Raw genomic sequence first — 52,665 nt, forward strand, 5'->3', positions numbered from 1 at the left:
GGCGGTGCGGGTGGGTGATGCTCATGCGCCGCTGTCTGCGGATCAGGCATGGGCCGACTCCTCTCCGTAGCGAAACCACTACCAAGGCGATTCAGGCTGACCTATAGTCGAAACGTCATCAACTTGCGTTTTTTGACCGGGGAGTTGGTCGTCCAGATGGTGAACCGCAAAGAGCTGGACCCCGAGGAGTCACCCAGCGCGCGCTTCGGGCAGTGGCTACGTGCGATGCGTGACGAGCGCGGCTGGACACAGGACGATCTGGCGGAGCGCATCGGGTGCTCAGGAACGCACATTTCCGCCGTGGAAACTGGTCGCCGCCCTCCAACTCGCCGTTTCGCGGCAGATGTTGACAGGGCTTTCGGCACCGGAGACAGGTTCGAACGGCAGAGCCAAGCCGTACGCCACACCTCGCTCATCGAGGGATTCCCGCAGTACGTCGATCAGGAGGCGCGGGCCGCAGAGATCAGGCTGTTCGAGGTGGGCGTCGTCCCTGGTCTGCTCCAGACGCCGGAGTACACGGCAGCCATCGAAGAGGGCAACGTGAAGCGGGGCACACTCACTCAGGAGCAGGCCGACGAGCGAGTCGAGACGATGGTGAAGAGGCAAGCCACCCTTGCTCGACCGTCGTCGCCCCTGATCTTCGCGGTACTTGACGAAGGGTGCATCCGTCGGTCAGTGGGAACTTCCGCTGTCATGAGTGCCCAGTTCGAGCACTTGCTTGAGTTTGCCGAGCGGTCGAACACCGTGTTGCAGGTCGCACCGTTCTCCATGGGAGCGCGCCGTCCGTTCAACGTGCCCGTCACCATCCTGACGACGCCACACCGCTCGCTCATGTCCTACGCGGAATCCGCCCATCGGGGCCAGTTCGAACGGGAAAGTACGTTTGTACTGCCGTTGTTGGCGGCCTACCATCAGCTACAGGCCGAAGCACTCTCCCAGACGGAGTCCGTGGCCATGATCGAGCAGGTACGAAAGGGCACCCCGTGACGACCGAATCCCCTCGCTGGTTTACGTCCTCCTACAGCGGCAACGGCGGCCAGTGCGTCGAGGTCGCCACCAACCTCGTCGCCTCGCGCGGCGTGGTCCCCGTGCGTGACTCCAAGAACCCCGGTGGCCCGGCCCTGGGCGTCCATGTTGACGCGTTCTCGTCCTTCGTCGCGGGCGTCAAGGACGGCGAGCTGGGTACCGTCTGACCGACCGAGCAATCCAACGACCCTGCCGCGCCCCTGAGTTGGGGGCGTGGCGGGGTCGACGGCTTTGGAAGGGCACCCGATGACGTTGAACCTCGCAAGGACAGCCGCAGACCCGGGCGACCAGGACGGCAACACCGACTTCGAGGACGGCGACGGCGAGGGCGGCAACCCCAGCCCCGGCCACTGGGCGCCGCTGATGCCGTCGGCTCCCGTCGTAAGGTGACGGGGGTCGGCGGTTCTACGTGAGGAGCGACATGGCGCAGGAGCTGAGCCGGGCGGGGCGGGTCACGGTTTGGCCGCTGTTGCACGATTGGTCCTCGGGTGCACGGTGCGTCATGGCGTACGCCACGGCGGGGCACTTCGGGGATATGGCTGTTCTCGGGGTCGTCCCGGTGGAGGGGAACGTGTTCGAGCCCGGTGACCTGTTCGCCATGGCTGGCCGGCACGAGCCGGGGAGGCTTTACACGGGCATGAACTCGGACGAACAGCGGGCGTGCTGGCTCGCCTGCGTCGGCTTCTCGGCTCGTCTCATGGGGGCGCCGGGAGGCTTCGACATGGAAGCAGAGTGGGCCGTCGACATGGCCCGGACAGTGACGCTGTCGAAGGGCGCCATGTACGGCCACGCGAAGGTCATGGCGGGCCGCATTCGACTGATTGACGGCGACCTGGAGGCTCGGGCCCGCGCACTTATCCCGGCCCCGCAGGTGGCCGCCTAGGCCGTGTCCGAAAGTCCCAACCCCCAGCCTCCGGCCGGGGGTTGGGACTTTCGGACACGGTCCAAGCGCATCACCGGCTTCGTACGCAAGCACAAGCACTAGGAGCGACCATGCCGGAGCGCACGACGGCCAGCCGAGGCGGGGCCGAAGTTCCCGACACCATCCCCGCCGTACGCGAGGCGCTGCCCGAAGACCGCCGCGACCAGTTCGACTACGAGATCAACACCGCGACGGTCCTCAACATCCACGCCACGCTTCGGAAATGGATGCTTGAGGCCACACCCGAGGCCGACGCCGACCACATCACCGCCGAGCTCACGGCTGCGGAACAACGTGCCATCGACCAGCTTCCGAAGTGGGAGTTCACTCTCATCCTCGACCGCACGCTCACAGAAGAAGACGTCGAGCCCTTCGCGCAGCTCGGTGAAGACCTGGGCGACTACGCCAACGGCTCCCTGGGCATCACCTTCGGTGGCATCACCCCATCCGAATCGCACTGCTTCACCCCTGGCGTCTCCCTCTTCGACGCGGCATCACGGGCCTCTGCCGCCATCCACCGGCACACCGGGGCACGCACCGTCCGTATCGAGGTGGACGAGGAACACCGCGGCGACCTCGACGGAATCGCCCGCGTCGCGTGACCATGGCCCGCCCCCACGTCCCCGTCACCCGCCACCCGTCCAGGGTTTCAGGCTCGCGGGACACTCGGGAGACGGCCGAATTCCTCGGGCTCGCAGGTGAGTTGTCGACGCGCCCGTCTCCATCCTGACGATCCAGATCGCTTGCTGATGTTCGCGTCGATCAAGGCTCACGCTTGACCTTCGAGGACAGGAAGAACAGGGCTGCCCCCGCCATGATGAGGCCCCCGGCCAGTTCCTTGTAGCCCTGGAGGTAGGCGATCGGGATGGCGATGGCGCAGGTCGCGCCCAGGAGGTCGAGGATGCCGCCGACGATTCGGCCGAGTCTGCCCGTCGGCCCGGGGGCGTGGCCGCTCGGCGGGTTGACCCAGTGGGGGAAGGGGCCCGGTCTGGGGTGCCAGCCCTCGTCCTGGAGTCGTAGGAAATCGGGGTGGTGGCGGGCGTAGCCCAGGCGGTGCGGGGCCAGGCGGTGCCAGGGTGGCGCGGCGTATCGGAGGGCGAGCCAGGCGAGTGCCGGCAGGCAGGCGACGGCTGCCCAGATCGCGGCGGCGGTCCGGCCCGCGGCTGAGGTCGGGAGGATGCCGAGGAGGTGGTCGAGGCCGCCGCCGGCGGCGTAGGCGATCGGTGCGGCCGCGGCGAGTACCGCCGCGGCCCGCTCGATTCGGTGCCCGGTGTGGCAGCGGGCGCAGCGCGGCACCCGTACGACTCTCCGCTGCCAGGTGGTGCGCAGGACAACGACCCATGGAGTCAGGGAAGTTGAGGCGTTTTGGTGCAGCCCCAGGACTCGGTCGTGCCACACCGCCGGTGCGGCATTCCCGCAGAACCAGCACTCCCGCGCCGCGAGTTCCCCCACCACCGGTCCTTCCCTCGGCCGCGCCCACCGTGCCCCCGGCCCCCGGGTGCCGTCAACCCGCCCCGGGGGTGGGGCAGTTGGTCAGAGGCCCGCCTTGCCCGGGTTCATGATGCCGGACGGGTCGAGGGACTTCTGGAGGGTGCGGAGGAGGTCGAGGCCGGAGCCGAGGGCTTCGCGCATCCAGGGGGCGCGCTCCAGGCCCACGCCGTGGTGGTGGCCGATGATGGCGCCGGCGCGCAGGCTCTCCTCGATGACGGCCTTCCACACCGCGTCGTACGCCTTCAGGGCCTCCTCGTCGGAGTCGAAGTCGCCGCGGACGATGGCGTAGAGGGCGGCGCCCTGGTCGTAGACATGGCTGACGTGGGCCATGAACTCCCGCATATGGGGGGCCGCGGCCTTCTTGAGGCGCTCGTAGAGGGCGGGCAGTTCCGACCAGTCGGCGGTGACCTCGATGGCCTCGGCGACGCCGCCCTTGCGGCTGACGGCGTCGGTCGACCAGGAGTAGTCGAAGCGCCGCTGCTCCCAGTTCACGCCCGGCTCCGGGCCGAGCACCTCGCCGCCCTGCTCCGCCACATGCCCGAGGACGATCTTCTCCTGGGCGGCGACCAGTGCGGGCGCGCCGTCGAAGGCGAGGATGAGCAGCCAGCCCGGGGTGCCGGCGAACTTGGTGTGCTTGGCGGACGCCTCGACGGGGTCGTAGATCCGTACGACGGCCGGGCGGACGCCGTCGATCAGGGAGTGGCGCACGGTCTCCAGGGCCTGCTCGAAGGTGTCGTAGCGCACCGAGTTGAAGAGGCGGGCCTGCGGCTGGGGGACCAGTTTGAGGGTGACATGGGTGATCACGCCGAACATGCCCTCGGAGCCGATGAACAACTGCTTGAGGTCGGGCCCGAGCGAGGCGCGCGGCAGTGAACGGGTCTGCACCACATCGCCGTTGGGCAGCACCACCTCGATGTCACCGGTGCGGTCCTCGACGTTCCCGTACAGCGAGGAGAAGGTGCCCGAGCCGCGCATCGTGATGCAGCCGCCGACGGAGGCGAGGTAGTACGACTGCGGGTAGTGCCCGATGGTGAGGCCCGAGCTCCTGATGGCCTCGTCGAGTTCCGACAGGCGGATACCGGCGCCGACCGTGACCGTCCGGTTGACGACGTCGACCTCGCCGATGCTGTTGAAGCGCGTCATGTCGAGCACCACACCGCCGCGTACCGGGATGCCGGCGCCCACCGTGCCCGAGCCGAGGCCGCGCGGCGTCACCGGGACACCGTGCCTGGTCGCCCAGCGCATCACCCGGGACACCTGCTCGGTGTCGGCGGGGCGGACGACGAGTGCGGCGGACGCGAGCGGGGCGTCGTTCGCCTCGGCCTTCTTGCTGCGGACCGAGGCGTCCGCGGACATGGCGCGGAGCTCCGCGGGGGCCGAGATGAGGATGGACCCGCCGACAGCGGCGCGCAGTTCATCCAGCGCCTCCTGCGGGATGGTCGCGATGGCACCGGTCGTCATTGCTGCTCCTTGCATCCGTCGTGGCTTGCTCTTGCATCCGTCGTGGCTCGCTCGGGGCGGGCGACTGACGCGCCGGCCGCTGGAACCAGGTCGCCACCAGCCCGCACCGCCCGTCAAAAGCATTGACACCCGACGTCAATCCGGATGCCGGAACGAATCGCCGTTGACACGGCACGGCAATGTCCTTGCATCCCGGCCGCACGCTCCGATCATGGCGAGAACCGGCAGTGCGACTGTGCGGCTCGATCCCGCGACGCGGTGGAGGCGAAAGGTGGAGGACAACATGGGCACACCACACGTCCTGGTGCTCGACGAGGGCACCACGAGCACCAAGGCCGCACTCTTCGACGACCGGTCCCGGGTCGTCGCCAGCAGTGCGCTCCCCCTCACCATCACCACCCACCCCGACGGCCGCGTGGAGCAGGACGCCACGGAGCTGTGGGAGGCGTCCCGTTCCGTGATCGGCGATGTGGTCGCCGCCGCCGAGGAGGGCGGGCTGGAGATCGCCGCCCTGGCGATCGCGGTCCAGCGCACCACCACCGTGCTGTGGGACGCGGAGACGGGGCGGCCCGTCGCCCCCGTCGTCAACTGGCAGGACACCCGCGCCGCCGCCCGCGTCACCGAACTCTCCGCCGAGTGGGCCGCGCCGGCCAAGACCGCCACCGGCCTGGTCCTCGGCCCCGCACACGTCGGCCTCCACCTCGACGCGCTGCTCGCCGGGGACACCGCCCTGCGGGAACTCGCCGACCAGGGACGCCTGCGGGCCGGCACCCCGGAGACCTGGATCATCTGGAACCTGACCGGCGGCACCGACGGCGGCGTCTACGCGACCTCCACCTCCTGCGCCGGCTCCACCGGCCTCCTGGACATCCGCACCGACACCTGGTGGCCGGAACTCCTGGACGAGCTCGGCGTCCCCGGCACCGCACTCCCGCAGGTCCTCCCCGAGGACGCCGACTACGGCACCACCCGCGAAGCCCTGGTCGGCGCCGGCATCCCGATCACCGGCGTCCTCGGCGACCAGCAGGCCGCGCTGTACGGGCACGGCGCGTTCGAGGCCGGCGCGGTGAAGTGCACCCACGGCACCGGCAGCTTCATCAACTTCCATGTCGGGCCCGACGCCGTCGACGCCGGGGACGGCCTGGACTGCCGCGTCGCCTGGACCACCGCGGGCTCCCGCGCGTACATGCTCGAAGGCGGCTCCTTCGTGACCGGCAGCGGCGTCGACTGGATGGTGGAACAGCTCGGCGTCCTGCCCACCGCCGACCGGATCGACGCGGTCTACGCCGAGGGCAGGGCGGACTCCGGCCTCATCAGCGTCCCGGCCCTCGCGGGTTTCGCGGCGCCCTACTGGGACTCCACCGCCCGCGGCATGATGATCGGCTTCAACCGGGGCACGACCGCCGCCGACGTGGTGCGCGCCACCGTCGACGGCACCGCGCACACCGTGGTCGACATCATTGAGACGATGGCCCGCAACGCCGGCACCACCCCGACCGTCGTCCTCGTCGACGGCGGCCTCAGCCGCTCCGACGCGCTCCTCCAGTCGCAGGCCGACCTGCTCCAGATCCCCGTCGTACGGGCCGCGCACCCCGAGTACATCACCGCCCGCGGGGCCGCCTGGTGCGCGGGGATCGCCCGCGGGGTGTGGGCCGACGAGGCGGCGGCGACCGCCACCAGGTCCGAGGGGCGGGAGTTCACCCCCCGGATGAGCCCGGAGGAACGCACCGTCCGCCGCCGGGCCTGGCAGGACGCGGTCTCCCGGGCCCTCGGCTGGCAGCGCGCGGAACTGCCGTCGATACCGGCACAGGGCACGAGGAGCTGACGGGAGGCGGGGGGCCTGGCCCTCACCGGCTCAGGCCCCCGTCCCCGGCCACGGCCGCGCGCTCAGGCCCTCGGTTCGCCGCCGATCGCCGCGGAGAACTCCTTGGCCGCCGGCTTCAGCGCCTGGAGCAGTTCCGCCCGCCGCGCCTCGCCCATCACGGCGTTCTTGGTGGACACCGTCAGCGCCCCGACGGCACGCCCGCCGACGCCCACCACCGGCACCGCGACACAGGTGATCCCCAGGGCGTACTCCTGCCGGTCCTCCGCGAAGCCCTGCTCGCGCACCCGCAGGCACTCCCGCTCCAGCTCGCCCACATCCGTGATGGTGTGCTCCGTGAACCGCTCCAGGGGCCGCACCCGGTACGCCTCCAGCGCCGACCGGTTGTACGCGATGAACACCTTGCCGCTGGCGCTCGCATGGAGCGGACGCCGTGAACCGGGCACGATCGGCGGGGACTTCTGCGAGACCGGGGAACTCCGGCTCGCCGTCGCCACCGTGACCGCGGTGCCCTGATCGCACACCGTCACATGGACCGGCTCATGGGAACTCTCCGCCAGTTCCTCGCAGAACATCCGCGCACGGCGCAGGAACTCCCGCTGGTCTGAGGTGTTCTGCGCCATTCCCGCGATCACCGGGCCCAGCCGGTAGCGGCTGCGCTCACCCGCCTCGGTCACCATCCCCAGCGCCTTGAGCGAGGCCAGATGCCGGTAGGTGGTGCGCTGGTTGAGGCCGGTGCGCACCTGCACCTCCGCGACGTTCGCCCCGGCGGGACCCGCCTCGCCCACGGCTTGCAGCACACAGAAGGCACCCTGTAGCACCGCGGGGACCTTCATCTGGTCGGTCACGATCACTCCCTGATCGAGCTGGAATCGAATCCACGGTTCGGACGGTCGGATCGGCTTTCATCACACCACGGCGGGGGAGCGGGCGGGACATCCGTTGACATCCGGTGTCAACCCGTTGGACGTCCAGGAGGCGCCGCCGCAGGATGCCGGGTAAGCCAGAAAACCCCGCCGGCCGCGCCCCGGCCGGCACCCCGCACCACACGAGGTGGCCGCCAGGATGTCCCGTGCTCTGCGCAGAACCGTCGCGAACCAGACCGCGCCCGTCGCCTTCGACCGCGAGACGGCACTCGCCTCGATGCGCCGGACGCCCCTGGACGTCCTGGTGGTCGGCGGCGGCATCACCGGGGTGAGCGTCGCACTCGACGCCGTCACCCGCGGGCTGAGCGCCGGTCTGGTGGAGCGCACCGACTTCGCCGCGGGCACCTCCTCCGCCTCCTCCAAGATGATCCACGGCGGGCTGCGCTACATCGAGCAGAAGGAGATCCGCCTCGTCTACCACTCGCTGCTGGAACGCCAGCGCATGTACGAGCGCGCCCCGCACCTGGTCAGCCGCCTCCCGTTCCTCTTCCCGATCTACCGCACCGACGGCGTCTTCAGCCCCGCCCTCGCCCGCACCCTCCGCGCCGGGCTCGTCGCCTACGACGCGCTGGGCGGCTGGCGGATCGGCCGCCGCCACCGCCGTATCTCCCGCGAGCAGGTCCTCGGCCAGTGCCCCACCCTCAAGCCGGACGGCCTCCTCGGCGGCCTGCTGTACTTCGACTGCCGGACCGACGACGCCCGGCTCACCCTCGCCGTCGCCCGCACCGCCGCCCTGCTCGGCGCCCGGATCGCCAACCGCGCCGAAGTCGTCGCCCTCAGCACCTCCGGCGGCCTGCACACCGCCACCGTCCGCACCACGGCCGCCGACGGCACGACCGAGGACATCCCGGTCCGCGCCAGGGCCGTGGTGAACGCCGGAGGGGTGTGGAGCGACGCGGTCAGCGCGCTCGCCGACACCGGGCACCGCCACCAGATCCGCCCCGCCAAGGGCGTGCACGTCGTCGTCCCCTGGGAGAAGGTGCGCAGCCAGTCCACCCTCACCTTCCCCATGCTCGGCGGCGCCCGCGGCAAGGGCGGCAAGGGCTTCGTGGTGCGCTGGGGCGACCACTGCTACATCGGCACCACCGACTCCCCGTACACCGAGGACCTGGACGATCCGCGCTGCACCCGGGCCGAGGCGGAAACCCTCCTGGAGTCCCTGAACGCCGCACTCAGTACGGACATCTCGGTCGAGGACATCACCGGCACCTGGGCCGGTCTGCGGCCGCTCATCGACACCGGCGGCGGTGACACCTCCGAGCTGAGCCGTGAGCACGAGGTCACCGAGAAGGACGGTGTGGTCACTGTCGCGGGCGGCAAACTCACCGTGGCCCGCACCATGGCCGAAATCGCCACCGACCGGGTCTGCCGGCTCCTCGGCATCCGCCGCACCTGCCGTACGACGGACCTGCCGCTGGTCGGCGGCGCCGACTTCGACGCCGAGGCGGTGGAGGCGACCGGCGGCCGCTTCGGCCACCTCGGCGGCCGGTACGGCACGGAGGCCCGCTTCGTGGAGGACCTCATCGCGGCCGACCCCGCCCTCGCCGAACCGATCACCCCCAGCCTCCCGTACCACTGGGCCGAAGCCGTCTACGCGATCCGCCACGAGATGGCGCGGACCGTCACCGACGTACTGGAACGCCGGATCCCCGCCCGCCTCCTCGACTCGCGGGCCGCCGCGCTGGCCGCACCCCGGGTGGGCCGGCTCCTCGCCGCCGAACTCGGCGTCCCGGCGGCGGAGATCGAGCGCCAGGTCGAGGAGTTCACCGACGACGTGCGGCGCGAACGCGAAACGCTGGGCCTTGCGAAGATCGGTGTATGAGCTTCCGTGTGCACGCGCGGCACGTCCGTGACCCCGCCCTGCCCTTCGGCCGCCGCTACCGGGCCCTGACCCACGCCGCGAACTGCTACTGCCCGCTCGGCTTCCGGGCGACCTGGGCGTATCTGGGCACCGCCGGCGACCTGCGGAAGGACGAGAGCGCGCTGCTGCGTGCCCTGGGCCTGCTGGAGGTCAGCCGGGCGGTGTGGCTGGCGGAGGCGGAGTCGTTCGCCGCACACCGCCGCACCGAGAAGGCCCGGCACCGGCGCACCCCGCGGCAGTCCGAGACGCGCTATCTGCTGGGGTGGCGGTGGCCCGGCCCCGACGGGAAGCAGGCCACGCTCGGCGAGGTCGGACGGCTGTGGGCCGTACACCGGCGGACGCCCTTCCCCGAAGTCCCGCCCGCCGAGGCGCGGGCCCTGGCGGAGCTGGACACCTGCCTCACCGGCTGCGCCTCGGCCTACGCCATGGACGGCGGGCACCTCGCCCCCGTCCGGCAGTCCGTCCTCGCGGAGTGCCTGCCCCAACTGCGCCGCCGTACAGCCGCGTTGGGCTACCCGTCCGGGGCCGGCCCTCTTGCGTTCGGGTACTTCCGCCGGCTGCTGAAGATGACCGAGCTGATCCACCACGACACAACTCCGGTGCCCTGGCAGTGAGTTCGGAACGCGCATCCGCCGGGGACGATCGGACCATGACTGAGATCGTGCTGATGTCCGACCCGAGGGTGGCGGCCGTGCCCGTCGCGGAGTGCGGCGAACGGCTGGTGGACGTCCGCCGGGACGGCCTGCTGCTGGTCGACCAGCGCAAGCGGCAGGACTCCGCGGGCGCCTTCGTCCACCTCCGCGAAGGCGTCCTCACCCGGCTCCACCAAGCCCAGGCCCGACTCCCCGGCGGCTTACGGCTGTTGTTCGTCGAGGGCTACCGTACGCCGTCCCTCCAGCGGCACTACTTCGACCGGTACGCGGCCCGGCTGCGCGACGAGCACCCCGCATGGTCCGAGGGGCGGATCCGCACCGCGACCAGCCGTTTCGTGTCACCGCCCGAGATCGCCCCGCACACCGCGGGCGCCGCCGTCGACCTGACCCTCGCGGACGCCGAGGGCCGCGAACTCGACCTGGGCACCCCGTTGAACGCGACCCCCGAGGAGAGCGCCGGCGCCTGCTACACCCGGGCCGGGAACATCAGCCCCCGCGCCCGCGCCCACCGCCACCTCCTGCACACCGCCCTCACCGCCACCGGCCTGACCAACTACCCCACGGAGTGGTGGCATTGGTCCCACGGCGACCGCTACTGGGCCCTGCTGACCGGCACCGAAACCGCCCACTACGGCCCAGCCGAACTCGACTGACCGCCCGGCACATTGGTGCGCGCCACCCGTCAAGAGCCGCCTGCCGTAAGGCCGTTGGGGACGCCCGCGTTGGTGAGGACGGTGCGGGCCGGGGGCGGACCTGCATGTTTCGGGTGGGGCCGAAACCGGTGTCCGGAGCGGAGGCGGCGAGGTGATTCTGGTAGGGCAATTCGGTTCCACACCACGGGGATGGGAAGTCAGATGAACCGCTACGCCTTCAAGACCGGTACGGCCGTCCTGCTCGCCGCGGGACTCTTCGCCGCCACACCGTCCATCGCCGCAGCCGGGGACAACGCCGGCGCCCCGGGCAGCGGCGGCATCGCCGCGCAGGCCGCACCCGCGGCCGCACCGGACGGGGACTACGGCACCCGGGGCAAGTGCCGGGACAGCTACGACATCGATGTCCCCGGCGGCCGGGCCGGGGGCTCCCTCTGGTGCAGCGCGGGGAAGATCCACTTCGACGGCTGGGTGCGGGACGTCAGGAAGGACGGCAAGTGCGCCCAGCTCTACGGCAACGTCGGCAACAAGTCGTTCTCCGTGTCCGTCTGCGGAAAGGGCGACGAGAAGGAGGTCCACGCCGCCGGAAAGGGCTCGACCGCCCACATCTACCTGCGCACCTTCAAGGCGGGTAGCTGAGGGACGACTGCGCGGCGTCCGTGGCTGACGGCACGTCAATGTCCTTCGGATACCGCTGAGTTGAGGAGGGCGAGCCGGTGGGTGTCCCAGTATTCGCGGATGGTTCTGATCCGCGTTCCGTCGTGGTCGACGACGGCGATGAGGGGGATGTCCACCGGTGTGCCGTCCGCGGTCCGGTAGGTGCCGGTGTACTCGGCCAGGTAGCGGGTGCCGGTGAGCTGCTCGACCGCCGGGTCGCGCACGGTCAGCCCACCGGCCTGGACCGCGGCGAGGTGTGCGCGTACGGCGTGCTTTCCGGTGATCTCCGCGGGCAGGCCCAGGGTGGGGCCGTAGGGGAACTCGGCCACCACATCCTCGGCCAGGTGGTGGAAGAAGGCGTCGCCGTCGTTGAAGTCGGCCAGCGCCTGGCGGAGTGCCGTCGTGCCCATGTGAATGCTCCTCTCGATCCGCGTACCCGCACAGCCTGGAACTTCGGGTCGACCCGAAGTCAAGCGGCGAAGGGGGAGGGAAGGAGCTGCGGCCTCCGGCAGGCGGGCCGGCGCCCCGGGGGGTGGGGTGCCGGCCCGCGCTGCTGGCGAGGGTCAGGGTCAGAACACCCTGTGGTACGTGGGGCTGCCCCAGACGCTCCTGAAAACGACCTTGCCGCGGCTGCTGGAGGCTTCCCACCCCTTGCCGTTGCCGGCGTAGACGCCGACGTGGCCCGGCCAGTGCATCAGGTCGCCGACCTTGCGGTTGGAGGCGGAGACCTTCTTGACCGCGGCGGCCTGTGCGGAGGAGGTGCGCGGCAGGGTGATCCCGATCTGCTGGTAGGCGCGCAGGGTGAGGCCCGAGCAGTCGTAGGAGTTGGGGCCCTCGGCGCCCCAGACGTACTTCTTCCCCTCCTGGGCCGCGGCGAAGGCGAGTACCTTCTTCGCCTTGGCGTCCCGGGAGCCGCCCGACGCGGGGGCCAGCTTGTTCCAGGTCTTGGGGCCGACGACGCCGTCCGCGGTCAGGCCGGCGCTCTTCTGGAAGGCCTTCACCGCCGTCTCGGTGGCCGAGCCGAACTGCCCGTCGACGGCGAGCTTGGCGCCCTTGGCGTTGAGGCGGCACTGGGCCTCGCGTACGGAGCTGCCGGACGAGCCCTTGCGGATGGTGGCGTGGGTGGACGTCGGGCAGGACGCGGCGGTCACCTGCGGTGAGACGGTGGCGGACGCCGTCTGCGCCACTGCCGTCAGACCCCCGAACGACAGGGTGGCGCAGGCAAGCAGTGAAACGGATCTCTGAGTGAACTTCACGCGTGGTCCTTCCTCAGGGTGGGGGGTGTCGCTTCCCCGGATCGGCCCCGCCGGTGGTCAAGTGGCGAGGGCATGTCAAGCGTGGACGGAGGCAGGATGCGGGTCCCGGGGGAAGGGCGTCAACCCCCGGTCCACCCCCTACTTGTTGCGCGCCACCTACACCAACTCCCCGCCGTAGCAGGTGGGTTGATGCTGGGTCCACAGGCCCTGGCGGTGGGTCCCCGGACCTGCTCACACAGCGGCCCCCTGACGACCGGTGCGGGCCGTCAGGGGGGCGTGGGGGTCAGAGCATGACGCCCGCGCGGCCGTACTCGTGGTCCCAGAAGGCGGCGAGGACCTGGGCCGAGGTCCGGTACACGATCGTCTCGGAGGCCGGGTCGAGCACCAGGTATTCGCCGTTCTCGTACCCGGCGACGGTCAGGAAGTGCGGGACGAAGTGCCCCGACCACGGCAGGTCCACCATGTTCCCCGCCATCACCACCGGCCGGCCCTCGCGGACGTGTGACAGCACCTGGTCGAGGTCGCCGGACACCTCCCCCGTGACACCGTTCGCGGCGAGCGCCTGGCGGACGTCGCCCTCACCGGTGCCGTACTGCTCCGGGTCCTGCACACCCGGGTCGTAACCCATGTCGGCGCGGGCCTGGTTGATGGCCAGTACCGGGTTCGACGGGTCCCAGGACCTGGGGGTCACACCGGCCGCGAGCAGTGCGGTCACCACGCTCGTCGGGCCGCAGTCCTCACCCTCGTTCGGCTGCCCCTGGAACTGCGACACCGGCACATACCGGCCGGAGGACGACTGGTCGCACTCCGGCACACCGGGGATGCGGTCGTCGTGGCCGGTGGCCATGTAGGCGTCGGCGAGATAGCCGTCGAGTTCCGGAACGTAGTCCCACAGGTCGCTGGTGAATCCGCGGAGGTTGGTCACCGACTCGCCGCGGACCTGGCAGGAGACGTCGACCGACTGCCCGTCGTGTGCCAGGCCCTGGCTCGCGCCCGAAGTGCCGGGCGCCGAACGGACGGTGAGCCCGACGCCGTCGGTGTTGCCGACGGTGGCCGTCGCCGCCGCGGCCGCACCCGCGGTACCGGCCACCACGCCCGCCACCATTCCGGAGACCGCCAGTAACTTCGCCGCCGCCGACCCGATTCTCGAACTCATTGCGAGAGCCTTTCCGTCGTGGACATGACATTTCGCTGGACATCTTAGTGCCGCACGCGCGGAGTTCACCGGCCGCGACGGGGGTTCTCGCCGCCCGCCCCTTCCCGCTGGGTGGAGTTCTGACGATCGCCCAGCTCAACGCCCGTGAATCTGCGTAGTCTTGACTACGGCGACGTAGGTACGCGGCGTCGCCGTACACCGGCGGGACCCCGGGAGGCATGGGTGGCAGGGGCGGCATCAGAGGCACCGATCGCATGGCGCTACTGCGGAAGCCAGATCAAACTCTGGCGAGAACAGGCCGGCGTCACCCGCAACGCCCTCGCGGCGGAGGCGCATTACGACTACGAGTACGTCAAGTCCATGGAGAACGGCCGCCGTCGCCCGACGCGCCAACTCCTGCACGCGGCGGACCAGTTGTGCGGAGCGGGCGGGAAACTCGTCGCGGCGCAGGAGTATTTGAAGCCGGAGCCGTTCCCGGCGCGGACGCAGGAGTACATGCAGCTCGAAGCACACGCTGCCGCGCTGCACTGGTACGAAACTCTGCTGGTTCCTGGCCTGTTGCAGACCGAGGACTACGCGAGGGCGCTGCTCCGTGACAGTTGCCCTCCTCTGGATGACGAGACGGTGGAGGAACGAGTTCGAGCGCGTCTGGATCGGCAAGAGGCGCTCCCCAAGCGCCCGACCGCTGTGTACGGCTTCGTCCTGTACGAGGCCGCACTCCGTACCCTCGTGGGTGGTACGGAAATCATGCGGTCACAGATGGACATGCTGCTGCGAGTGGGGCAGCTCCGCAATGTCTCGATCCAGGTGCTGCCGTTTGGCCGTTGCGGAGGGTTGGCTCTGAACGGCTCGTTCGTCCTCTTGGAGACGGGAGAACATGATCACTTCGCCTATGTGGAGGGGCCGGAGACGAGTGCTCTCCATGCTCAAGGTGACAAGGTGAGCGCCATCCACCAGGTGCATGGCATGATCCGGATGCAGGCGCTCGGCGTTGAGGAGTCTGCCGAACTCATCAGGAAGGTGGCGAAGGAGCTATGAGCCCTCAACTCGCTTGGTTCAAGTCGAGTTACAGTGACTCCCAGGGCGGGGCGTGCCTTGAAGTTGCCCTGGGACGCACCAACACCGGATCCCGCCCCGTTCACGTGCGGGATTCCAAGCTGGGGGAAAGCAGCCCGATATTTGTCGTGGACGCGCAGGCGTGGACGGCCTTCCTCGGGTTGGCGCCGCGTACCTGACCGGCCGTTCACCCTGGCCGACTTCGTGTTCTTGACGGCAACTCCCCACCAGGCGGGACACTTTGGGCGTACGCAACGGATGCGCCGACCCGCCGGTGGAGGAGTGGCCGTGAGCGATCGTCTGACGTGGTTCAAGTCGAGCTACAGCAGTAGCGGCGGCGGCGAGTGCCTCGAAGTCGCCCCGGAACGAGCCGGGGACGGCATCCGCTCCCTCCACATCCGGGATTCCAAGCTCGGGGACGGTAGCCCGACCTTCACCGTGGGCGTGCGCGCCTGGTCCGCGTTCCTCGGGGCGACGCCGGGTAGCTGACGGCGAGGACTTCCGCCGCCCACCGTCCACCGCACACACATCCCCCGTCTCCACCATCTGGGAGGCGGGGGATACGTGTGTCTGTGGACAGGTCATTGACCACCTCACTGCTGCTCCGCCGCTGAGCTGGCGGCCGGTGAGCTCAGCGGCGGAGGTCTCAGCCCGCGGTGTCCTGCGGGTTGCCGGTGCCGGTCTCCGGTTGCCAGGGGCCGGTGAGCGGGGCGGGGGGTGGCTCGGGGGAGGGCTCCAACGGGCCGCGCGGGGTGCGGTCGTGGTGGAGGCGGAAGACGTCGAAGCGGTTGTAGTGGCCGATGATGTCGTGCATCTGCTTGGGCTGGATGCAGCGCCCCAGGTCGATCTCCGCGTACACGATGCCCTCCTCGTCGACGAGGGGTTCGGTGACGGGGCGGCCGTCGGGGCCGAAGATGCCGGAGAGGGCGCTGCGGGGGCGGCGCATCGCCTCGGCGGTCTCCGGGTCGTCCGCGGCCAGGGTCTCGATCATCTCCTCGGAGATGGTGGAGCAGGACACCACGGAGAACAGCTTGCCCTCGAAGGAGTGCGCCGCGGTGCGGATGGCGATCGCCTCGGACATGTCGTAGTCGGCGGGTGCGACCGGCAGCGAGATGTAGGTGGAGACATGCACCAGTTCGCCCTGGGCGAGGAGGGAGAAGCGGGCGAGGGTGTTGGTGTTCTCGCCGCAGGCCAGGGTGCCGAGCGGCCCGACCGGTGTCTGGTGCACCCGTACCGAACTGCCGTCGCCGCCGGTCCAGGTGAGCTTCTCCGCCCAGGTGGGGACGAGTTTGCGGTGGACGCCGAGGAGGGTGCCGTCGGGGCCGATGACCAGCACGCTGTTGTAGAGCACGCCCAGGCTGTGCGAGCCGCGCTCGTTCACCCCGATCACCACGGTGGTCCCGGTGGCGGCCGCGGCGGCGCGCAGGGTGTCCACATGCGGGCCCGGTACGTCGATGGCGCTGCGGTACAGCCGCTCGTACCAGGCGGAGCCCTGGACCGGGGTCATGGTCCAGTTCCAGTAGGGGTAGCCGGGGACGAACACCTCGGGGAAGGCGATGAGTTGGGCGCCCCGGCCGGCCGCCTCGCGGATGAGGGAAACGGCCTTCTCTACGGTGGCGGCGGCGTCGAGGTAGACGGGCGCGGCCTGGACGGCGGCCGCGGTGAAGCGGGGGAGGTCTCCCGTGAGCTGCATGGTCAGACGGTCCTTCCTGACGGGGCTGCCGGGGCTGCCTGGGCTTCTCGTCCGGCCTGGGCGGGGCGCCAGCGCTGGTGGATGTCGGGTGCGGGAGCCGGGCGCAGGACGAGTGCGGGGCGCTCCCGGCCGCCGGTCCGGGGCCGCTCCCGGCCCGCGCTGAGGACCCGCGGCCAGTCGGCGCCCGGCCCCCGGTGGTCGAGCGCGGCGGCCGCGTGCAAGGTCCAGGCGGGGTCGTGGAGTTGGGCGCGGCCCAGGCCCACCAGGTCCGAACGGCCCGCCAGAATCGTGGTGTTGGCGTCGTCGTACCCGCTGTAGCCGCCGACGGCGATCACCGGGACACCCGCCTCGGCGCGGATCCGGGCGGCGAACGGCGTCTGGTACGTGCGCCCGTAGGCGGGCCGCTCCCAGGGCACGACCTCGCCGCTGGACACGTCGATGGCGTCCGCGCCGTGTGTGTGCAGGGCGGCCGAGACGGCGACGGCGTCCTCGACGGTGGTGCCGCCCTCCGCCCAGTCGCCGGCCGAGATCCGCACGATCAGCGGTTTGTGCGCGGGCCAGACGGCGCGCACCCGGTCCAGGACGTGGAGGGGGAAGCGGAGGCGGCCGGTGAGGTCGCCGCCGTAGGGGTCGGTGCGGTGGTTGGTGAGGGGGGACAGGAAGGAGGAGAGGAGGTAGCCGTGGCCCGCCTGGAGTTCCAGGACGTCAAAGCCCGCGGTGTCGGCGCGCCGGGCGGCGTCCGCGAACTCCCCCGCGATGGCGCCGAGTTGGTCCTCGGTGAGGGCGTGCGGCGCGGGGTGGTCGGCCCAGGCGATCGCGGACGGGGCGACCGTCTGCCAGCCGTCCGCGGTCAGTGGTGTGCCGGGTGCGCCGGGTGCGGGTACCTCGGTGGAGCCTCTGCGGCCGCTGTGGTTGAGCTGGATTCCGGCGGCGGCGCCGGTGTGTGCGTGGACGAGGTCGGTGATCCTGCGCCAGCCCGGTATCTGCCGGTCGTCCCAGAGCCCCGGGCAGGCGGGGGTGATGCGTCCGGTGGGACTGACGGCGGTGGCCCCGGCGAGCACCAGCCCCGCCCCGCCGAAGGCGGCCCCGCCGAGGTGGACCAACTCGGTGTCGCCCACGGTGCCGTCGGACCCGGCGGAGTAGGTGGCGACGGGGGCGGCCACCACGCGGTTGCGCAGTTCCAGCCCGCCGAGCCGGTACGGCTGGAACAGCGGGGGCGCGGTGTCCCGTCCGCCGAACCAGCGCTCGATCCCGCCCACGTAGGCGCGGTCGCGTACCCGCAGGTTGTCGTGGGTGACGCGGCGGCTGCGGGTGAGGAGGTTGAACGCGAACTGCTCCGGTTCCTGGCCGACGGCGTGCTCAATGGTCTCGAACCATTCGAGGCTGGCCTGCGCGGCCCGCTGGGTGGACTCCACCACGGGCCGGCGTTCGCTCTCGTAGCGTTCCAGGGCGGCGGGCAGGTCGTGCGGTTCGGCCTCCAGGCCCGCGGCGAGGGCCAGCGCGTCCTCCATGGCGAGTTTGGTGCCGGAGCCGATGGAGAAGTGCGCGGTGTGCGCCGCGTCGCCGAGCAGCACGATGTTGCCGTGCCGCCAGGTGCGGTTGCGGACGGTGGTGAAGCGGACCCACTTGGAGTTGTTGGCGAGCAGCCGGTGCCCTTGGAGGTGTGCGCCGAGGAGTTCGGCGCAGCGGTCGACGCTGCGGGTGTCGCTCTGGCCGGGCGGGTACTCCGTCGCCGCGAACTCCTCGAACCCGGCGGCCCGCCAGGTGCGTTCGGTCATCTCCACGATGAAGGTGGAGCGTTCGGAGCTGAACGGGTAGGCGTGCACCTGCACCGGGCCGTACTCGGTCTCGGCGACGATGAAGGTGAAGGCCTCCAGGACGCGGTCGGTGGCGAGCCACATGAAGCGGCACTCGCGCTGGTCGAGGGAGGGGCCGAAGACGTCGGCGTGCTTGGCGCGGGTCGCGGAGTTGACCCCGTCGGCGGCGATCACCAGGTCGTGGTCGCGGGCCAGTTGGTCGGCGGGCGGGGCCTGGGTGCTGAAGCGCAGGTCGACATCGAGTGCGGCGCACCGCTGCTGGAGGATCTGGAGCAGCCGCTTGCGGGAGATGGCGGCGAAGCCGTGGCCGCCGGAGGTCTGCACCCGGCCGCGGTAGTCGATGTCGATGTCGCTCCAGCGGGCGAACTCGCTCTCCATCGCGGCGAAGACGGCCGGGTCGGCGCCGGTGACGCCGTCGAGTGTCTCGTCGGAGAAGACCACCCCGAAGCCGAAGGTGTCGTCGGGGGCGTTGCGTTCCCACACGGTGATCTCCCGTGCCGGGTCGAGCTGTTTGGCGAGGGCGGCGAAGTACAGTCCGGCCGGTCCGCCGCCGATGACCGCGATACGCATCAGCCGGTCACCTCCGCGGTCTCGCGGGGCGCGAGCAGTTCGCGGACCTCGCGCGGCCAGGGGGTGGCCGAGGGGGAGTCGGGCGCGGCGTGGGCGATGGTCAGGGTGCCGCGGGCGGCGAGGCCCTCGCGGCCGTGCACGTCGAAGGCGTAGGTGAGCGAGGTGCGGCCGATCCGGGCCACCCGCAGCCGGGTCCGCACGGTCTCGCCGAACCACAGGCGGGAGCGGTAGTCGACCTCGTGGCGTACCCGCGGGGTGCGGCCGAAGAGGCCGTCGAGGCCGCGGCGGCGCAGCAGTTCGGCCTCCGCGGCCTCCACCCAGCGCAGGACCGCGGAGTGGTGCTGATGGCCCGAGGCGTCGGTGTCGTACCACTCGACCGTGCGTTCCAGGACCACCTCGGCGGCGGTGTCCGGGCCGTCCGGGTGGGGGGTGGTTCCGGGTTCCGAAGCGTTCATCTCTTCCTCCAGCCTCTTGACGATCCAGAAGGTATAGCGCAAACATGACGGTCGTCAATGAAACGAAATACGCGAGAGGGGTGGAGCGACCATGACGTACAGCGACGATGTGCTGGGCCGGGCGCGGGTCGGTGAGACCGCGGAGTTGAAGGAGTACTACGAGCGGCTGGCCGGCCAGGAGGCCGGAGCGCTGTGGACGGTCGCGAACGAGATCGAGCCCTGGTACCCGCAGCCCAGGTCGGTCCCGGTGCACTGGTCCTACGAGGCGCTGCGGCCGCTGGTCCTGGAGTCGCTCGACCTGGTCCGGGCCGACGACGCCGGCCGCCGGGTGGTGATGCTGGTCAACCCCGGCCGCAGGGACATCTCCGCCGCCGTCGGAATGCTCTACACCGGACTCCAGGTGATGGGCCCCGGCGAGTCCATGACCGCACACCGCCACCAGGCCGCCGCACTGCGGTTCGTCGTCGAGGGCCACGGCGCCTGGACGGTCGTCGACGGCCAGAAACTCAAGGTCGGCCCGCGGGACTTCGCCATCACCCCGAACTGGACCTGGCACGAGCACGGCAACGAGGGCACCGACGCCCCCGTCATCTGGCAGGACGGCCTGGACATCCCCCTGGTCAACGCGCACGACGCGGGCTTCTACGAGGTCCACCCCGACCTCTACCAGGAGCAGGGCAAGGTGGTGAACTCCTCGCTGCTCACCCACGGCGCCGGCGAACTGCGCCCGTACGGCTTCGAGGACGGCTGGACCAAGCCCTACTCCCCGCTGTTCGCCTACCCCTGGGAGCAGGCCTACCCGGCACTCCTCAACGCGGCGAAGGCCACCGACGGCTCCCCCTACGACGGTGTCATCCTGGAGTACAGCAACCCGCTCACCGGCGGATCCGTGATGCCCACCATGGGGGCGCACCTCCAGTTGCTGCGGGCGGGAGAGGCCACCCAGGCGCACCGGCACACCGGTTCGGTGGTCTACAACGTCGCCAAGGGAAGCGGCCACTCGGTGATCGCCGGGCAGCGCTTCGACTGGCGGGAGGGCGACATCTTCTGCGTCCCCTCCTGGGCCTGGCACGAGCACGCCAACGCCAGCAGCAGCGAGGACGCCGTGCTGTTCTCCTTCAACGACTTCCCCGTGATGCGCTCCCTCGCCTTCTGGCGCGAGGAGGCCTACCCGGACAACGGCGGCCACCAGCCCACCGCCTGAGCACCCAACTAGCGCGATCCACCTAGGAGTTCACATGCTGCTGGTCAGCTACACCCACCACGGCGACACCACGCGCCGGCTGGGCGTCAGGCACCAGGACACCGTCGTCGACGTCGCCGCACTCGGCGCCGGCATCCCCGGACTCGGCGCCGCGCCCGCGTCCGTACTCGACCTCGTGCACGCCGGTCCGGACGCCCTCGCCGCGCTGACGGAACGGCTGGCGCGGCCCGTACCCGAGGCCGCACGGCACCCGCTGGAGAAGGTGGCGCTGAAGGCACCGCTGCGCCCCGGGAAGATCGTGGGCGTCGGGCTCAACTACACCGAGCATGTCGCCGAATCGGCCCGCACCCTCGACACCGACAAGGAACTCCCGCAGCGGCCCGTGCTGTTCAGCAAGCCCGCCACCGCGGTCACCGGACCCGACGAGCCCGTCCTGCACAACGGCGACCTCACCGCGCAACTCGACTGGGAGGTCGAACTCGCCGTCGTCATCGGCCGGACCGCCCGCCGGGTGCGCCCCGAGGACGCCCTGGGCCACGTCTTCGGCTACAGCATCGTCAACGACATCAGCGCCCGCGACCAGCGCCGCTCCGGCCAGTGGTTCTACTCCAAGGGCCAGGACTCCTACGCCCCCTTCGGCCCCGCCGTCCGCACCGCCGACGACGTACCGGACCCGCAGGCACTCGACCTGTCGCTGCGGGTCAACGGCGAGGTCAAGCAGAAGGGCAACACCCGCCATATGCTCTTCCGCATCCCCGAACTCATCGCCGACATCACCGCCGGAATGACCCTCGAACCGGGCGACGTCATCGCCACCGGCTCCCCGGCCGGCGTCGGCGCCAGCTTCGTCCCGCAGCAGTTCCTCACCCCGGGCGACGTGGTCGAGGCGACCATCGAGTCCATCGGCACCCTGCGCAACCCGGTGGTGGACGCCCGATGACAGCGCCCCGCCCCAGGACCTACCGCATCGGGCAGATCGTGCCCAGCTCCAACGTCACCATGGAGACCGAGATACCGGCGCTGTTCCGGGCCCGGGAGACCGTCGCCCCCGAGCGCTTCACCTTCCACTCCAGCCGGATGCGGATGAAGCAGGTCGTCCGGGAGGAACTCGCGGCCATGGACGCCGACTCCACCCGCTGCGCCGCCGAACTCTCCGACGCCCGGGTCGACGTCCTCGGCTACGCCTGCCTCGTCGCCATCATGAGCATGGGCCACGGCTACCACCGCGACTCGGAGCGCAAGCTGACCGCGGTCACCGAGGAGAACGGCGCCCCGGCACCCGTCGTCACCAGTGCCGGCGCGCTGGTCGGGGCGCTGCACACGATGGGCGCGCGCTCCGTCACCGTCGTCGCCCCCTATCTCAAGCCCCTCACCCGCACCGTCGTCGAGTACATCCGCAACGAGGGCATCGCCGTCGGCGACTGGACGGCCCTGGAGATACCCGACAACCTCCAGGTCGCCGCGCACGATCCGCGCGAGCTGGTGCCCATCGTGCGCAAGCTCGACCACCGCGACGCGGACGCCATCGTGCTGTCCGCGTGTGTGCAGATGCCGTCCCTGGAATCCGTCGAGGTGGTCGAACAGGAGCTGGGCAAGCCCGTGTTGTCCGCCTCCATCGCCACCGCCCACCAGATGATGCGGGCCCTGGACCTCCCCGCCGTCGCCCCGGGCGCGGGCCGCCTGCTCTCCGGCGAGTACGCCGAGTCGCCACTCCCCACCCGCTGACCACCGCGCACCGCGTACCGGACACCGCCCTGGAGAAGGGAGCGCTGCCCATGCAGCTCTCACCGTCCGCGCACCAAGACACCTACTGCCGCGACCACCTGCCGCCCATGGACCAGTGGCCGCAACTCCACTTCGACCTGCCCGAACTCCACTACCCCGAGCGCCTCAACTGCGCCGAGGTACTCCTGGACGAGACCATCCGCCGCCACGGCCCCGACCGCCCCTGCCTGCGCACCCCCACCGAGACCTGGACCTACGGCGAACTGCGGCGGCACACCGACTCCGTCGCCCAGGTCCTCACCGAGGACCTCGGCCTGGTCCCGGGCAACCGCGTCCTGCTCCGCGGCCCCAACTCGCCCTGGCTGGTGGCCTGTTGGCTGGCCGTGGTCAAGGCGGGCGGGGTGGTCGTCACCACCGTGCCGCTGCTGCGCGCCGGGGAGATCACCCCCCTCATCGACCTCACCCGTCCCTCCCTCGCCCTCTGCGACCACCGCTTCACCGACGACCTGCACACCGCGGCCGGGGACCAACTGCCCGTCCTGCACTACGGATCCGACACCCCGGACGACCTCACCGCCCGCGCCGCGGCCAAGAGCGGCCACTTCACCGCCGTGGACACCGCCGCGGACGACGTGGTGCTCCTCGGCCCCACCTCCGGCACTACCGGCCGCCCCAAGGCCACCATGCACTTCCACCGCGACGTCCTCGCCAACGCCGACACCTTCGCCCGGCACATCCTGAGACCCACCCCGGACGACGTGTTCACCGGCACCCCGCCACTCGGCTTCACCTTCGGCCTCGGCGGACTGGTCGTCTTCCCACTGCGGGCCGGCGCTTCCACCCTGCTGCTGGAACGCGCCACCCCCGCCGAACTCGCCGACGCCGTCGCCGCACACGGCGCCACCGTCCTGTTCACCGCCCCCACCGCGTACAAGGCGATACTCGCCGCGGGCCGGGCGGCCTCCCTCAAGGGCGTACGCCGCTGCGTGTCCGCCGGGGAGCACCTTCCGGCCACCGTCTGGGAGGAGTTCGAGCGGGCCACCGGCAACCGCATCGTCAACGGCATCGGCAGCACCGAGATGCTGCATGTCTTCATCTCCGCCGCGGACGACGACATCCGCCCCGGCGCCACCGGCCGCGCCGTCCCCGGCTTCCGGGCCGCCATCCTCGACGCGGACGGCAACCCCGTACCCGACGGCACCGAGGGCCGCCTCGCCGTGCAAGGTCCCACGGGCTGCCGCTACCTCTCCGACGACCGGCAGCGCCTCGCCGTCCAGCACGGCTGGAACATCACCGGAGACACCTATGTCCGCGACAGCGACGGCTACTTCTGGTTCCGCGCCCGCAGCGACGACATGATCATCTCCTCCGGGTACAACATCGCGGCACCCGAGGTCGAGGAGGCCCTGCTCGCCCACCCGGACGTGGCGGAGACCGCGGTCGTCGGCGTTCCGCACCCCGAACGGGGCTCCGTGGTCAAGGCGTTCGTGGTGCTCCGGGACGGCGTCGCGGACGGCGAGGCCAAAGCGGCCGAACTCCAGGACTTCGTGAAACGCACCATCGCCCCGTTCAAGTACCCGCGCACCGTCGTCTTCGTCCCGGAACTGCCCAGGACCACCACCGGCAAGATCCAGCGCTACCGCCTGCGCACCTCCGCCGACTGACGGCCAACTACCCCGCGCCCGCTGGTACCTTGACCCGATGACCAGCGCCCCGGCCGACCTCCTCGCGGAACCGGAGCCCGACCGGCACCGGCCCGCCTCCGCACCACCGCGCACCCTGATCGTCACCGTGTACGGCCTCTACGCCCGGGAACAGGGCGGCTGGCTGTCCGTCGCCTCCGTCGTCGCCCTGCTGGCCGACCTCGGAGTCGAGGCGCAGGCGGTGCGCTCGGCCATCCACCGGCTCAAACGCCGCGGCATCCTGCTCCCCCGCCGCGACGACGGCACCGCCGGGTACGAACTCTCCCCGGAGGCCCGCGACATCCTGCGCGACGGCGACGAGCGCATCTTCCGCCGGGAGCGCGCGTCACTCGCCGACGGCTGGCTGCTCGCCGTGTTCTCCGTACCCGAGTCCGAACGCAACAAGCGCCACCAACTGCGCTCCCACCTCACCCGGCTCGGCTTCGGCACCGTCTCCCCGGGTGTCTGGATCGCGCCCGCCCGCCTCCACGAGGCCACCGCCGCGGTACTGCACCGCCTGGAACTCACCGCCTACGCGGACCTGCTGCGCGCCGACCACCTCGCCTTCGGGGAACTGACGCAGAAGGTCCGCGGGTGGTGGGACTTCGACCAACTGGAGCCGCTCTACCAGGAGTTCATCGACGCCCACGGCCCCGACAGCGAAGCCCCGGATCGTCATGGCACGGACGACTCCGGGGCTTTCGCCGCCTATGTGAGCGCACTGACCGACTGGCGCCGGCTGCCCTACCTGGACCCGGGCCTTCCCACCGAACTCCTGCCCGCGGACTGGGTCGGCGTACGCGCCGCCGACCTGTTCTTCGCCCTGCGGGAACGACTCGACGGCCCCGCCCGCACCCATGTCGCGGGGGTACTGGCGGGGGCCGGCGCCGGACCGGGAGCCGTCACACCTCCCGGACCTCGTGGCGGGTGACCGGCGGCGAGCCGAACGAGGTGTCGCTGATGGACTCGGTCCGGCGGCGCCCCGGCGGGGGTGGTCACGTCGGCTCGTCGTCCTCGGGCTCCCCGTCGTCGGCGGCGCCGGGTTCGGGGGTGGTGCTGATCCGCAGGCATCCGTCCGTGCCGAACATCTCGATCAACTGCGACAGATGGGCTCGGGCCATGCTGCGGCCGGGATTCTCTGGGGCGGTCATCCGCTTCCCTCCAGGTCCGCCCATACGATCTTGCCCCAACTCCGTTGGTCGGTGCCCCAGTTGGCCGCCAGCTCGCTCACCAGGGGGAGGCCGCGCCCGCCTTCGCCCTCGGGGTCTGGAGCTTTGCGCACCGGGAGCACCGTCGAGAAGTCCGCGACGCCGACACGGACCCGCGTCCGGCCGGGTCGGTCGATGACGACCCGGATGGTTTCCCGGCGGGCGTGCTGGACGGCGTTGGCCACCAACTCCGAGACGATCAGCGCCCCGTCCTCCGCCAGGTCGTCCAGCCCCCAGACCGCGCAGGCGGTGCGCAGCAGGCGGCGGGCGGTCGCGGCGCTCCCGGGTTCTCTCGGCAGGGTCTCGCTGTAGCCGGGGTGCCTGGTCGGGCGGGATGTGGTGGTCACGGTCATCGCGGCCTCACGCTCGGGATGGGTGGGGGAGGCCGCGTCCTGACGCACACGGAGCGTGGGCACAGGGCGCGGCTGAACAGGCAGGCGACTACGACCGGTTGATGACCGGCTGACGTGGAGTCACCGCCAATGGCAGAATGCACCCGTGGGAGCCTGCCTCGCAAGCTTGGAATTCAAATCCGCAGAACTCGAACATAGACTCTGTGGACCAGAAGACCCGAGGTCAGGCACACTGCACCCGTGAGAACCCCAGGCGCCCCCGAAAAGGGGGTCAGTTACCCCCAGCCGCACCCGAGTTGACCCGAGAAGGGGCCGAAGACCATGGCAACCGTTCGCCTCGTCCCGACCGTTCGCCGCCGACGCCTCGGCGGCGCCCTGCGCCGTATGCGCAACGCGGCGGGCATGAGCATCGACGCGACCGCGGAGGCCATGAGATGGGACCCGTCCAAGGTGTCCCGCATCGAGAACGCCAAGGCCCACATGCCCATCAAGGACGTGGCCCCGCTCCTGACCCAGTACGGCGTCACCGACCCCGATGTGGTCGCCGCACTCGAAGGACTGGCCAAGGACGCCAACAAGACCGGCTGGTGGACCACTTACGGTGACGTCGTCGCCAACGGCTACCGCGACTACATCGGACTGGAAGAGGACGCGGAGAGCGCCCACATCTACGCTCAGGGCCTCATCCCCGGGCTTCTCCAGATCGGTGGCTACGCGCGCGAGGTCATCACCGGAATCGCCCCGCACCTCGTCCCGGACGACGTGGCCGCGCTTGCCGAGGTGCGCAAGAAGCGTCAGGCGATCCTGACCGACGGCAGCAGGCCGAGTGGCCCGCTCAAGCTCTGGGCCGTCATCCATGAGTCCGTACTGCACTACCGGTCAGCCGCACACCCCCGGCTGATGCGCGAACAGCTCCGGCATCTGCTCGACATGGCGGAGCTGCCCAATGTGACCATCCAGGTCATGTCACCACCCGCACCCGCACACCCCGGCATGGTCGGCCCCTTCCACGTCGTCCGGTTCCCCGCTCCGTGGCCGACCGTGATCAATCTGGAGAATCTGCGGGGCGGCTACTTCGTCGAGGGAACCGACGACGTGCGGGAGTTCGAGTCGGCATTCGAGCTGATCGTCGCCGCTGCACTTCCCGTTGATCAGTCACGGGAGACCATTAAGAAGATCATGGAGGAGATCCCCTAATGACCGAGCACAGCCGTACGGCACACCTTTCCGCAGGAGACCTGACCGGCGCCACGTGGTTCAAGTCCTCGCACAGTGACGGCGCGGCGCAGTGCATCGAGGTCGCTGACCTCCGCGCCACTTCGTACCGCGCCGTAGCGGTGAGGGACTCCAAGGACCCCAACGGACCGGCCTTCCTCGTTGAACCCGCCGTGTTCGCCGGTTTCACCGCGTTCGCCGCCGACTTCGAGGTCTGACCGACTACCCGCCCCCGGCTTGGAGGAGAATTACTCGTGACCAGCTCAACTCCACTCCACACCATGCCCGTTCACGCCGACAAGCTGACCGGCGCCGCATGGTTCAAGTCCTCGCACAGCGATGGCGCACAGGGTTGCATCGAGGTTGCCGACCTCCGCCCATCGCCCCTGGCAGCCGTCGCTCTCCGGGACTCCAAGGTTCCGGACGGTCCCGCTCTGGTCTTCCCGGCCGGTGGCTGGTCGTCGTTCGTGGCGCGGGTCAAGGGCGGCGGCCTGGGCGCCGGCTGACCGTCCGAGCAAACCAACGGCCTTGCCGCGCCCCAACACCGGGGTGCGGCAAGGCCGTTGGTGCGATCAGACCGAACAGGTCACCGGGTGGGCCGTCACACCTCCCGGACCTCGTGGCGGGTGAACTTCGGCGGGGCGGTCGCGGCGGCGCTGATGAACTCGGTCCACTCCTTGGTGTGTTGCTGACCGCGGTGCGCCTCGTGGGCCTCCACGCTGCTCCACAGCTCCAGCAGCCGCAGGTTCTCCGGCTCGCCCACCTTCCATGACAACTGGTACTCCAGGCAGCCGTCCTCGGCCGCGGAGGCCTGCTGGAAGACGGTTCCGGCCGCCACCACGTCCTCGACCCGGGACGGGTCCACACTGATACCGCCGTACACGATGACCATGATTTCTCCAGAGAGGGTTGGGGACTTGGGGGTGGGTCAGCCGGTGATCGGTTCGCCGCCGGTGACCCAGATGGTCTGGCCGGTGATCGCGTCGGCGCCGAGGAGCATGGCGACGGCGTCGGCGACCTGGGCCGGGGTGGGAAAGTCGGGCAGCGCCATCCGCCGCGCCAGGGCACGGGACAGCTCCGCCTGCTCCGGGGTGAGGGGCTGCTCCTCGGCCGGATCCACGACCCGGCCGGGGGCGACCACATTGGCCGTGATCCCGGCCCGCCCCTCCTCCCACGCCAGACAGCGGGTGAGCGCGGTGGCCGCGGCCTTGGCCGCCCCGTACGCGCCGAAGCCCGCGGCGGGCCGTGCCATCAGGGCACCGGAGACATACACCACCCGGCCCCAATTGCCAGCCCGCATCCCGGGGACGACGCGGGCGCACAGTGCGGCGTGCGCGCCGACCGCCGAGAGGTGCGCGGCGAGCACCTCCGGGGAGGTGTCCGCGACGGGCGCGTTCCCGCCGGGCCTGGGGTGGGCGGCGTTGACCAGGACGTCCACCGGACCGAGGCGGCGTTCCACCTCCGAGACGGCCGCGTCCACCGCCTCGGGACGGGTCAACTCCGCGGCCACCGCGAGGTGTTGGCCGCCCGGCAGACCGCTCACGATGTCCTGCGCGGTGGCCCGGCGCGGCTCGCGGTGGTGCAGTGCCACCGCCAGACCGCTCCCGGCGAGCCGCGCGGCGACCGCCCGGCCGATCGGGCCGGTGCCACCGGCGACCAGCGCCACCCGCCGGTTCCCGCCGCTCATCGCGGCACCACCGGCCGACCGCCGCCGGTGACCTCGCGGACATACGCCGCGGCCTGCGGCAGTACCGACTTCTGTAGATCGAGGAAGAGCGGGATGCTCTCGTTGCCGGGCCAGTCCGCGGGCAGCAGTGAGGGCGGCAGCCCGGGGTCGAGATAGGGGATGATCCGCCAGGTGTCGAGGCTGGCGATCCAGGTGGCGAACGCCTGCCGCGGCTCGGGCCGGTCGCCCAGGGCGCGGATGCGGTCGCCGTGCGCCGACAGGAACGCCTCGTGCAGGTCGCCGATCGCGTCCAGGTCCCACCAGGTGGCGACGCGCTCGGCGGGGGTGCCGGGGCCGCGTACCTCGTCGGCGAGGAAGAGGAGCGAATTGCCGGCCAGCCCGAGGTCGTCGAGGATCTCCCGCACCTCCTCGGCCAGATACTCCGGGCACACCCGCAGACCGGTGGCGACCGAACCGCAGCCGATCCAGTGCAGCCGCCGCCGCAACTGGTGCCGCAGCCCGCGGTTCTCCTCCGGCACCGAGTACGAGACCAGGCACCAACGGTCGCTCTCGGCCATCCGGCGCGGGGTGTAGATACGCCGGTCACCGCGCTCCAGCATGGGCACGGCCTGCGGGACGAGGCGGTACCCGGAGGTGCCGTCGCGGGTCTCCGGCTCCAGCAGCCCCTTGGGGCGGACGCGGTTGAGGGCGGTACGGGTGCGGGGCGCGGACACCCCGACCGTGCCCATCAGCGCCAGCAGATGCGGCGCCGCGATCCAGCCGCCCACCTCGCGCAGACAGGTGCCCACGATGGTCCGCAGGAGCGAAGTGGCGCTCCCGGGGCGTGAGTCCATGTCGTCCAGGATCATGCGCCGGCGCCCTCCGTCCGCCGCAGCAGCGTCGCACGCACCTGCGTCAGCCCGTGTGCGACCTCGGTGAAGCCGGTGCTCAGCGGGGAGAGGCCGATGCGCATCCCGGACGGCGGCCTGAAGTCGGGGATCACACCCCGGGTCCACAGGTCCGCGGTGACGGCCTTGAACTCCGGGTGGTCCAGGGTGACATGGCCGCCGCGGCGCTCGGCGGCGCGCGGGGTGGCGATCCGCACCCCGAGCGGCACCAGCAGCTCCTCGGCCAGCTCGATGAGGTACTCGGTCAGGGCCACCGACTTGCCGCGTACCGCGTCCAGCCCCGCCTCGTCGATCAATTCCAGCATGTCCCGCATCGGGACCATGCCGAGGATCGGGGGAGTGCCGCTGATGAAGCGGCGGATGCCCTCGGCGGGCCGGTAGGCGCCGGCCATGGCGAAGGGGGCGCCGTCGCCCATCCATCCCTGGATCGGCTGGCGCAGCGAGTCCTGGAGGGCGCTCGCCACATAGGCGAACGCCGGTGAACCGGGCCCGCCGTTGAGGTACTTGTAGGTGCAGCCCACCGCGAGGTCCACGCCCCGGGCGTCCAGCTCCACCGGCACCACTCCCGCCGAGTGGCACAGGTCCCACAGCACCAGGGCCCCGGCCTCGTGCGCCAGCGTGGTGATCGCCCGCATATCGGCCAAGTGGCCCGAGCGGAAGGCGACATGGCTGAGCACCACCAGGGCGGTGTCCGGCCCCACGCACTCGGCGACCTGCTCCGCGGTGACCCCCGCCTCGGCGTCGGGCCGGATCCACCGCAGCCGCAGCCCGCACTCCTCGGCGACCCCTTCGAGGACGAACCGGTCGGTGGGGAAGTTCTCACTGTCGAGGACGATCTCGTTTCGCCCGGGGCGGCCCCCGACCGCGGCCCGCGCCAGCTTGTACAGCAGCACCGTGGTGGAGTCGGCCACCACGGTCTGCCCGGGGGCCGCGCCGAGGGCGACGCGGCCCAGGGTGTCGCCGAGTTCGGTCGGGGCGTCCATCCACCGCTCGTCCCAGGACCGGATGAGCCGGGTGCCCCACTGCTCGTCCACGAACCGGGCCAGACGCTCGCGGCTCGCCGTCAGGGGGCGGCCGAGCGAGTTGCCGTCGAAGTAGGCGACGACATCGCCCGGGTCCGCGAACCGTCCGCGCAGGTGCCCCAGTTCGTCGGCGGCGTCCAGGGCGGCGGCGCGGTCGAGCGCGGCGGATGTGCCGGGGGCGGGGGAGTGGGTGGTCAAGGCGGTGTACCTCCGGGTCTCGGCGGCGGGGGGCCGGCTGCGGGTGCTCAGGTACCGACTTCCGTGCGGACGGAGATCAGTTCCGGGAAGAAGGTGAGGTCGAGTGCCTTGCGCAGGAAGTCGACACCGCTCGACCCGCCGGTGCCCTTCTTGAAGCCGATGGTGCGCTGCACGGTCCGCAGGTGCCAGAACCGCCAGGCCTGGAAGGCGTCCTCCAGGTCCACCAGGTCCTCGCAGGCCTCGTACACGTCCCACTCGGCGCCCGCGTTCTCGTACACCTCCCGGTAGACCGGCACCAGTTCGGGGTGCTCGACGTAGGCCTGGCGCACATCCCGTTTCAGGACCGACTCGGGGACGGCGTGGCCGCGGCGGGCGAGGAGGGCGAGGAAGGCGTCGTAGAGGGTGGGTTCGTCGAGCAGGCCGCGCAGCATGGTGTGCGCCTCGGGCCGGGACTCGAAGACCTTCAGCATCCGCTCGTTCTTGTTCCCGAGCAGGAACTCCACCGCCCGGTACTGGTACGACTGGAAGCCGGAGGAGCTGGCGAGGGTGCCGCGGAACTCGGCGTACTCGCTGGGGGTGAGGGTGGCGAGCACCGACCACTGCTGGGTCATGGTGCGCAGGACCGCCTTCACCCGGGCCAGCCGCTTCAGGGCCGGCGGGAGCTGGTCGCCGTCCAGCAGGGAGCGGGCGGAGAGCAGCTCGTGCAGGATCAGCTTGAGCCACAGCTCCGTCGTCTGGTGCTGGATGATGAACAGCGTCTCGTCGTGGTGGGGCGGCGAGCTCAGCGGGTGCTGGGCGTTGAGGACGCGATCGAGGTCCAGGTAGGTGCCGTAGTCCAGCGCGTGGGAGAAGTCGGTGGTGATACCGGCCTCCATCGGGCGCTCACCTTTTTTCGTCTGCACTCCGGGCCTCCGTTCTGACGTACGACCGTCGCGGTCCCAGGTACGGTATCGCTTTCTTGACGGTCGGAACAATGATGAAACAGAATTTGTGTACGCGCCCCTTCGGCGCCCCCCACTCCACCCAACCCGACGGCACCTGGAGTCGCCCCATGGCCACCGACGCGAACGCACCCACCACTCCCCGGGACCCCTGGGACCTGCCCGATGTCTCCGGGCTGGTCGTCGGCGTCCTCGGCGGCACCGGACCGCAGGGCAGAGGCCTCGCCCACCGCCTCGCCCGCGCCGGGCAGCGCGTCCTCATCGGCTCCCGCGACGCGGAACGCGCCCGCACCACCGCCGCCGGACTCGGCGACGGCATCGAGGGCACCGGCAACGCGGAGGCCGCCCGCCGCAGCGATGTGGTGATCGTGGCCGTGCCGTGGGAGGGGCACGCCAGGACGCTGGCGGCGCTGGCCGGGGAACTGGCGGGGAAGCTGGTCGTGGACTGCGTCAATCCGCTGGGCTTCGACAAGAAGGGCGCCTACGCGCTGAAGCCCGAGGAGGGCAGTGCCGCCGAGCAGGCCGCCGCACTGCTGCCGGAGTCGCGGGTCACGGCCGCCTTCCACCATCTCTCCGCCGTCCTGCTGCTGGACCCGGAGGCCGAGCGCATCGACACCGATGTGATGGTGCTGGGGGAGGAGCGGGCCGATGTGGAGATCGTGCAGGCGCTCGCGGGCCGCGTGCCCGGGATGCGCGGGGTGTTCGCCGGGCGGCTGCGGAACGCCCACCAGGTGGAGTCCCTGGTCGCCAACCTGATCTCGGTCAACCGCCGTTACAAGGCGCACGCCGGCCTGCGGGTCACCGACGTGTGAGCCGGAGCCGGTGTGACGCCCGGCGCCGCGCGTCCCCCGAGGTCGCGCGGCGCCGGGCGCCGGGTGCCGGATCAGGACGCCCCGCGGTTGCCGGGCGCCGCCACCCCGTCGGCCAGCCATCGGATCTGGTCCATGGCGTCCCACACCGGCAGGCCCGTCGCGGCCCGCAACGCCGCGCTGTACGGCGGCAGATTGGCGCACTCGGACAGCAGCGCACCGACCGGTTCGTCCGCGAGCGCCGCGCTGACCGCCGAGCAGATCTCCCGCCCGGCGCTCGGCACGTCCAGGTCCTCCCGCTCGCCCTTGAGGGCCCGTACGAACTCGCTCGCGGCCAGGTCGACGATGGTGATCCGGTCCCCCTGCTCGGGCCGCACCCCGGCGTCGGCCAGGCGGCCCGGGGTCAGCAGACCGCCGACCGCGGTGACCACACCGATCCGGCCTCCGGGCGGCGCGGCCGCCAGCAGTGAGGGCAACTGAAGCAGCGCCGAGGTGGCCACCGGTACGTCGAACCGCTCCGCGAGACCCCGCTGGAGCCCGGTCAGCAGCCCGCAGGTGGTGACCAGCGCCGTGGCACCGCGGTCGAGCAGCGCCTGCCCCGCACGGCACAGCGCCGGCAGCATCTCGGCCTCGCGGCCCGCGAACACCTGCGCCATCGAGGTGCCCTCGGCGGTCTCGAAGACGGCGGGCCGCGGGAAGCCCTCCGCGCAGCCGACATCCCCGGGAACCCGGGGACGCCGCCCGCCGATCACGATCACCCCGATCACGCGCCACCCGCGATCCGCGTACTGCCGAACGAGGACCGCAGCACCGGAAGCACCTCCTTGCCGAGCAGGTCGACCGCGGCCAGCGAGTCCGGGCCCATCGGCGGCCCGAACGACAGATGCCGCGCACCCGCCTCGATCAGCGTCCCGCACTGCTCGATGACCTCCGCGGTCCCGCCCACCACACCCAGCTCCAGCATCGTGGACGAGCCCAACACCATCCGGATCGCGCCCTCTTCGTCCCCGTCCAGCATCAACTGCTGGGTACGGGCGAACTCTTCGGGGTCAAGACCGTTGGCGAGCAGCGCGTCGGTGCTCAACGAGCCGCTGTAGTGGGCGATATGGCGGGCCAGGAGCCGGCGTGCGGCGTCCGCGTCGGAGTCGATCGAGCACCAGATGCAGGCGGCGACGTCCAACTCGTCCAGCGAGCGGCCCGCCTTCGAGGCACCCAGGGCGATCTGCTCCCGCGCCCGGTAGACCTGCCGCGGCGGCAGGCACAGCGGCAGCGCCCCGTCCGCGTAACGGCCGGTCATCTCCAGCATCCGCGGCCCCATCGCACCGACGTAGATCGGCACCGGGCGCGGCTGCTGGATACGGGCCTGCTCGGCCCAGAAGTCACCGGCGCCGGGCACCCCGGCGGGGCTGCGGCCGTTGGTGAGCTCCCGGACGGCGATGACGGCCTCCCGGGTCCGCACCACCGGCTTGGGCGGGGTCAGACCGCCCCACCCGAAGAAGACATCGGAGCCCGCGCCCAGCCCGAGGATGAAGCGGTTGTCGGACAACTCCTGGAATCCGGAGGCGAGTTGGGCGATCTGCGCGGGGTGGATCGACACCGCGTCCAGGACGCCGGAGCCCACCTTGATGGTGCTGGTCGCCATCAGCATGGACGCGAGGCCCGCGATGCCGGGCGGCCCGAAGAGGTCGTTGCCCGACCACACCTGGTCGAAGCCGGCCGCCTCCGCGTTGACCGCCTGCGCGGCCAGCCCCCGCGTCCCGTGGCCGCCCGCTCCGACCCGCACACTCAGTACGAGGTCACGCTCCATGATGCTCCTCTCCTCGCGGCCCCTCGGGGGCCTCGGCCTCTTCCGGCAGCAACCGCACCCGCATCAGCAGGTTCTCCGGCGGATCGGGGCAGGCAACCAGCGGTTCGCCGGCCGCCCACTGCCGCAGTGTCGTATCGCCGTCGCGCCCCGCCATCGCGCTCGCCACCGCGGTGATCGCGAACAGGCAGAACCCGCGGCCCGGTTCGAGCGAGACACCGCGCGCGTCGATGTCGACGTGGTCGCCCACCGCCATGGCGCAGGCCGAGTAGTGCATCGACTCGACCGTGCACCGGATACGGGCCGTCATCCGGTGCCCTCCGGCTCCACCACGCGGTCCAGCGCCAGCAGCACCCGCTCCCCGGGGTCCGGGCAGCAGACGAACGGCTTGCGCTCCAGCCAGTGTTCGGGGGGATGCGGCTCCAGCCGGGCGGTGATCAGCGGGGCCGCGGCCAGTAGTGCGTGCAGGCAGAACGGCCGCCCGTTCGGAATCCGCAGCACCGGGCCCGACACCTCGAAGTAGTCGCCCTCGGCGAGCCCGCACCGGGTGTCCCCGGCCTGCTCGACCCGCACCCGCACCCGCACCTCGCTCACCGGGCGCCCCCGCCACCGGACGGCGCCTGGGCGCCGCCGCGCAGCAGCTCCTCGGCGAAGCCCGCCCAGTGGAAGCGCTTGGCCCCGAAGTGCGCCAGCGCGCCCCAGGCGTCGCGCACCACCCGCTCCAGCGGGTCGGTCCGGTAGACGTAGCGGGAGCCGTACAGGTCGACGCAGAGATCCAGGACATGCCGCAGGGTCTCGCCGGCCTGGCTGTTGGTGATCCGCAGCCGCGCCTCCTCCACCGGATCCAGGGCGCGACCGGGGGTGAAGACGGCCTCGTCGGTACGGCGGGCGACCGCGAGGATGCCCTCCTCGATCAGCTCCACCTCGGCCGCGGCCTGCCCCAACTGCTGCTTGGTCGCGGTGTCCAGCCGGGACAGGTCGCCGCCGGAGCGCGCGCCCACCGCCGTCATGGTCAGGTCGACCACATGCTGCGCCAGGCCGGTGAACACGCCGGTCAGCGGGAAGAACAGCAGCCCCACATGCTTGTTGAGCGGGTCCGCGTGCGGATCGGCCGGCGCGTTCCGGTCGAAGGTGTGGCCCGCGGGCACGAAGACCGGTTCGGTGACCTCGTAGGAGCCGCTGCCGGAGCCGCGGATGCCGATGGACTGCCAGTTGTCGATGAACCGCACCGAGTCCCGCGGCAGCCAGACCCCCAGCAGGAGCTGGCGCCCGTCGTCGCGGCGCACCGGCTGCCCGTCCCGGTACACCAGGCAGCCGCCGACGACGTGGTCCGCGGTGCGGGTGCCGCTGCCCCAGTCCCAGCGGCCGCTGACCAGGTACCCGCCGTCGACGGCCTCGGCGCGGCCGGGCGGATGGAACGAGCCGCCGGTCGGCATGTCCCGGGTCGGATAGAGCTCCTGGTAGGCGTCCTTGCCGAGCCGCCCGGCGTAGTAGCCGGCGGCGTTCAGCACGCCCACGTTCCACCCGGCCCCGGCGTCCAGCCGGGAGATCCGGGTCACCACGGTGAACTGCTCGGTGAGGGACATCTCCAGACCGCCCCGGCTCGCCGGGAATCCCATCTGGAAGAAGCCGGCCTTGCGGAACACCCGGGCCAGTTCCTCGGAGAGGTACGCCTGGGACTCGCACTGGTCCGCCTCGGCCAGCACCAGCGGAGCCACCACTTCCGTATTCGCCAGTACGGCGTCCGCCGTCTCGGGAGACCGCAGCTCGGATTCCACCTTCCGGAGAGCGTCCGCCGGCGTTTCGCATGTTGTGGTCATAGTGAATATTTTTCAGAGCACCGGAGCGCGTTGTCAACTATCGATTCCGGTCCACCCCGGAAGGACTGATCGCCCATGCCCGCTTACCCCTCAACTGGCCTGCCCGCACCGGGTCTTGGGCCGGACCCGGCGCGCCGGCCCGCCCGCTGGTACGCTCGGGCCTTGTGCAGTGCAACTGACGACGACGCCTTCGACCCGAACCCGCAGGGCCTGCTGTTCAGCATGTTCGGCGCCTATCTGCGCCCGCGGACCGCCTCCATGTGGTCCGGCGGCCTGGTCGCCCTCCTCGAACACTTCGACATCGCCAACGCCACCGCGCGGATGACGCTCAACCGCATGGTGCACCGCGGCCTGGCGGAACCCCACCGCAGCGGCCGCGCCGTGCACTACACGCTCACCGCACGCAGCCTCCACCTCCTCGAAGACGGCGACAACCGCCTCTCCACCCTCGACGCCGCGGACATCGCGCCCAAGACCTGGACCCTGGTCTGGCACAACCTCCCGGACAGCCGGAAAGCCGAACGCTCCAACTTCGTCAAGCAGTTGCGCTTCCACGGCTTCGGGCAGATGCAGGACGCCACCTGGATCGCCCCCAAGGACTATGTGGAACAGGTCAGCGCCCACGCCAAACTGCTCGGCATCTCAGAGGAAGTCGCCGTGTTCCGGGCGCGGATGGACCGGGATGTGATGCCCGCCGCCATGCTCGGCCGCCTGTGGCAACTGGACGAACTCGCCGACCGCTACCAGCGGTTCACCCGCCGCTACCGCCAACTGGCCGAGGGCGCCCCGGAGTTGACCGAGGAGGAGTCCTTCGTGGCCTGCACGGAGATGCTCCACACCTTCCGCTCCTTCGCCAATCTGGACCCGGAACTGCCGCGCCTGTGGACACCCCACGCGGATGCCCGGGACGAAGCGCTGTCCACCTACCGCGGTGCACTCGACGCGCTCCGGCCCCGGGCCTCTGCTCACTTCCTGTCGGTCACCGCGGCGGGATCGGCCTCCGCCTGACCGGTCAGCACGTGGTACCGGCCGTCGTAGAACAGCAGCGGCTCACGTTGCGCGGCATGGGTGCGGACCACCTCGCCGATGACGATGACATGGTCGCCCTTCACCTGCGCCGACTCCACCTCGCACAGCAGGCCGGCGAGGGTGTCCCGGATGACGGGCAGCCCGTCGACCACGGTGAACGCCTCGTCGTCCACGGTGGGTTGGGACTTCGCCAGCCGCTGGGAGTGCTGCCGGTGGTCGTCCGCGAGGACACAGATGCTGAACGCGCCGCGGCGCCGGATGGCGTCACAGGTACGGGAGCCGACCTTCAGGCACACCAGTACCAGCGGCGGTTCCAGCGAGACGGAGGTGAAGGAGTTCACCACCGCCGCGTAGGTGGCCTCGCCGTCGTCGGTGGCCACCACGGTCACCCCGGTGGCGAATCGGCGCATCGCCGCCCGTAGATCGGCCGGTGCCACGACCGGCTCGGTCTCGACGGACACGGTCCCTCGGGTCATGGTCAGTTCTCCTTACCGGCCGGAACGGCTGCGGTGTCGGTGTCGGCCGCCTCACCGAACTCCTCGGCGGTGTCCCGGAGCATGATCGTGCACACCACCATGATCCCCAGCAGCAGCAGCCCGAGTGCCGGGCCCGCCCACATCGACTTCCCCGACACGTCGTAGAGGAACACCGCGAGTGCCGGGGCGAAGCCGCTGAGCGCCGCGCCCGCCTGGTACGTCACCGAGACACCGCTGTACCGGGCCGAGGCGGGGAACAGGCTGGCGAAGTACACCGGTGTACAGCCCGTGATGAACGAGTCGATCACCCCGGCCACCGCGAACACCGCGAAGAAGGCGACCACGCTCCCGCCCGAAAGCGCCCCGAACAGAACGAAGTTGAAGACCGCCATCACGATGCCGGCCAGGACGATGAGGCGGGCCGCGCCGAACCGGTCGGTGAGCGCGCCGGCGAAGAGGATGCTGGCCGTCACCGCCGCCGTGAGCACGATCTGGCCGTTGACCGCCTGGGTCGTGGACCAGCCGTTGTTGGTGGCGTAGATGGTGGAGAACGTCAGCAGGATGTAGATCGTGCCGTTGGTGCCGAGGCTCAGCCCGGTGGCCAGCAGCAGCGCCCGCGGATGCTGCCGGAACAGTGTCCGCATCGGCCGCCGTTCGTTCTTGTCGACCTGCTTGTCGACCTTCTTCACGAACTCCTCGGTGTCGGGCGCCCGGAGCAGCGGTATGACACCGATCAGGGTCACCAGACCGCCGATCAGGAACGGCACCCGCCAACCCCAGCTCAGCAGAGCGTCCTTGGAGACCAGCGCCGAGCTGAGACCGAAGACGATCATCGCCAGCATGGCGCCGAGGCTCTGCCCCATCCCGGCGAAACTGCCGAAGATGCCGCGCCGCCCCTTGGGCGCGGATTCCACCCCGTACACCACGGCGCCACCGCTCTCACCCCCGGCGGCCAGCCCCTGGATCAGGCGCAGCAGTACCAGGAACGTCGGCGCCCAGAACCCGATCCGGCCGTAGCCGGGGAGCAGTCCGACGAGCACGGTCACCGTGCCCATGACGATCAGGGAGGCGATGAGGACCGGCCGGCGCCCGTGCCGGTCGCCCCACTGGCCGGCGAGCACACCGCCGAGCGGCCTCGCCACGAATCCCACCCCGAAGCTCGCCAGCGCGAGCAGGGTCGAGGTGAGCGGATTGGACACCGGGAAGAACACATCGCCGAACACCAGCGACGCGGCGATCCCGTAGAGCATGAAGTCGTAGTACTCAAGAGTCGTCGCCCCGGCCACCGCCAGGAAAACGGACCGCCGGCGGGTCAGGCCGTCATCGGAATGCCCCCGGTTCGCGTCTCCCGTCCCATTCACTTGACCTTCTTCGGAGTCTTGCAGAACGTCCTCTGCCACCACGCACCTCCAGTGCGTTCGTCGTGCGATCGACGTAGGGGAGTACCGGCCGCGCTTTAAGTGGCGATTAAGCTACAGTTGAGTCGACTCCTGTGTCTAGTAAATGTTACGATGTGGCGATGACCAGCAACGATGAAGCATCCTCGCGGTTCTTCGCCGAACACTTCCGGCCGCGCGGGGTGCGCCTGGGCATCCTCCTCCTGGCCGGATACGACCCCGCGATCGAGGAGACCGCGGCCGGCCACCTCCAAGCCCACGGCCTCACCTCCGCCCGCCGACTGGCCCGACTCCACCCCCTCCCCGGCGACACCGCCGTCACCTCGTCCTACCTCACCGACTTCCTGGCACGCTACGGCCACGAGTACGCCGCCGCCTGGCTCCCCACCACCACGGCCGACGGCCACCCCCTCGACCGCCCCGCCATCGACACCGCGGCCCACACCAGCGGCTGCCCCCTGGGCTGGTACCGGCCCGGCATCTGAACCGTGGCGCAGCCCCCGGTCGTCGCCGAGGGGAGGTGTCGCTGAGTCGCGAGGCGTTTCCCGCCGCGGTGAGGGCGGGGCGGCGTTCCGGCTGAGGCGGCGGGGAGGGGCGAGAGATCCTGTGTTGTCTGCGGTCCCGTCAGCGGCAGGCTTCCGGATTGGTCATGGACACGTCCATAATTTGTCGGCGGGTGGACACCGTCACGGCTCGCGCACTCCCGTACGGCACCGCCCGGCGTATCGCTCATGCCCTTCCGGCCTTCAGTGAAGGAGAACACGCCATGTCTCTCAGACGGGCCCTGTCCGTCATCGTCGCCAGCGTCATCGGGCTGATCGGCCTCACCGCCGTGCCCGCGCAGGCGGCACCGAACTTCAAGGCGCCCTACCCCTGCGGCCAGCAGTGGACGTACAGCCACCACTCGGCCGAGGTCCGCCTCGCCCTTGACTTCGTCCGTACCGACGGCGGTTCCACGGCGGGCACACCCGTCCTGGCCTCCGCCTCCGGCACCGCCTACCGCTACTACGAGGGCGGCGGCGCCGGGAACTACGTGGTCATCGACCACGGCGGCGGCTGGAAGACGTACTACTTCCACCTGTCCGCCTTCGCCATCAGCAACGGGCAGAACGTCGCCCAGGGCCAGCAGATCGGCTCCACCGGCTCCACCGGCAACAGCTCGGGCGCCCATATCCACTACGAGCAGCTCTACAACGGCGTCGGGCAGCCCATCGTCATCAACGGCGGCTCCCTCGCCCCCTATCCGGGCGCGTACTACCAGAGGTACCTGACCAGCGACAACGGTTGCGGCGGGGGTGGCGGCGGCAAGTACTGGGTGGATACCTTCAGCAACGCGCCCGGCTACGCCTCGCCGAGCAGCACCGCCCAGACCGGCACCCTCTACAAGGGCACCAACTACGTCTTCTGCAAGGTCTGGGGCCGGGAGATCCGCGACGGCTCCGGCAACTTCAACCACTGGTGGCTCCGCACCGACCTCGACGTCGGCCCCGGGAACCAGTATGTCTCCGCGTACTACCTCGCCCGCTGGGGCAACGACCAGGCGCGTGACAACAACGGCACGGTCATCCCGGACTGCTGACGCGGCGTCAGAACGGTCTTCTGCGGCGGCCGGAGCACCCCGGTGGTGCTCCGGCCGTCGCCGTTCCCGCGCCAACTACCCATTATCTAAAGGCCCTTGACGGTTTCCCGGATCAGGTCCAGGCCGAGGTCGAAGCGCACGCCGTCCGGATTGCGCAGCCCCTCGTCCGCGTACCAGGAGGCGTCGGCCTCGGGGTGCGGCCCGACCACCCCGACCCGCCCCCGGCCGTACGGTGCCACGACGGCGGCGATGGTGCCGTTGCCATACTCGGCCAGTACGGTCGCGTCGGCGCCGTCGTCCAGGAGGAAGCGCGGGCCGTCCTGGAAGTACATATGGCGCCGCTTGCCCCGCCAGGTCACCGGCACCACGGTGTCCCGCCCGTCGTGGACGGAGGCGCCCGGCGAGGAGGTGTAGCCGTCGGTGTCGCCGGGCAGCAGGCCGAAGCCGGGGGTGCGGCCCGCCAGATAGCCGCCCATGCAGAAACCGAGGTAGCGGCCGCCGTCCCGGGTCCAGTCGCGGACCGCACGGGCCGCGCCCCTCAACGCCCGCCAGGCCGCGTCGACATCGTCGCCGCCGCCGGGCTGCGCGTACAGATCGGCGTCCGCCAGGCTCGCGGCGGTCAGCGGGAGGTCCTCGTCCGGTCCGACGTAGGCCACCTCGAAGCGGCGCGGGCTCCGCTTCAGCAGGGCGGCCACCGCTTCCGCACACCCTTCGCAGACGCCCGGACCGCGGTAGACCAGCGCGGACAGCGGCCCGGGCGCCTCCGGCGAGGCGGCCTCCCGGGTGCAGGCGGCGGTGAGCGCGGCCGCGGCCACCCCGGGCAGGGTCCGGGTGAGCAGCCGCCGACGGGGGACGAGGGGCATGGGGGGTTTCACGTGTCGCCGCCAGGTGGTCGGGGATGGTCGGGGAAACGAACCCTCATGATCGGCCCTCGGTACCGGTGGCGCGCAAGTCCCGGAGGACGGGGGGCGGCCGGGGGCGCGGTCAAGTCAGGGCGGGATCATGTGAGTTGACCAGGCGCACCGTCCCCTCGGCCGACAACTCCGCCAGCAGCCGCTGGGTGCGGAGCCGGGCGGTCTCCTCGTGCTGGGTGGCGGCGGCGAACGCCTCCACCGCGGGTGGCGCGGTGCGGGTGAGTTGGGCGTGGTGGTGGACGGCGTCGCCGATGTGCAGGAGTTCCCGGGCGCCGGGCGTTCCGTCGATGCCGCCGAGGTCGTCGATTCCGTCGAGGTTGTCGATGAGTACGCCGGCGTGTCCCGGTGCGTGGCCCGGCAGGGCGACCAGGCGGATCGACGCCGGGAGGCCGTCCAGCGTCCAGGTGTCCTGCCCCCGCCAGTGCGGCGCCGGGACGGGGGCGGGTGCCCAGGTCACACCGTGCGCCCACTGCGCGGGGCTGACGTGCCCGTCGCCCTGATCGACGGCGGACCGGCAGGCGTCGGTGGTGTGGACGCGGGCGGCGGGGAAGTCGGCGAGGCCGCCCGCGTGGTCGAGATGGTGGTGGGTGAGGATCACATCGGAGACGTCCCGGGGGTCGAGGCCCAGCGCGGTGACGCGGGCGATCAGGGTCTCGTCGGGGTCGAGCGCCGGGCCGATCAGCTCGACCCAGTCCTTGCCCAGGCGTGGCCCGGGGGACTCGATGTCCCGGCGGCCGATCCCGGTGTCGACGGCGACCAGTCGGTCCGGCAGTTCGATCAGCAGGCATCGGCAGATGAAGTGGGGCACCCCGAGGACGGCTTCCCCGCCGGGGACGTTCAGGGTTCCGCAGTTGAGTTCATGGATTCGCACGGGGTGGACGGTAGAAGTTCGGGTCGGCACGAAGTCAAGGATGATGGGGGGATGCACCCTCCGCTGATGCGCATCGGTGAGGCGGCCGAACGCCTCGGAGTCTCCACCCACCTCCTCCGTCACTGGGAGGACGAGGGGGTGATCACCCCACGCCGCACCGCGAGCGGCGCCCGCCGCTACGACCAGGAGCTGCTGGACGCCCTGTCGATCGCGGTCAGGTGCCAGCGGGCCGGGATGTCCCTCAGCGTGATCGCCCGCCTGCTGAACGGCGGCCGGCAGGAACGCCGGGATCTCGTCGCCGAGCAGCGCCAGGCCATCGACCGGCAACGAGAACGACTCGACCGGGCCGCGGCCTACCTGGACCACGTCCTGGAGTGCACCCACCCCGTCATCCAGGAGTGCCCGGCCTGCCGTGACTTCGCGGCGTCAACTCCGTGACGGGCTGCCAACTACCCTTCCCCACAACGGAGTTCAGCCCCCTTACGAGCCCTCGTCGCCCACCCACGACGGATCCGCGACGAGGTCCCGTACCTCCCCGACGAGGCGTGCCGAGTGGAAGCCGTCCGCCGCCGCGTGGTGGATCTGTACCGCGAGGGGGAGGAGGACCCGGCCCTCGCGCTCGGTGTAGCGGCCCAGGGTGAAGATCGGTGCCAGATGGTCCTGGTCGCCGCCGATGTTCAGGTTGAAGCCGGTGAAGGAGGCCCACGGCAGGCTCGACACATCGAAGGTGTTGGCCGGCGGCTGTCCCTGGGGGAAGAACTCCGTTGCCCGGGCGTGCACTTGGAGGAGCGGGGCGGCGGTGTCGTGGAAGGCGCCGAAGTCGGGATCGTAGGGCGCCCACACCGCGGCGAACGTCTCCCGGTCCGGGTTGAACACCGTGAAGGACGGATGCACCACCGGCCAGACCGCCGGCGCACCCGAGGCGGTGAGGCACATCCTGAACTCCTCGTGCCGGTTGACGACGGTGGCCAGCGCCCAGATCTGCGCCAGGTACGACTTGCGCCGCGAGCGTCGCAACGCGGCGGCGAAGGCGGTGACATCGACCTCCACCGTCATTGAGTAGGTGCATGGAACACGGTGGCGGTAGTGCTCGAAGTGCTGCCGGCGCGGCCAGCGGGCGAGGTCGACGGGGATCGGAGCGTCCATCCGCCCATGATCCCCCAACTCCGCACCCCGCACCCGGTGTTGCGGAGGTGGGGGAGTGCGGCCTCCGCCGGGCGGGGGAGCAGGTGATCGTGCCCTCGCACGATGGCCGCCGCGTCCCCGGTGCCTACCGTTCTCGGTGTGCGAGAGACAAGAAGTGACGTGGAAAATCAGGTGCGTTGGCCTGCCTGGGCGATGGCGGCGCTGTTCCTCGGCTACGGCGTCGGCAAGGCCGTGTTCGCCGCGCAGGGCAAGCTGGGGTTCCCGGGTGGTCCGGTGGTGCCCGCCGCGGAGTATGCGGCGTACGCGCACGACATGATGGATGTGACCGTGGCGCAGTGGCTCGCGGCGTCGAACGGTGTCCTGGGTGCCCTGCTCGTCCTGGCGACGGTGGTCCGTGCGGGACGGCGGGTGCCGCGGATACTGATGCTGGGGGCCCTCGCGGTCACCGCGATCGGGGTCGGCGCGGGCATGGTGGTGCTGGTCGCGGACGGCTTCCTCGGACTCGGTGTGGGCTGGCGGTGGTACCACGGTGTCCTCGGGATCGCCGTACTCGGACTGCTGGGCATGACGATCCGCTCCTACGTCCGCGCGACGCGAAAGCCACCAAGGGCGCGCCAACTACGCCTGCCTGCCTAGGAGTTGGGCGCCCCGGGAAGGGCGAGGGCGCGGGTGAGGGCGGTGAGGACGGGGGTGGCGTGGTCGGGCAGGTGGCGGGGTGCCCAGTCGGCGGCCAGGGCGAGGAACGCGGTGAGGTCGCGCTCGGCGCCTTCGAGGAGTTGGCGGAGCCGGGTGGCGGGCAGTTCGATTACCGGGCTGTCGTCCCGCTCGGTGTCGACGGTCAACCGCACGGTGCCGCCCAGGAGTTCGGCGGATGGATCGGGGTGGCCGGCCGTCCTGCTCGGGGTCGATGTCGTTGCAGGCGGCGATCCGCAGCACCGCCGTCCCGACCTCGGCGGGGGAGAGTCCCCCGCCGAGCGGCAGGCAGCCGGACGGCTCGGCCGCGGCGACGGGCCAGAGCCCGAAGTCGCCGTACGGGCGTGACTCCAGGACGGGCTGCATCACGATCACCCGGCCAGTGTCCCGCACACCCCACCCGGACCGGTTTTCAGACGGTGGCTTCCGGCTGCTCCGGGGTGAGGTGGTGCAGTTCGGTGCGGTCGGTGTGCGGGGCCAGCAGGTCCTGGAGTTCGGCCGCGGCGGTCTTCAGGAGGTGTCCGTCGCGGGTGGCGTGCAGGGTTTCGAGGACGAAGGCGACGCGGGTGGAGTCCTCGGTGACGCGGGTGCGGTGGGCGTCGCGGTGGTTCCAGTGCCGGGTCAGTACATCGGTGGTGTCGAGGTAGATGATCTCGCCGGGCCTGGGGTGCTCGACGGTGTCGGGCTCGCCGAGAGGGGTGAAGGTCTCGCCGCCGTCGGCGGGGCGGATGTCGATGTCGCCGGTGACCTGGTCGAGGTCGAACGCACCGGCGGGCAGGCCGTGTTGGACGGAGACCGTGTTGTAGGAGTCGACGGCCGGGTTGATCCGGGGCAGGGTGCCCTTCTTGGCGAGGCGGCGGCCCAGCGCGTCGACGGAGGGCCGGATGCGGCGGGGGTTGGTGCCGAAGGCCCGGTAGGCGGTGTGCCAGGCCTCGATCCGCGGGTCGCTCTCGTCGGCGGGCTGCCACCCACCGTCCGCGAGTCGCCGCTCCAGGTCCTCCACGGCGGCGGCGGTGGCGGGCCAGGGCTCGCGCCCGCGCAGGCCGGTGGCGGTGACGATGGCGATACGGGTGCCGGGGAAGGCCTCGGCGACGGCGGGGCTGAGACGGAAGGCGGTCATCGGGAAGTTCCGTTCCGGGAGCGGCAGTTGGGGCGGCGGGGCGCGGTCAGGGTTGCCAGGGGCCGATGCGGTCCAGGCGGCGGAGTTGCTGGGACGCGGCGGGCGCGTCCAGGCCGGTGCCGCGTTCGGTGAGGCGGCGGGCGGTGCCGGTGCGCTGCTCGACCGGCTTGTGGTCGTCGTACTTGAACTTCGCCCGTACCTCGGTGACGGCCAGGTGCAGGCCGCGGATACCGGACAGCATCCGGCCGTAGGGCGGCTGGTCGGGGGCGATGGGGGCGTGGTCGCCGTCCGGCTGGAAGTGCGCCATCTGGTGGCGCAGGATCGCCGCCTTGGCCTCGGCGTCGTCGATGATCGCGGCCTGGCAGGTGAACTGGACGGCCGCGTAGTAGCTGGTGGGGACGCCGTCGGTGGGCGGGGTGCCGGGCTTGGTGCGCCAGGGGCCGGGGACGAACGCGTAGTCGCCGGTGACGGCAAAGGTGACCTGCGGATGCGCCTCGATCGCCGCCCAGACCGGGTTCGGCCGCGCGAGGTGGACCAGCAGCGCGCCGTCCGTGGCGGTGAAGTGGGTGGGTACGACGACGGGCGCCCGGCCGGACGGGCCGTTGACGCTGAGCACACCGAAGTCATGGCCGTCGGCGATCCACGCCTGCCACTCGGCGTCGTCCAGGGCTGCGTCCCAGGGCTGGATGAACATACGCGGTCCTCACGGGCGGGAACGGAACACGGGGCACACCCCTTACCATCCAATGGAACGACCACACCGTACAACGCACCGACCGTCCCCGGTCAACCGGCATCCAGCGGACGTCGGTCCACCGGCAACCGTCCGGTGTGCGGCGATCCACCTAGGGAGAGGCGAACCATGGCGGAGACCGAGGCGGCACTGCGGACCCTCGCGCACAACGTCCGCGCGGCCCGCACCCGCGCCGGGCTGACCCTGGACGAGCTGGGCAGGCGCGCCAAGGTCAGCAAAGGCGCCCTGGTGGCACTGGAGAGAGCGCAGGGCAACCCCAACTTCGCCACCCTGGTCCGCCTCGCCGACACCCTCGGCATCTCGGTGTCCGCCCTGATGGAAGGGCCGGCGGAAGGCCGCGTCCGGATCGTGTCCGCCGACGCGCTCATGCCGCTGTGGGCCGGGCAACAGGGCGGCGAGGCCCGGCTGATGCTCACCACCTCGGGACCGTCCCCCGTCGAGATCTGGCGCTGGCGACTGGAACCGGGCGAGGAGTACCCCAGCCATCCCCACCAGGCCGGAGTCGTGGAGACCGTCAGCGTCACCGCCGGCACGATGATCCTCGTCGTCGACGGCACCGAGCACACCGTCACCACCGGCCAGACCGCCACCTTCGACGGCGACACCCCCCACGCCTACCGCGGCGCGGGCACCGGCCCCTGCCACCTGATCATGACCGTCCACATCCCGCCGGGGCCGACCGCTTCCGCCGCCAACTGACGTACTCGCGGCGGAGGTTCGGCAGGAGCGGGGGGCTTATCGGGTTAACTGGGGCCACTGGTAGGGGAGTTGGCTACTGACGGGTCACATTCTCCGGGAGTTGTGCCATGCTGCCCGGCACCAACCCCCTACCGTGCAGGAGCACAGATGCTCTCTGTCAGACGTGGTGTGACCTACCGCGCGCTCGCCGTCGGGGCGGCTGCGGTGACCGGACTGACGGTCATCGGGGTCCAGGGCGCACAGGCGGGCCAAGTCGCCAAGGCCCCTCCGCCGCTGGTCACTTACAACAACAACATCGAGAACATGGTTCCGCACTCCTGCTCCGGCGACCGGTTCGACCGGCTGCTGAACTACCTCAAGAGCAGGCCCAAGAGCCCCGATGTGTTCACCGTGCAGCAGATCTCCAACACCCGCCAGCTCACCGACTTCACCAAGCGCCTCAGCGATCTGCTGCCAGGCACCTACGCGGGCCGTATCGCCATCGGCAGCCCCGGCTCCATGGGCTACACCAGCCGCTGCGGCAAGTTGAAGAACCAGCAGACCAACGCGGTGATCTACCGGACCGACCGGCTGGTCCCGAAGTCCTCCACCACCTGGCGGTCCGACGCCCCCAAGGGCGGCAGCGGCCCCTGCCGGAACCTGACACCCACCAAGACCAGCCAGGACCGGGTGCAGAACATCGCCGTACGGTTCCAGGACAAGTCCGCCGGGCGTGATGTCACGGTGGCCTCGATCCACTGGCCGACGAAGAAGTGGAACGGCCCCGACTGCGCGTCCGAGAACATCAAGGAGGCGAACGAGGCCGTCGACCGTCTCGGCGGCAGCCTCAAGATCGTCGCAGGTGACGCCAACGTCGCGGTGAGCCACGGCAGTTGGTGGAACAAGGCCCGCGGCTACGGCTTCCGCGACCCGATCGCCGAGAAGTGCGGCAGCCGCGACTGCTCCACCAAGCACAACACCTGCGGCAAGCGCCGGATCGACGTCATGCTGGTCAAGCACACGGGCGGCTTCAGCAACGCCGCCACGATCACCGACAGCATGACCGGCGGCTCCTACTCCAACCACAAGGCCGTCACCGCCTACGTCAAGTACTGACCGCGGTAGGCGAGTTGGACCCGCCACCGGATCGCCGGCGCCCCCACCGGGCGCCGGCGATCCGGTCGTTCCATCAGGCCGTGATCAGACGCGGGCGGTCACGGTGAACTCGGCCTGGGCCTTCACACCGCCGGGGCCGGTGATCCGGACGGTGCCGCGGAAGGTGCCCCGGCGGGTGTAGCGGTGCTCGCCCTTGACCTGGTACACGCCGTTGACCTGGCGGTCCCCGGGGGCGTCGCCGCTGACCGTGGCGGTGCTGGTGTCGCCGTCGCCCCAGTCGACGGTGGCGGTGACCTTGTCGGGTGCCACCCCGGGCAGCGCCAGGCTCGCGACGGCCGCGTTGACGGCGCCGTCCTTGCCGGTGCTCAGGGCGGTGCCGACCGCCGCGGCCTCCCAGCGCACTCCCGGGTCCACCCAGAAGTTCCGGCCGGCGAAGAGCCAGCGCACGCCCTGCGTCCCGGTCCTGGCCACCACACCCTCGGCGTCCTCGGTGGCCTCCGCCGGGGACCACGCCTTCTCCAGGATCGCGGGGAGCCGGGGGAACACCTGGTACTGCACATCGGGCAGCCCGCGCAGCATCCGCTCGCCCCAGATGGGGGCCTCGATGCCGAGGATGTCCTCGTTGTTGAGCCCGTAGTCCCGCTGCACCTTGGCGCCCGTCCACCCGTCGGTGAGATCGTCCGGATTCCAGGTGTACGCGCGCCGGGTGTCGTAGGTGGGGTACGGGTAGTCCAGATAGGTCTGCTGGGTGGGCGAAAGGACCACCGGGCGGCGGGGGTTGAACCACTCGCGGGACATCTCCCGGCTCTGGTCCTGCCAGTAGTGGTGGACCGTCTCGGTGTCGAGGACGACGCCGCAGCTCGGGGACCAGCCGATCATGGTCTTCTTGTGGCTGCGGGCGATGCCCTCGATCCGCCGCAGGAAACGCACATACTGGTCGTGCGGCATGTCCGACTCGTCGGCGCCCAGGTGCACATAGGGCGAGGGGAAGAGCGCGGCGACCTCGCGGAGTACGTCGTCGATGAAAGCGTAGGTGGTCTCCAGATCCGCCAAGTAGCCGCCGGCGCCGCTCAGTTCGGGGTAGGCGGTACGGGCCGCCGTGGTGTGCGAGGGCATCTCGATCTCGGGGATGACCTGCACATGCCGTTCGGTGGCGTACCGGACGACGGAGCGGATGTCGTCCTTGGTGTAGAAACCGGTCCGCCCGCCCGGCATGGACATGCCTCCGCCGACCTCGGTGAGCCGCGGCCGTGAGTCGATCTGGATCCGCCAGCCCTGGTCATCCGTCAGATGCCAGTGCAGTACGTTCCCCTTGGACTGCGCCAGCCCGTCGATGAGCGCCTTGACCTCCTCGACACGGAGGAAGTTCCGCGCCGCGTCGGCCATCAACCCGCGGTGTACGAACCGGGGGTAGTCGCGGATCTCGGTCGCCTCGACGGTCCACGGGCCGGGCCTGACCTCGGTGCCCTCGATCCACGGAGGCAGCAGTTGGCGCAGCGTCTGCACCCCGTTGAAGAGGCCGTGCGCGGTCGCCGCCGCGATCCGCAGCCCACCCTCGCCGGCGGTGAGGACATAGCCTTCCGCGACGGCCAGCTTGGCCCGGGACGGGGCCTGGGAGCGGTCCAGCAGCAGCGTGATGTCCCCGTCCTTGCCCGCACCGCCGCCGACCACCGGCAGTGTGAACCCGGTCGCCGGACGCAGATACCCGGCGAGCAGCCCGGCGACCTCCCGGGCGCCCTTGTCGGCGGCGATGATCCGGCTGTTGGGCCCCAGCGCGAAGGGGCGGTCGTCCGGCCGCGAGGTCTGCTCGACCGGGACCGGGATGATCCGGCCCGCGGGCAGGCCGGCGCCGGGCCGCGGCCCGTTCCACACCTCCATGGCGAAGATCGAGTAGCCCCAGCCGGTGGCCGTCTCGACGCCCTGCATCCGTACGAACCGCACGGGCGCGGTGAGGCCGAGTTCGAGGATCTCGCGGCCGCCGGGGGCGTCCGGGACGTCGAGGGCGGTGCGCCAGGTCTTGCCGTCGTCGGAGACCTGGATCTCGTAGTGCGCGGCGCGCGCGGTCTCCCAGTGGATCGCCACATGGTGCACCGGGCTGGGCTCGGCGAGTTCGACCTGCACCCACTCGCGGTTGACGTCCGGATAACCGTTCTCCGGCGAGTTGGAACCCCAACGGGTGCTCAGATCACCGTCGTTGACATGCGAGGCGGCGAACCGCGCAGGGTCGCGGTCGTATTCGCTGGACGCGGTCGCGGTGCCGTCCCGGGCGACATCGCGCGCCGGCTCGGGCCAGGGGGAGTCCGCGGTGGGCGCCGCCCCCGCCGCGAACGCCGGTGCGGAGAAGGCAGTGGAGACGGAGGCCGCGAGCGCGGCGGAGCCGGCGACAGCCAGGACGGTTCTGCGGCGGACGGTCTGGTCTTCGGACGGTGCGGACATCGTCAACTCCGGCGGTGGGTACGGGCAACGGGCGGCCTTGCGGCCTGGCGGTACCCCGGGCGGCCGACGTGCGGGGCGCGAGCGGCCGTCCGGGGCGGGTGCGGGGGGCGGGATGATCGGGAACGTAGAGGCGTATGAGCTCAAGGGTCAAGAGGTCTACACCAGTAGAATTGAAAACACCTGGTGAGAGGCCCGGAGAGGAATATGAAAAACCCTCACTGGTCTAGTCCAAGTGGGGTGAATTCCCTGCCGGCCTGTGCCTGCCCTGCCTGCCCTGATGGCCTTGTACGCGCCCGCCCGGTGCCTACCGCCCGTGCCTACCGGGCCTTCGGCTGGAAATTGATGCGCTCACCGACCACGGGGAAGCCCGCCTTGGTGAAGTTCCCGGCCATGGGGAAATTGCCCTGATCTGTCCCCCCGGTGATGAACTCCGCGCCCTTTGCGACCAGAAAGTGCGTGCACTCCGCGAGAAGGTCATAGGCGTAGCCGCGACCGCGCTGCTCCGGAACGACTCCGATGAAACCGACGGTCGGCCCCGACGGATTGTGCGCCGGAATATGGATACCGGCCAACTCGCCCTCCGGCGTATACGCGAGCTGCCACCACTCCCGGGGAGAAGGGCACCAGTGGAAGAAGTCGATTTCCCCCTGTGCGGCCTGGTCGAGACCGCCTTCCGCCACCTCCCTGAGCGCATGGGCGTCCAGCGTCGCCGAATGGATCCGGCGCAGCGCCTCGAAGAACACGGAATCATCCGGTTCGGCACGGAAACGCAGCCGCCCCGGCCGCTCGGGCAGACCGCACTCCGGGGTCCACCGGTACAGAAAGCGCTCCACCAGCAGCTCGTACCCGGCGGCCTCGGCAGCGGCGAAACGCGCCTTTGCGGCCGCACACAGAACGGGTTCCTCCCGCCAGCCACCGGGAAGGTTGATCTCCAACTCGACCCGCCAGGGCGCGGAACGCAGCAGCTCGGCCCCCGCCTCCTCCTCGCCCTCGGCCACATCGAACCAGTTGACGTTCACCGGCTCCACATCGTCCGGGCCACCCCACCACGCCCCCCGCGCGACGACTTCCCCACCGCGCACGGCAACACGCATCCACTCGGGCCGGAACCGCGTACGGCGATGCCCCTCACGGGCACCCAGCGGATCGGGTATGGCGTCAAAGACACCGGCGTCACTCGAAGAGAGCGCGCGAACGACCAGATCGGTCATCAAATTCCTCCGGGAACAGACTGCTCGGAGCGCTCCCGGTCAGAACTCACACGCCACGCCGGGACAACGAAAAAGGGAGCGCTGAAGACCTGAAAACCGCACGGCACTCGCCTCCTTCCATCCACCTCAGAGCGTGAACCCACACCGTAGGCGACCACCGCCGACCCCGTCCACGCTTTTACGGCGGCCACGGGGCGCCTCACCTCCGCCGGCGCGAGCGGCGCGGCCTCAACAAGCCCTGCGCGCCCCGCCGTTGTGGTGTTCGTCTCCCTGGCGAGTGATCAAGAGAATTAAGGGGTAAGTCATTGACAGTTCAATGGTTGATCTTTATATTATTTTCCGGACGAGGACGAAGGCGGAGTGCGATGAGGGCGTTACCGGTTCGGCGAACAGGAGCGGTGCTGTGAGGAGTTCTGAGCAGGTGCCGGCGCAGCGGCACAGAGGGCGATGCACGGCGACCGTCACGCATGAGCCGCCCGTGACCCTGCTGCATGTGGTCTCCATGGAGGTGGCGATCGGGGCGGTGCGCGAGGCGCGCGAGGTGCTGACGTGGAGGCTCCCGGAGGTGGGCGTCGTCCCGGGCACCGTGTTCGCCGACGCCGTGCAGCTAGTGGTGAGCGAGCTGGTCGCCAACGTGGTGCGGCACGCCCCTGCTTCGCCGGTGGCGGAGGTCGGCGTCATGGTCGGCTCGGGCCAGTTGTTCATCGCCGTCGCGGACGAGGACCCGCGTCTGCCCGATCTGTCGCCGGACGCGATGGGCGGGGGCCTGCGCACGGTGGCCGAGTTGGCCGCGGCGTACGACGGCGACATCAGCCTCGCTCCCGCGGACGGCCGCAGCGGCAAGACCGTGCTCGTACGGCTCGCGATGCCGTGATGAGTGGCCGCGATCGCCAACAGCCGCCAGTCTGCGGGGAGTTGGCCTGACCGCGCGGCGGGGCGGCATCGGCGGGCCGACCTCGACTGGTCACCGGCGGTTTCCTACGCCCTCGTCCACGAGGCCGGTCTAGGGTCGCCCCCATGGCAGAGCCCTCCTTTCTGACCGCCGTCCGTGAGTCGTACGACACGATTGCCGTCGACTACGTCGAACGCGTCCCGCCTCCAGGCGAGTTGGACCCGCTGTCACGGGCGATGCTGGCGGGGTTCGCCGAACTGGTGCGGGCGGCCGGGCTCGGGCCGGTCGCGGATCTGGGGTGCGGCCCCGGCCGGGTGACGGCGCAT

At 71.0% G+C, this 52,665-nt stretch carries 62 protein-coding genes (1 of these 62 only partly in view); 31 read left to right on the forward strand and 31 right to left on the reverse strand.

The window, feature by feature from the left end; translation table 11 throughout:
* Positions 1-156: 156 nt before the first annotated feature.
* The 5 genes from ACFVST_RS18585 (at position 157) to ACFVST_RS18605 (ending at position 2,550) form a co-directional block, all read left to right on the forward strand.
* Positions 157-987 (forward strand): Scr1 family TA system antitoxin-like transcriptional regulator, encoded by an 831-nt coding sequence (locus tag ACFVST_RS18585; protein WP_390152956.1) that lies wholly within the window; start codon positions 157-159, stop codon positions 985-987.
* Positions 984-1,193 (forward strand): DUF397 domain-containing protein, encoded by a 210-nt coding sequence (locus ACFVST_RS18590; RefSeq protein WP_390152719.1) that lies wholly within the window; start codon positions 984-986, stop codon positions 1,191-1,193. Before ACFVST_RS18585 ends, ACFVST_RS18590 begins: the two co-directional genes overlap by 4 nt.
* 79 nt (positions 1,194-1,272) lie before the next feature.
* The gene (locus ACFVST_RS18595) at positions 1,273-1,416 is read left to right on the forward strand and encodes a hypothetical protein (protein WP_390152721.1); all 144 of its coding nucleotides are present in this window, start codon (positions 1,273-1,275) and stop codon (positions 1,414-1,416) included.
* Positions 1,417-1,447: 31 nt separating this feature from the next.
* Entirely contained in the window at positions 1,448-1,909 is a 462-nt protein-coding gene (locus tag ACFVST_RS18600) for a hypothetical protein (RefSeq protein ID WP_390152723.1), read from the forward strand.
* A gap of 110 nt (positions 1,910-2,019) precedes the next feature.
* Positions 2,020-2,550 carry a hypothetical protein gene (locus tag ACFVST_RS18605; RefSeq protein ID WP_390152726.1) on the forward strand — a complete coding sequence of 177 codons (531 nt, stop codon included), beginning with the start codon at positions 2,020-2,022 and terminating at the stop codon, positions 2,548-2,550.
* Between the two features lie 160 nt (positions 2,551-2,710).
* Here the strand turns inward: ACFVST_RS18605 and ACFVST_RS18610 are convergent, their stop codons facing one another.
* Positions 2,711-3,244, reverse strand: a complete 534-nt coding sequence (locus ACFVST_RS18610; protein ID WP_390152729.1) for a hypothetical protein — start codon at positions 3,242-3,244, stop codon at positions 2,711-2,713.
* 237 nt (positions 3,245-3,481) lie between these two features.
* The gene (locus tag ACFVST_RS18615) at positions 3,482-4,900 is read right to left on the reverse strand and encodes an FAD-binding oxidoreductase (protein WP_390152732.1); all 1,419 of its coding nucleotides are present in this window, start codon (positions 4,898-4,900) and stop codon (positions 3,482-3,484) included.
* 283 nt (positions 4,901-5,183) lie between these two features.
* Here ACFVST_RS18615 and ACFVST_RS18620 point away from each other — a divergent pair, with 283 nt between their 5' ends.
* Complete coding sequence (locus ACFVST_RS18620) at positions 5,184-6,725, forward strand: FGGY family carbohydrate kinase (protein WP_390152735.1); 1,542 nt, start codon at positions 5,184-5,186, stop codon at positions 6,723-6,725.
* A 62-nt stretch (positions 6,726-6,787) separates the two neighbouring features.
* Here ACFVST_RS18620 and ACFVST_RS18625 read toward each other — a convergent pair whose 3' ends face one another.
* The gene (locus ACFVST_RS18625) at positions 6,788-7,570 is read right to left on the reverse strand and encodes an IclR family transcriptional regulator (RefSeq protein WP_390152738.1); all 783 of its coding nucleotides are present in this window, start codon (positions 7,568-7,570) and stop codon (positions 6,788-6,790) included.
* A gap of 217 nt (positions 7,571-7,787) precedes the next feature.
* Here ACFVST_RS18625 and ACFVST_RS18630 point away from each other — a divergent pair, with 217 nt between their 5' ends.
* The 4 genes from ACFVST_RS18630 (at position 7,788) to ACFVST_RS18645 (ending at position 11,451) form a co-directional block, all read left to right on the forward strand.
* Positions 7,788-9,470, forward strand: coding sequence for an FAD-dependent oxidoreductase (locus tag ACFVST_RS18630; RefSeq protein WP_390152740.1), 1,683 nt, complete (start codon positions 7,788-7,790; stop codon positions 9,468-9,470).
* Positions 9,467-10,123 (forward strand): hypothetical protein, encoded by a 657-nt coding sequence (locus tag ACFVST_RS18635; protein WP_390152743.1) that lies wholly within the window; start codon positions 9,467-9,469, stop codon positions 10,121-10,123. Before ACFVST_RS18630 ends, ACFVST_RS18635 begins: the two co-directional genes overlap by 4 nt.
* 35 nt (positions 10,124-10,158) lie before the next feature.
* Entirely contained in the window at positions 10,159-10,815 is a 657-nt protein-coding gene (locus tag ACFVST_RS18640) for a M15 family metallopeptidase (RefSeq protein WP_390152746.1), read from the forward strand.
* 189 nt (positions 10,816-11,004) lie between these two features.
* Positions 11,005-11,451: a hypothetical protein gene (locus ACFVST_RS18645; RefSeq protein WP_390152748.1), complete on the forward strand. Its 447-nt coding sequence runs from the start codon at positions 11,005-11,007 to the stop codon at positions 11,449-11,451.
* 35 nt (positions 11,452-11,486) lie between these two features.
* On the opposite strand, the gene ACFVST_RS18650 is transcribed toward ACFVST_RS18645, so the two are convergent.
* The 3 genes from ACFVST_RS18650 to ACFVST_RS18660 form a co-directional block, all read right to left on the reverse strand.
* Entirely contained in the window at positions 11,487-11,879 is a 393-nt protein-coding gene (locus ACFVST_RS18650; RefSeq protein ID WP_390152751.1) for a nuclear transport factor 2 family protein, read from the reverse strand.
* 159 nt (positions 11,880-12,038) lie between these two features.
* Positions 12,039-12,725: a C40 family peptidase gene (locus ACFVST_RS18655; RefSeq protein ID WP_390152754.1), complete on the reverse strand. Its 687-nt coding sequence runs from the start codon at positions 12,723-12,725 to the stop codon at positions 12,039-12,041.
* Between the two features lie 283 nt (positions 12,726-13,008).
* A complete protein-coding gene (locus ACFVST_RS18660; RefSeq protein WP_390152757.1) occupies positions 13,009-13,881 on the reverse strand; it encodes a C39 family peptidase in 873 nt (290 codons plus the stop codon).
* 222 nt (positions 13,882-14,103) lie between these two features.
* On the opposite strand from ACFVST_RS18660, the gene ACFVST_RS18665 reads away from it, so the two are divergent.
* The 3 genes from ACFVST_RS18665 (at position 14,104) to ACFVST_RS18675 (ending at position 15,426) form a co-directional block, all read left to right on the forward strand.
* Positions 14,104-14,919 carry a helix-turn-helix domain-containing protein gene (locus ACFVST_RS18665; protein ID WP_390152760.1) on the forward strand — a complete coding sequence of 272 codons (816 nt, stop codon included), beginning with the start codon at positions 14,104-14,106 and terminating at the stop codon, positions 14,917-14,919.
* On the forward strand, positions 14,916-15,116 hold the full coding sequence (locus ACFVST_RS18670) for a DUF397 domain-containing protein (RefSeq protein ID WP_390152763.1): 201 nt from the start codon (positions 14,916-14,918) through the stop codon (positions 15,114-15,116). Before ACFVST_RS18665 ends, ACFVST_RS18670 begins: the two co-directional genes overlap by 4 nt.
* Positions 15,117-15,225: 109 nt before the next feature.
* Positions 15,226-15,426, forward strand: coding sequence for a DUF397 domain-containing protein (locus ACFVST_RS18675; protein WP_390152766.1), 201 nt, complete (start codon positions 15,226-15,228; stop codon positions 15,424-15,426).
* 157 nt (positions 15,427-15,583) lie between these two features.
* Here ACFVST_RS18675 and ACFVST_RS18680 read toward each other — a convergent pair whose 3' ends face one another.
* From ACFVST_RS18680 to ACFVST_RS18690, 3 genes are read right to left on the reverse strand one after another with little or no spacing between them, the layout of a single operon-like run.
* On the reverse strand, positions 15,584-16,630 hold the full coding sequence (locus ACFVST_RS18680; RefSeq protein ID WP_390152769.1) for a carbon-nitrogen hydrolase family protein: 1,047 nt from the start codon (positions 16,628-16,630) through the stop codon (positions 15,584-15,586).
* Positions 16,631-16,632: 2 nt separating this feature from the next.
* The gene (locus tag ACFVST_RS18685) at positions 16,633-19,017 is read right to left on the reverse strand and encodes an FAD-dependent monooxygenase (RefSeq protein WP_390152772.1); all 2,385 of its coding nucleotides are present in this window, start codon (positions 19,015-19,017) and stop codon (positions 16,633-16,635) included.
* Positions 19,017-19,472 carry an acyl-CoA thioesterase gene (locus tag ACFVST_RS18690; RefSeq protein WP_390152775.1) on the reverse strand — a complete coding sequence of 152 codons (456 nt, stop codon included), beginning with the start codon at positions 19,470-19,472 and terminating at the stop codon, positions 19,017-19,019. The genes ACFVST_RS18685 and ACFVST_RS18690 overlap by 1 nt, the downstream gene beginning before the upstream one ends.
* Before the next feature lie 91 nt (positions 19,473-19,563).
* On the opposite strand from ACFVST_RS18690, the gene ACFVST_RS18695 reads away from it, so the two are divergent.
* Genes ACFVST_RS18695 through ACFVST_RS18715 form a run of 5 tightly spaced genes read left to right on the forward strand, consistent with a single transcriptional unit; the run spans position 19,564 to position 25,014 of the window.
* Positions 19,564-20,676 (forward strand): cupin domain-containing protein, encoded by a 1,113-nt coding sequence (locus tag ACFVST_RS18695; RefSeq protein WP_390152778.1) that lies wholly within the window; start codon positions 19,564-19,566, stop codon positions 20,674-20,676.
* A 34-nt stretch (positions 20,677-20,710) separates the two neighbouring features.
* Positions 20,711-21,616, forward strand: coding sequence for a fumarylacetoacetate hydrolase family protein (locus tag ACFVST_RS18700; RefSeq protein ID WP_390152781.1), 906 nt, complete (start codon positions 20,711-20,713; stop codon positions 21,614-21,616).
* Entirely contained in the window at positions 21,613-22,401 is a 789-nt protein-coding gene (locus ACFVST_RS18705) for an Asp/Glu racemase (RefSeq protein ID WP_390152784.1), read from the forward strand. Before ACFVST_RS18700 ends, ACFVST_RS18705 begins: the two co-directional genes overlap by 4 nt.
* Before the next feature lie 50 nt (positions 22,402-22,451).
* A complete protein-coding gene (locus tag ACFVST_RS18710) occupies positions 22,452-24,065 on the forward strand; it encodes an AMP-binding protein (RefSeq protein WP_390152787.1) in 1,614 nt (537 codons plus the stop codon).
* A gap of 37 nt (positions 24,066-24,102) precedes the next feature.
* On the forward strand, positions 24,103-25,014 hold the full coding sequence (locus ACFVST_RS18715) for a PaaX family transcriptional regulator C-terminal domain-containing protein (protein ID WP_390152790.1): 912 nt from the start codon (positions 24,103-24,105) through the stop codon (positions 25,012-25,014).
* A gap of 64 nt (positions 25,015-25,078) precedes the next feature.
* On the opposite strand, the gene ACFVST_RS18720 is transcribed toward ACFVST_RS18715, so the two are convergent.
* Positions 25,079-25,234, reverse strand: coding sequence for a hypothetical protein (locus tag ACFVST_RS18720; RefSeq protein ID WP_390152793.1), 156 nt, complete (start codon positions 25,232-25,234; stop codon positions 25,079-25,081).
* A complete protein-coding gene (locus tag ACFVST_RS18725; RefSeq protein WP_390152959.1) occupies positions 25,231-25,644 on the reverse strand; it encodes an ATP-binding protein in 414 nt (137 codons plus the stop codon). Before ACFVST_RS18725 ends, ACFVST_RS18720 begins: the two co-directional genes overlap by 4 nt.
* Before the next feature lie 321 nt (positions 25,645-25,965).
* Here ACFVST_RS18725 and ACFVST_RS18730 point away from each other — a divergent pair, with 321 nt between their 5' ends.
* From ACFVST_RS18730 to ACFVST_RS18740, 3 genes are all read left to right on the forward strand, one after another.
* Complete coding sequence (locus ACFVST_RS18730) at positions 25,966-26,841, forward strand: helix-turn-helix domain-containing protein (RefSeq protein WP_390152796.1); 876 nt, start codon at positions 25,966-25,968, stop codon at positions 26,839-26,841.
* Positions 26,841-27,077: a DUF397 domain-containing protein gene (locus ACFVST_RS18735; protein WP_390152798.1), complete on the forward strand. Its 237-nt coding sequence runs from the start codon at positions 26,841-26,843 to the stop codon at positions 27,075-27,077. Before ACFVST_RS18730 ends, ACFVST_RS18735 begins: the two co-directional genes overlap by 1 nt.
* A 63-nt stretch (positions 27,078-27,140) precedes the next feature.
* Positions 27,141-27,365, forward strand: coding sequence for a DUF397 domain-containing protein (locus ACFVST_RS18740; protein WP_390152801.1), 225 nt, complete (start codon positions 27,141-27,143; stop codon positions 27,363-27,365).
* A 95-nt stretch (positions 27,366-27,460) separates the two neighbouring features.
* Here the strand turns inward: ACFVST_RS18740 and ACFVST_RS18745 are convergent, their stop codons facing one another.
* The 5 genes from ACFVST_RS18745 to ACFVST_RS18765 are packed head-to-tail and all read right to left on the reverse strand — an operon-like array spanning position 27,461 to position 31,528.
* The gene (locus ACFVST_RS18745; protein WP_390152804.1) at positions 27,461-27,751 is read right to left on the reverse strand and encodes a putative quinol monooxygenase; all 291 of its coding nucleotides are present in this window, start codon (positions 27,749-27,751) and stop codon (positions 27,461-27,463) included.
* A gap of 36 nt (positions 27,752-27,787) precedes the next feature.
* On the reverse strand, positions 27,788-28,546 hold the full coding sequence (locus tag ACFVST_RS18750) for an SDR family NAD(P)-dependent oxidoreductase (protein WP_390152807.1): 759 nt from the start codon (positions 28,544-28,546) through the stop codon (positions 27,788-27,790).
* On the reverse strand, positions 28,543-29,394 hold the full coding sequence (locus ACFVST_RS18755) for a PaaX family transcriptional regulator C-terminal domain-containing protein (RefSeq protein ID WP_390152810.1): 852 nt from the start codon (positions 29,392-29,394) through the stop codon (positions 28,543-28,545). The genes ACFVST_RS18750 and ACFVST_RS18755 overlap by 4 nt, the downstream gene beginning before the upstream one ends.
* On the reverse strand, positions 29,391-30,653 hold the full coding sequence (kynU, locus tag ACFVST_RS18760) for a kynureninase (RefSeq protein ID WP_390152813.1): 1,263 nt from the start codon (positions 30,651-30,653) through the stop codon (positions 29,391-29,393). The genes ACFVST_RS18755 and kynU overlap by 4 nt, the downstream gene beginning before the upstream one ends.
* Before the next feature lie 47 nt (positions 30,654-30,700).
* Complete coding sequence (locus ACFVST_RS18765; protein ID WP_390152816.1) at positions 30,701-31,528, reverse strand: tryptophan 2,3-dioxygenase; 828 nt, start codon at positions 31,526-31,528, stop codon at positions 30,701-30,703.
* Between the two features lie 176 nt (positions 31,529-31,704).
* Between ACFVST_RS18765 and npdG the strand changes: the two genes are divergently transcribed.
* Positions 31,705-32,406 carry an NADPH-dependent F420 reductase gene (npdG, locus tag ACFVST_RS18770; RefSeq protein WP_390152819.1) on the forward strand — a complete coding sequence of 234 codons (702 nt, stop codon included), beginning with the start codon at positions 31,705-31,707 and terminating at the stop codon, positions 32,404-32,406.
* A 71-nt stretch (positions 32,407-32,477) separates the two neighbouring features.
* Here the strand turns inward: npdG and ACFVST_RS18775 are convergent, their stop codons facing one another.
* From ACFVST_RS18775 to ACFVST_RS18795, 5 genes are read right to left on the reverse strand one after another with little or no spacing between them, the layout of a single operon-like run.
* The gene (locus ACFVST_RS18775; protein ID WP_390152821.1) at positions 32,478-33,170 is read right to left on the reverse strand and encodes a hypothetical protein; all 693 of its coding nucleotides are present in this window, start codon (positions 33,168-33,170) and stop codon (positions 32,478-32,480) included.
* Positions 33,167-34,210 carry an LLM class flavin-dependent oxidoreductase gene (locus ACFVST_RS18780; protein ID WP_390152824.1) on the reverse strand — a complete coding sequence of 348 codons (1,044 nt, stop codon included), beginning with the start codon at positions 34,208-34,210 and terminating at the stop codon, positions 33,167-33,169. The genes ACFVST_RS18775 and ACFVST_RS18780 overlap by 4 nt, the downstream gene beginning before the upstream one ends.
* The gene (locus tag ACFVST_RS18785; protein WP_390152827.1) at positions 34,200-34,517 is read right to left on the reverse strand and encodes a TIGR04076 family protein; all 318 of its coding nucleotides are present in this window, start codon (positions 34,515-34,517) and stop codon (positions 34,200-34,202) included. Before ACFVST_RS18785 ends, ACFVST_RS18780 begins: the two co-directional genes overlap by 11 nt.
* Positions 34,514-34,801, reverse strand: coding sequence for a TIGR04076 family protein (locus tag ACFVST_RS18790; protein WP_390152830.1), 288 nt, complete (start codon positions 34,799-34,801; stop codon positions 34,514-34,516). The genes ACFVST_RS18785 and ACFVST_RS18790 overlap by 4 nt, the downstream gene beginning before the upstream one ends.
* The gene (locus tag ACFVST_RS18795; RefSeq protein ID WP_390152833.1) at positions 34,798-35,985 is read right to left on the reverse strand and encodes an acyl-CoA dehydrogenase family protein; all 1,188 of its coding nucleotides are present in this window, start codon (positions 35,983-35,985) and stop codon (positions 34,798-34,800) included. Before ACFVST_RS18795 ends, ACFVST_RS18790 begins: the two co-directional genes overlap by 4 nt.
* Positions 35,986-36,189: 204 nt before the next feature.
* Between ACFVST_RS18795 and ACFVST_RS18800 the strand changes: the two genes are divergently transcribed.
* Positions 36,190-37,035, forward strand: coding sequence for a PaaX family transcriptional regulator C-terminal domain-containing protein (locus ACFVST_RS18800; RefSeq protein ID WP_390152836.1), 846 nt, complete (start codon positions 36,190-36,192; stop codon positions 37,033-37,035).
* On the opposite strand, the gene ACFVST_RS18805 is transcribed toward ACFVST_RS18800, so the two are convergent.
* Both ACFVST_RS18805 and ACFVST_RS18810 read right to left on the reverse strand, forming a co-directional pair.
* Positions 36,993-37,532, reverse strand: coding sequence for a flavin reductase family protein (locus ACFVST_RS18805; protein ID WP_390152838.1), 540 nt, complete (start codon positions 37,530-37,532; stop codon positions 36,993-36,995). The two genes, ACFVST_RS18800 and ACFVST_RS18805, sit on opposite strands and share 43 nt — an antisense overlap.
* A 2-nt stretch (positions 37,533-37,534) precedes the next feature.
* The gene (locus ACFVST_RS18810; protein ID WP_390152840.1) at positions 37,535-38,893 is read right to left on the reverse strand and encodes an MFS transporter; all 1,359 of its coding nucleotides are present in this window, start codon (positions 38,891-38,893) and stop codon (positions 37,535-37,537) included.
* 158 nt (positions 38,894-39,051) lie between these two features.
* On the opposite strand from ACFVST_RS18810, the gene ACFVST_RS18815 reads away from it, so the two are divergent.
* A complete protein-coding gene (locus ACFVST_RS18815; RefSeq protein WP_390152842.1) occupies positions 39,052-39,414 on the forward strand; it encodes a hypothetical protein in 363 nt (120 codons plus the stop codon).
* A gap of 281 nt (positions 39,415-39,695) precedes the next feature.
* The gene (locus tag ACFVST_RS18820) at positions 39,696-40,508 is read left to right on the forward strand and encodes a M23 family metallopeptidase (RefSeq protein WP_390152845.1); all 813 of its coding nucleotides are present in this window, start codon (positions 39,696-39,698) and stop codon (positions 40,506-40,508) included.
* 86 nt (positions 40,509-40,594) lie between these two features.
* Here ACFVST_RS18820 and ACFVST_RS18825 read toward each other — a convergent pair whose 3' ends face one another.
* Together ACFVST_RS18825 and ACFVST_RS18830 are read right to left on the reverse strand one after the other, a co-directional pair.
* Positions 40,595-41,371 carry a BPL-N domain-containing protein gene (locus ACFVST_RS18825; protein ID WP_390152848.1) on the reverse strand — a complete coding sequence of 259 codons (777 nt, stop codon included), beginning with the start codon at positions 41,369-41,371 and terminating at the stop codon, positions 40,595-40,597.
* 121 nt (positions 41,372-41,492) lie between these two features.
* A complete protein-coding gene (locus tag ACFVST_RS18830) occupies positions 41,493-42,293 on the reverse strand; it encodes an MBL fold metallo-hydrolase (RefSeq protein WP_390152850.1) in 801 nt (266 codons plus the stop codon).
* A 51-nt stretch (positions 42,294-42,344) separates the two neighbouring features.
* Between ACFVST_RS18830 and ACFVST_RS18835 the strand changes: the two genes are divergently transcribed.
* A complete protein-coding gene (locus ACFVST_RS18835) occupies positions 42,345-42,731 on the forward strand; it encodes a MerR family transcriptional regulator (RefSeq protein WP_390152853.1) in 387 nt (128 codons plus the stop codon).
* A gap of 42 nt (positions 42,732-42,773) precedes the next feature.
* Here ACFVST_RS18835 and catA read toward each other — a convergent pair whose 3' ends face one another.
* On the reverse strand, positions 42,774-43,439 hold the full coding sequence (gene catA, locus ACFVST_RS18840) for a type A chloramphenicol O-acetyltransferase (RefSeq protein ID WP_390152856.1): 666 nt from the start codon (positions 43,437-43,439) through the stop codon (positions 42,774-42,776).
* Positions 43,440-43,577: 138 nt separating this feature from the next.
* On the opposite strand from catA, the gene ACFVST_RS18845 reads away from it, so the two are divergent.
* Entirely contained in the window at positions 43,578-44,075 is a 498-nt protein-coding gene (locus ACFVST_RS18845) for a hypothetical protein (protein WP_390152857.1), read from the forward strand.
* On the opposite strand, the gene ACFVST_RS18850 is transcribed toward ACFVST_RS18845, so the two are convergent.
* From ACFVST_RS18850 to ACFVST_RS18860, 3 genes are all read right to left on the reverse strand, one after another.
* On the reverse strand, positions 44,072-44,281 hold the full coding sequence (locus tag ACFVST_RS18850) for a hypothetical protein (protein ID WP_390152859.1): 210 nt from the start codon (positions 44,279-44,281) through the stop codon (positions 44,072-44,074). The genes ACFVST_RS18845 and ACFVST_RS18850 overlap by 4 nt on opposite strands.
* A gap of 263 nt (positions 44,282-44,544) precedes the next feature.
* The gene (locus ACFVST_RS18855) at positions 44,545-45,252 is read right to left on the reverse strand and encodes a B3/4 domain-containing protein (RefSeq protein ID WP_390152862.1); all 708 of its coding nucleotides are present in this window, start codon (positions 45,250-45,252) and stop codon (positions 44,545-44,547) included.
* A 46-nt stretch (positions 45,253-45,298) separates the two neighbouring features.
* Complete coding sequence (locus ACFVST_RS18860; RefSeq protein WP_390152865.1) at positions 45,299-45,946, reverse strand: FMN-binding negative transcriptional regulator; 648 nt, start codon at positions 45,944-45,946, stop codon at positions 45,299-45,301.
* 168 nt (positions 45,947-46,114) lie between these two features.
* Between ACFVST_RS18860 and ACFVST_RS18865 the strand changes: the two genes are divergently transcribed.
* Both ACFVST_RS18865 and ACFVST_RS18870 read left to right on the forward strand, forming a co-directional pair.
* A complete protein-coding gene (locus tag ACFVST_RS18865) occupies positions 46,115-46,705 on the forward strand; it encodes a helix-turn-helix domain-containing protein (RefSeq protein ID WP_390152868.1) in 591 nt (196 codons plus the stop codon).
* Between the two features lie 147 nt (positions 46,706-46,852).
* On the forward strand, positions 46,853-47,800 hold the full coding sequence (locus ACFVST_RS18870) for a hypothetical protein (protein ID WP_390152871.1): 948 nt from the start codon (positions 46,853-46,855) through the stop codon (positions 47,798-47,800).
* An 84-nt stretch (positions 47,801-47,884) separates the two neighbouring features.
* Here ACFVST_RS18870 and ACFVST_RS18875 read toward each other — a convergent pair whose 3' ends face one another.
* Positions 47,885-50,236 carry a family 20 glycosylhydrolase gene (locus tag ACFVST_RS18875; protein WP_390152874.1) on the reverse strand — a complete coding sequence of 784 codons (2,352 nt, stop codon included), beginning with the start codon at positions 50,234-50,236 and terminating at the stop codon, positions 47,885-47,887.
* 317 nt (positions 50,237-50,553) lie between these two features.
* A complete protein-coding gene (locus tag ACFVST_RS18880) occupies positions 50,554-51,447 on the reverse strand; it encodes a GNAT family N-acetyltransferase (RefSeq protein WP_390152877.1) in 894 nt (297 codons plus the stop codon).
* Between the two features lie 478 nt (positions 51,448-51,925).
* Between ACFVST_RS18880 and ACFVST_RS18885 the strand changes: the two genes are divergently transcribed.
* Both ACFVST_RS18885 and ACFVST_RS18890 read left to right on the forward strand, forming a co-directional pair.
* Positions 51,926-52,321 carry an ATP-binding protein gene (locus ACFVST_RS18885; protein WP_390152879.1) on the forward strand — a complete coding sequence of 132 codons (396 nt, stop codon included), beginning with the start codon at positions 51,926-51,928 and terminating at the stop codon, positions 52,319-52,321.
* A gap of 143 nt (positions 52,322-52,464) precedes the next feature.
* Positions 52,465-52,665: the start of a class I SAM-dependent methyltransferase gene (locus ACFVST_RS18890; RefSeq protein WP_390152882.1), read on the forward strand. The gene runs 453 nt beyond the window's last position; only the first 201 of its 654 coding nucleotides appear in the window; its start codon is at positions 52,465-52,467; its stop codon lies off the right edge, out of view.

Source organism: Streptomyces sp. NPDC058045 (assembly GCF_042885635.1).
GTDB lineage: Bacteria > Actinomycetota > Actinomycetes > Streptomycetales > Streptomycetaceae > Streptomyces.

What these genes read in the sequence shown, in the direction of transcription:
- ACFVST_RS18585 (WP_390152956.1), top strand. Translation starts at nt 157, where the DNA reads ATGGTGAACCGCAAAGAGCTGGACCCCGAGGAGTCACCCAGCGCGCGC.
- ACFVST_RS18595 (WP_390152721.1), top strand. Translation starts at nt 1,273, where the DNA reads ATGACGTTGAACCTCGCAAGGACAGCCGCAGACCCGGGCGACCAGGAC.
- ACFVST_RS18600 (WP_390152723.1), top strand. Translation starts at nt 1,448, where the DNA reads ATGGCGCAGGAGCTGAGCCGGGCGGGGCGGGTCACGGTTTGGCCGCTG.
- ACFVST_RS18605 (WP_390152726.1), top strand. Translation starts at nt 2,020, where the DNA reads ATGCCGGAGCGCACGACGGCCAGCCGAGGCGGGGCCGAAGTTCCCGAC.
- ACFVST_RS18615 (WP_390152732.1), bottom strand. Translation starts at nt 4,900, where the DNA reads ATGACGACCGGTGCCATCGCGACCATCCCGCAGGAGGCGCTGGATGAA.
- ACFVST_RS18620 (WP_390152735.1), top strand. Translation starts at nt 5,184, where the DNA reads ATGGGCACACCACACGTCCTGGTGCTCGACGAGGGCACCACGAGCACC.
- ACFVST_RS18630 (WP_390152740.1), top strand. Translation starts at nt 7,788, where the DNA reads ATGTCCCGTGCTCTGCGCAGAACCGTCGCGAACCAGACCGCGCCCGTC.
- ACFVST_RS18635 (WP_390152743.1), top strand. Translation starts at nt 9,467, where the DNA reads ATGAGCTTCCGTGTGCACGCGCGGCACGTCCGTGACCCCGCCCTGCCC.
- ACFVST_RS18640 (WP_390152746.1), top strand. Translation starts at nt 10,159, where the DNA reads ATGACTGAGATCGTGCTGATGTCCGACCCGAGGGTGGCGGCCGTGCCC.
- ACFVST_RS18645 (WP_390152748.1), top strand. Translation starts at nt 11,005, where the DNA reads ATGGGAAGTCAGATGAACCGCTACGCCTTCAAGACCGGTACGGCCGTC.
- ACFVST_RS18650 (WP_390152751.1), bottom strand. Translation starts at nt 11,879, where the DNA reads ATGGGCACGACGGCACTCCGCCAGGCGCTGGCCGACTTCAACGACGGC.
- ACFVST_RS18660 (WP_390152757.1), bottom strand. Translation starts at nt 13,881, where the DNA reads ATGAGTTCGAGAATCGGGTCGGCGGCGGCGAAGTTACTGGCGGTCTCC.
- ACFVST_RS18670 (WP_390152763.1), top strand. Translation starts at nt 14,916, where the DNA reads ATGAGCCCTCAACTCGCTTGGTTCAAGTCGAGTTACAGTGACTCCCAG.
- ACFVST_RS18680 (WP_390152769.1), bottom strand. Translation starts at nt 16,630, where the DNA reads ATGCAGCTCACGGGAGACCTCCCCCGCTTCACCGCGGCCGCCGTCCAG.
- ACFVST_RS18685 (WP_390152772.1), bottom strand. Translation starts at nt 19,017, where the DNA reads ATGCGTATCGCGGTCATCGGCGGCGGACCGGCCGGACTGTACTTCGCC.
- ACFVST_RS18690 (WP_390152775.1), bottom strand. Translation starts at nt 19,472, where the DNA reads ATGAACGCTTCGGAACCCGGAACCACCCCCCACCCGGACGGCCCGGAC.
- ACFVST_RS18695 (WP_390152778.1), top strand. Translation starts at nt 19,564, where the DNA reads ATGACGTACAGCGACGATGTGCTGGGCCGGGCGCGGGTCGGTGAGACC.
- ACFVST_RS18700 (WP_390152781.1), top strand. Translation starts at nt 20,711, where the DNA reads ATGCTGCTGGTCAGCTACACCCACCACGGCGACACCACGCGCCGGCTG.
- ACFVST_RS18705 (WP_390152784.1), top strand. Translation starts at nt 21,613, where the DNA reads ATGACAGCGCCCCGCCCCAGGACCTACCGCATCGGGCAGATCGTGCCC.
- ACFVST_RS18710 (WP_390152787.1), top strand. Translation starts at nt 22,452, where the DNA reads ATGCAGCTCTCACCGTCCGCGCACCAAGACACCTACTGCCGCGACCAC.
- ACFVST_RS18715 (WP_390152790.1), top strand. Translation starts at nt 24,103, where the DNA reads ATGACCAGCGCCCCGGCCGACCTCCTCGCGGAACCGGAGCCCGACCGG.
- ACFVST_RS18720 (WP_390152793.1), bottom strand. Translation starts at nt 25,234, where the DNA reads ATGACCGCCCCAGAGAATCCCGGCCGCAGCATGGCCCGAGCCCATCTG.
- ACFVST_RS18725 (WP_390152959.1), bottom strand. Translation starts at nt 25,644, where the DNA reads ATGACCGTGACCACCACATCCCGCCCGACCAGGCACCCCGGCTACAGC.
- ACFVST_RS18730 (WP_390152796.1), top strand. Translation starts at nt 25,966, where the DNA reads ATGGCAACCGTTCGCCTCGTCCCGACCGTTCGCCGCCGACGCCTCGGC.
- ACFVST_RS18735 (WP_390152798.1), top strand. Translation starts at nt 26,841, where the DNA reads ATGACCGAGCACAGCCGTACGGCACACCTTTCCGCAGGAGACCTGACC.
- ACFVST_RS18740 (WP_390152801.1), top strand. Translation starts at nt 27,141, where the DNA reads ATGCCCGTTCACGCCGACAAGCTGACCGGCGCCGCATGGTTCAAGTCC.
- ACFVST_RS18745 (WP_390152804.1), bottom strand. Translation starts at nt 27,751, where the DNA reads ATGGTCATCGTGTACGGCGGTATCAGTGTGGACCCGTCCCGGGTCGAG.
- ACFVST_RS18750 (WP_390152807.1), bottom strand. Translation starts at nt 28,546, where the DNA reads ATGAGCGGCGGGAACCGGCGGGTGGCGCTGGTCGCCGGTGGCACCGGC.
- ACFVST_RS18755 (WP_390152810.1), bottom strand. Translation starts at nt 29,394, where the DNA reads ATGATCCTGGACGACATGGACTCACGCCCCGGGAGCGCCACTTCGCTC.
- ACFVST_RS18765 (WP_390152816.1), bottom strand. Translation starts at nt 31,528, where the DNA reads ATGGAGGCCGGTATCACCACCGACTTCTCCCACGCGCTGGACTACGGC.
- npdG (WP_390152819.1), top strand. Translation starts at nt 31,705, where the DNA reads ATGGCCACCGACGCGAACGCACCCACCACTCCCCGGGACCCCTGGGAC.
- ACFVST_RS18780 (WP_390152824.1), bottom strand. Translation starts at nt 34,210, where the DNA reads ATGGAGCGTGACCTCGTACTGAGTGTGCGGGTCGGAGCGGGCGGCCAC.
- ACFVST_RS18785 (WP_390152827.1), bottom strand. Translation starts at nt 34,517, where the DNA reads ATGACGGCCCGTATCCGGTGCACGGTCGAGTCGATGCACTACTCGGCC.
- ACFVST_RS18805 (WP_390152838.1), bottom strand. Translation starts at nt 37,532, where the DNA reads ATGACCCGAGGGACCGTGTCCGTCGAGACCGAGCCGGTCGTGGCACCG.
- ACFVST_RS18815 (WP_390152842.1), top strand. Translation starts at nt 39,052, where the DNA reads ATGACCAGCAACGATGAAGCATCCTCGCGGTTCTTCGCCGAACACTTC.
- ACFVST_RS18820 (WP_390152845.1), top strand. Translation starts at nt 39,696, where the DNA reads ATGTCTCTCAGACGGGCCCTGTCCGTCATCGTCGCCAGCGTCATCGGG.
- ACFVST_RS18825 (WP_390152848.1), bottom strand. Translation starts at nt 41,371, where the DNA reads ATGCCCCTCGTCCCCCGTCGGCGGCTGCTCACCCGGACCCTGCCCGGG.
- ACFVST_RS18835 (WP_390152853.1), top strand. Translation starts at nt 42,345, where the DNA reads ATGCACCCTCCGCTGATGCGCATCGGTGAGGCGGCCGAACGCCTCGGA.
- catA (WP_390152856.1), bottom strand. Translation starts at nt 43,439, where the DNA reads ATGGACGCTCCGATCCCCGTCGACCTCGCCCGCTGGCCGCGCCGGCAG.
- ACFVST_RS18855 (WP_390152862.1), bottom strand. Translation starts at nt 45,252, where the DNA reads ATGACCGCCTTCCGTCTCAGCCCCGCCGTCGCCGAGGCCTTCCCCGGC.
- ACFVST_RS18860 (WP_390152865.1), bottom strand. Translation starts at nt 45,946, where the DNA reads ATGTTCATCCAGCCCTGGGACGCAGCCCTGGACGACGCCGAGTGGCAG.
- ACFVST_RS18865 (WP_390152868.1), top strand. Translation starts at nt 46,115, where the DNA reads ATGGCGGAGACCGAGGCGGCACTGCGGACCCTCGCGCACAACGTCCGC.
- ACFVST_RS18870 (WP_390152871.1), top strand. Translation starts at nt 46,853, where the DNA reads ATGCTCTCTGTCAGACGTGGTGTGACCTACCGCGCGCTCGCCGTCGGG.
- ACFVST_RS18875 (WP_390152874.1), bottom strand. Translation starts at nt 50,236, where the DNA reads ATGTCCGCACCGTCCGAAGACCAGACCGTCCGCCGCAGAACCGTCCTG.
- ACFVST_RS18880 (WP_390152877.1), bottom strand. Translation starts at nt 51,447, where the DNA reads ATGACCGATCTGGTCGTTCGCGCGCTCTCTTCGAGTGACGCCGGTGTC.